Annotated in this window: 53 protein-coding genes and 2 pseudogenes; 32 read left to right on the forward strand and 23 right to left on the reverse strand. The window is 67.5% G+C overall.

The features are described from left to right. Positions 1-1222, reverse strand: a 1222-nt coding sequence (locus NA10_RS24160; RefSeq protein ID WP_157556711.1) for a hypothetical protein, incomplete at its 3' end; no start/stop codon positions are given. Beyond that, positions 1219-1548 (reverse strand): type VII secretion target, encoded by a 330-nt coding sequence (locus NA10_RS24165; protein WP_067571805.1) that lies wholly within the window; start codon positions 1546-1548, stop codon positions 1219-1221. The genes NA10_RS24165 and NA10_RS24160, both read right to left, overlap by 4 nt. Positions 1549-1724: 176 nt before the next feature. On the opposite strand from NA10_RS24165, the gene NA10_RS24170 reads away from it, so the two are divergent. The 4 genes from NA10_RS24170 (at position 1725) to NA10_RS24185 (ending at position 6889) form a co-directional block, all read left to right on the forward strand. After that, complete coding sequence (locus tag NA10_RS24170) at positions 1725-2714, forward strand: NAD-dependent epimerase/dehydratase family protein (protein WP_067571806.1); 990 nt, start codon at positions 1725-1727, stop codon at positions 2712-2714. Positions 2715-2745: 31 nt separating this feature from the next. Then, entirely contained in the window at positions 2746-3759 is a 1014-nt protein-coding gene (locus NA10_RS24175) for an Rv2578c family radical SAM protein (RefSeq protein ID WP_067571910.1), read from the forward strand. A 131-nt stretch (positions 3760-3890) separates the two neighbouring features. Then, positions 3891-5810, forward strand: coding sequence for a 2-oxoacid:acceptor oxidoreductase subunit alpha (locus NA10_RS24180; RefSeq protein ID WP_067571807.1), 1920 nt, complete (start codon positions 3891-3893; stop codon positions 5808-5810). Further along, the gene (locus tag NA10_RS24185; RefSeq protein ID WP_067571808.1) at positions 5810-6889 is read left to right on the forward strand and encodes a 2-oxoacid:ferredoxin oxidoreductase subunit beta; all 1080 of its coding nucleotides are present in this window, start codon (positions 5810-5812) and stop codon (positions 6887-6889) included. Before NA10_RS24180 ends, NA10_RS24185 begins: the two co-directional genes overlap by 1 nt. 10 nt (positions 6890-6899) lie before the next feature. On the opposite strand, the gene NA10_RS24190 is transcribed toward NA10_RS24185, so the two are convergent. Continuing rightward, positions 6900-7736, reverse strand: coding sequence for a hypothetical protein (locus NA10_RS24190; protein WP_067571809.1), 837 nt, complete (start codon positions 7734-7736; stop codon positions 6900-6902). A gap of 112 nt (positions 7737-7848) precedes the next feature. Between NA10_RS24190 and NA10_RS39555 the strand changes: the two are divergent. Then, positions 7849-8145: pseudogene (locus NA10_RS39555) on the forward strand (MFS transporter); the annotation flags it as partial. Positions 8146-8388: 243 nt separating this feature from the next. Here the strand turns inward: NA10_RS39555 and ypfJ are convergent. Then, positions 8389-9306, reverse strand: a complete 918-nt coding sequence (gene ypfJ, locus NA10_RS24200) for a KPN_02809 family neutral zinc metallopeptidase (RefSeq protein WP_067571811.1) — start codon at positions 9304-9306, stop codon at positions 8389-8391. A gap of 119 nt (positions 9307-9425) precedes the next feature. Here ypfJ and aspS point away from each other — a divergent pair, with 119 nt between their 5' ends. Then, positions 9426-11216, forward strand: a complete 1791-nt coding sequence (gene aspS / locus NA10_RS24205) for an aspartate--tRNA ligase (RefSeq protein ID WP_067571813.1) — start codon at positions 9426-9428, stop codon at positions 11214-11216. 70 nt (positions 11217-11286) lie between these two features. On the opposite strand, the gene NA10_RS39240 is transcribed toward aspS, so the two are convergent. Further along, positions 11287-12519 (reverse strand): hypothetical protein, encoded by a 1233-nt coding sequence (locus NA10_RS39240; RefSeq protein WP_157556713.1) that lies wholly within the window; start codon positions 12517-12519, stop codon positions 11287-11289. A 195-nt stretch (positions 12520-12714) separates the two neighbouring features. On the opposite strand from NA10_RS39240, the gene NA10_RS24215 reads away from it, so the two are divergent. Beyond that, positions 12715-13884 (forward strand): phosphotransferase family protein, encoded by a 1170-nt coding sequence (locus tag NA10_RS24215; protein ID WP_067571815.1) that lies wholly within the window; start codon positions 12715-12717, stop codon positions 13882-13884. Between the two features lie 75 nt (positions 13885-13959). On the opposite strand, the gene NA10_RS39560 is transcribed toward NA10_RS24215, so the two are convergent. Then, complete coding sequence (locus NA10_RS39560) at positions 13960-14418, reverse strand: PhoD-like phosphatase N-terminal domain-containing protein (protein WP_373862410.1); 459 nt, start codon at positions 14416-14418, stop codon at positions 13960-13962. Between the two features lie 225 nt (positions 14419-14643). Between NA10_RS39560 and NA10_RS24225 the strand changes: the two genes are divergently transcribed. Then, positions 14644-15993, forward strand: a complete 1350-nt coding sequence (locus tag NA10_RS24225; protein WP_084515197.1) for a replication-associated recombination protein A — start codon at positions 14644-14646, stop codon at positions 15991-15993. A gap of 15 nt (positions 15994-16008) precedes the next feature. Here the strand turns inward: NA10_RS24225 and NA10_RS24230 are convergent, their stop codons facing one another. Further along, entirely contained in the window at positions 16009-16785 is a 777-nt protein-coding gene (locus NA10_RS24230) for a VOC family protein (protein ID WP_067571821.1), read from the reverse strand. Positions 16786-16967: 182 nt separating this feature from the next. Between NA10_RS24230 and NA10_RS24235 the strand changes: the two genes are divergently transcribed. Beyond that, entirely contained in the window at positions 16968-18170 is a 1203-nt protein-coding gene (locus tag NA10_RS24235) for a cytochrome P450 (RefSeq protein WP_067571823.1), read from the forward strand. A 12-nt stretch (positions 18171-18182) separates the two neighbouring features. Here NA10_RS24235 and NA10_RS24240 read toward each other — a convergent pair whose 3' ends face one another. Continuing rightward, a complete protein-coding gene (locus tag NA10_RS24240; protein ID WP_067571824.1) occupies positions 18183-18842 on the reverse strand; it encodes a CatB-related O-acetyltransferase in 660 nt (219 codons plus the stop codon). A gap of 71 nt (positions 18843-18913) precedes the next feature. Between NA10_RS24240 and alaS the strand changes: the two genes are divergently transcribed. The 4 genes from alaS to NA10_RS24260 are packed head-to-tail and all read left to right on the forward strand — an operon-like array spanning position 18914 to position 24411. After that, positions 18914-21580, forward strand: coding sequence for an alanine--tRNA ligase (gene alaS, locus NA10_RS24245; protein ID WP_067571826.1), 2667 nt, complete (start codon positions 18914-18916; stop codon positions 21578-21580). Continuing rightward, entirely contained in the window at positions 21580-22164 is a 585-nt protein-coding gene (ruvX, locus tag NA10_RS24250) for a Holliday junction resolvase RuvX (protein WP_084515187.1), read from the forward strand. Before alaS ends, ruvX begins: the two co-directional genes overlap by 1 nt. Continuing rightward, complete coding sequence (locus NA10_RS24255) at positions 22161-23609, forward strand: endolytic transglycosylase MltG (RefSeq protein ID WP_067571828.1); 1449 nt, start codon at positions 22161-22163, stop codon at positions 23607-23609. Before ruvX ends, NA10_RS24255 begins: the two co-directional genes overlap by 4 nt. Next, positions 23584-24411 (forward strand): shikimate dehydrogenase, encoded by an 828-nt coding sequence (locus NA10_RS24260; protein WP_084515188.1) that lies wholly within the window; start codon positions 23584-23586, stop codon positions 24409-24411. Before NA10_RS24255 ends, NA10_RS24260 begins: the two co-directional genes overlap by 26 nt. A gap of 74 nt (positions 24412-24485) precedes the next feature. On the opposite strand, the gene NA10_RS24265 is transcribed toward NA10_RS24260, so the two are convergent. Both NA10_RS24265 and NA10_RS24270 read right to left on the reverse strand, forming a co-directional pair. Continuing rightward, positions 24486-24938 carry a DUF3291 domain-containing protein gene (locus tag NA10_RS24265; protein ID WP_067571832.1) on the reverse strand — a complete coding sequence of 151 codons (453 nt, stop codon included), beginning with the start codon at positions 24936-24938 and terminating at the stop codon, positions 24486-24488. A 13-nt stretch (positions 24939-24951) separates the two neighbouring features. Continuing rightward, entirely contained in the window at positions 24952-25569 is a 618-nt protein-coding gene (locus tag NA10_RS24270) for a helix-turn-helix transcriptional regulator (protein ID WP_067571834.1), read from the reverse strand. A 135-nt stretch (positions 25570-25704) separates the two neighbouring features. Between NA10_RS24270 and NA10_RS24275 the strand changes: the two genes are divergently transcribed. Then, on the forward strand, positions 25705-26190 hold the full coding sequence (locus tag NA10_RS24275) for a B-4DMT family transporter (RefSeq protein WP_169812635.1): 486 nt from the start codon (positions 25705-25707) through the stop codon (positions 26188-26190). 161 nt (positions 26191-26351) lie between these two features. Here the strand turns inward: NA10_RS24275 and aroB are convergent, their stop codons facing one another. The 4 genes and pseudogenes from aroB to NA10_RS24295 form a co-directional block, all read right to left on the reverse strand. Next, positions 26352-27467 carry a 3-dehydroquinate synthase gene (gene aroB, locus NA10_RS24280; protein ID WP_067571838.1) on the reverse strand — a complete coding sequence of 372 codons (1116 nt, stop codon included), beginning with the start codon at positions 27465-27467 and terminating at the stop codon, positions 26352-26354. A gap of 902 nt (positions 27468-28369) precedes the next feature. Then, a pseudogene (locus tag NA10_RS37665) lies at positions 28370-28861 on the reverse strand (shikimate kinase); the annotation flags it as partial. Positions 28862-28950: 89 nt separating this feature from the next. Continuing rightward, positions 28951-30165, reverse strand: coding sequence for a chorismate synthase (aroC, locus tag NA10_RS24290; protein ID WP_067571840.1), 1215 nt, complete (start codon positions 30163-30165; stop codon positions 28951-28953). A gap of 60 nt (positions 30166-30225) precedes the next feature. Next, positions 30226-30858, reverse strand: a complete 633-nt coding sequence (locus NA10_RS24295) for a prepilin peptidase (RefSeq protein WP_067571842.1) — start codon at positions 30856-30858, stop codon at positions 30226-30228. A 154-nt stretch (positions 30859-31012) separates the two neighbouring features. Here NA10_RS24295 and NA10_RS24300 point away from each other — a divergent pair, with 154 nt between their 5' ends. Genes NA10_RS24300 through NA10_RS24315 form a run of 4 tightly spaced genes read left to right on the forward strand, consistent with a single transcriptional unit; the run spans position 31013 to position 33537 of the window. Continuing rightward, positions 31013-32137, forward strand: coding sequence for a M24 family metallopeptidase (locus tag NA10_RS24300; RefSeq protein WP_067571844.1), 1125 nt, complete (start codon positions 31013-31015; stop codon positions 32135-32137). Positions 32138-32172: 35 nt separating this feature from the next. After that, a complete protein-coding gene (gene efp / locus NA10_RS24305; protein ID WP_067571846.1) occupies positions 32173-32736 on the forward strand; it encodes an elongation factor P in 564 nt (187 codons plus the stop codon). Between the two features lie 19 nt (positions 32737-32755). After that, entirely contained in the window at positions 32756-33265 is a 510-nt protein-coding gene (nusB, locus tag NA10_RS24310; RefSeq protein WP_084515199.1) for a transcription antitermination factor NusB, read from the forward strand. A 14-nt stretch (positions 33266-33279) separates the two neighbouring features. Beyond that, positions 33280-33537 (forward strand): YciI family protein, encoded by a 258-nt coding sequence (locus NA10_RS24315; protein WP_218021571.1) that lies wholly within the window; start codon positions 33280-33282, stop codon positions 33535-33537. 310 nt (positions 33538-33847) lie between these two features. On the opposite strand, the gene NA10_RS24320 is transcribed toward NA10_RS24315, so the two are convergent. Together NA10_RS24320 and NA10_RS24325 are read right to left on the reverse strand one after the other, a co-directional pair. After that, the gene (locus NA10_RS24320; RefSeq protein ID WP_084515189.1) at positions 33848-34330 is read right to left on the reverse strand and encodes a recombinase family protein; all 483 of its coding nucleotides are present in this window, start codon (positions 34328-34330) and stop codon (positions 33848-33850) included. 3 nt (positions 34331-34333) lie between these two features. Beyond that, on the reverse strand, positions 34334-34966 hold the full coding sequence (locus NA10_RS24325; RefSeq protein WP_067571913.1) for a TetR/AcrR family transcriptional regulator: 633 nt from the start codon (positions 34964-34966) through the stop codon (positions 34334-34336). An 83-nt stretch (positions 34967-35049) separates the two neighbouring features. On the opposite strand from NA10_RS24325, the gene NA10_RS24330 reads away from it, so the two are divergent. Then, the gene (locus NA10_RS24330; protein ID WP_067571850.1) at positions 35050-35295 is read left to right on the forward strand and encodes a hypothetical protein; all 246 of its coding nucleotides are present in this window, start codon (positions 35050-35052) and stop codon (positions 35293-35295) included. Beyond that, positions 35288-36226, forward strand: a complete 939-nt coding sequence (locus tag NA10_RS24335; protein WP_067571852.1) for an alpha/beta hydrolase — start codon at positions 35288-35290, stop codon at positions 36224-36226. Before NA10_RS24330 ends, NA10_RS24335 begins: the two co-directional genes overlap by 8 nt. A 218-nt stretch (positions 36227-36444) precedes the next feature. Here the strand turns inward: NA10_RS24335 and NA10_RS24340 are convergent, their stop codons facing one another. The 5 genes from NA10_RS24340 to NA10_RS24360 all read right to left on the reverse strand — a co-directional run bounded on the left by NA10_RS24340 (position 36445) and on the right by NA10_RS24360 (position 42140). Next, positions 36445-37302 (reverse strand): SDR family oxidoreductase, encoded by an 858-nt coding sequence (locus NA10_RS24340; protein ID WP_067571854.1) that lies wholly within the window; start codon positions 37300-37302, stop codon positions 36445-36447. A 188-nt stretch (positions 37303-37490) separates the two neighbouring features. After that, on the reverse strand, positions 37491-38462 hold the full coding sequence (locus tag NA10_RS24345) for a quinone oxidoreductase family protein (protein ID WP_067571914.1): 972 nt from the start codon (positions 38460-38462) through the stop codon (positions 37491-37493). 548 nt (positions 38463-39010) lie between these two features. After that, positions 39011-39664 carry an NUDIX hydrolase gene (locus NA10_RS24350; protein ID WP_067571856.1) on the reverse strand — a complete coding sequence of 218 codons (654 nt, stop codon included), beginning with the start codon at positions 39662-39664 and terminating at the stop codon, positions 39011-39013. A gap of 189 nt (positions 39665-39853) precedes the next feature. Then, a complete protein-coding gene (locus NA10_RS24355; RefSeq protein ID WP_067571858.1) occupies positions 39854-41140 on the reverse strand; it encodes an adenylosuccinate synthetase in 1287 nt (428 codons plus the stop codon). A gap of 13 nt (positions 41141-41153) precedes the next feature. Beyond that, complete coding sequence (locus NA10_RS24360; RefSeq protein ID WP_067571860.1) at positions 41154-42140, reverse strand: hypothetical protein; 987 nt, start codon at positions 42138-42140, stop codon at positions 41154-41156. Positions 42141-42473: 333 nt separating this feature from the next. On the opposite strand from NA10_RS24360, the gene NA10_RS24365 reads away from it, so the two are divergent. Both NA10_RS24365 and NA10_RS24370 read left to right on the forward strand, forming a co-directional pair. After that, complete coding sequence (locus tag NA10_RS24365; RefSeq protein WP_067571862.1) at positions 42474-43037, forward strand: DUF4334 domain-containing protein; 564 nt, start codon at positions 42474-42476, stop codon at positions 43035-43037. A gap of 75 nt (positions 43038-43112) precedes the next feature. After that, positions 43113-44378, forward strand: coding sequence for an FAD-dependent oxidoreductase (locus tag NA10_RS24370; RefSeq protein ID WP_067571864.1), 1266 nt, complete (start codon positions 43113-43115; stop codon positions 44376-44378). 12 nt (positions 44379-44390) lie between these two features. On the opposite strand, the gene NA10_RS24375 is transcribed toward NA10_RS24370, so the two are convergent. Then, positions 44391-45017 carry an alpha-ketoglutarate-dependent dioxygenase AlkB gene (locus tag NA10_RS24375; RefSeq protein WP_067571915.1) on the reverse strand — a complete coding sequence of 209 codons (627 nt, stop codon included), beginning with the start codon at positions 45015-45017 and terminating at the stop codon, positions 44391-44393. A 141-nt stretch (positions 45018-45158) separates the two neighbouring features. Here NA10_RS24375 and NA10_RS24380 point away from each other — a divergent pair, with 141 nt between their 5' ends. The 3 genes from NA10_RS24380 (at position 45159) to NA10_RS24390 (ending at position 47317) form a co-directional block, all read left to right on the forward strand. Then, positions 45159-45968, forward strand: coding sequence for an NAD(P)H-binding protein (locus NA10_RS24380; protein ID WP_067571866.1), 810 nt, complete (start codon positions 45159-45161; stop codon positions 45966-45968). A gap of 64 nt (positions 45969-46032) precedes the next feature. Beyond that, complete coding sequence (locus NA10_RS24385) at positions 46033-46710, forward strand: GNAT family N-acetyltransferase (RefSeq protein WP_245677781.1); 678 nt, start codon at positions 46033-46035, stop codon at positions 46708-46710. 421 nt (positions 46711-47131) lie between these two features. Further along, positions 47132-47317 (forward strand): hypothetical protein, encoded by a 186-nt coding sequence (locus NA10_RS24390; RefSeq protein WP_067571868.1) that lies wholly within the window; start codon positions 47132-47134, stop codon positions 47315-47317. 5 nt (positions 47318-47322) lie between these two features. On the opposite strand, the gene NA10_RS24395 is transcribed toward NA10_RS24390, so the two are convergent. Beyond that, positions 47323-48195: an alpha/beta fold hydrolase gene (locus NA10_RS24395; RefSeq protein ID WP_067571869.1), complete on the reverse strand. Its 873-nt coding sequence runs from the start codon at positions 48193-48195 to the stop codon at positions 47323-47325. A gap of 451 nt (positions 48196-48646) precedes the next feature. Here NA10_RS24395 and pyrR point away from each other — a divergent pair, with 451 nt between their 5' ends. From pyrR to pyrF, 7 genes are all read left to right on the forward strand, one after another. Further along, a complete protein-coding gene (pyrR, locus tag NA10_RS24400) occupies positions 48647-49282 on the forward strand; it encodes a bifunctional pyr operon transcriptional regulator/uracil phosphoribosyltransferase PyrR (RefSeq protein ID WP_067571871.1) in 636 nt (211 codons plus the stop codon). Then, complete coding sequence (locus NA10_RS24405; protein ID WP_067571873.1) at positions 49279-50244, forward strand: aspartate carbamoyltransferase catalytic subunit; 966 nt, start codon at positions 49279-49281, stop codon at positions 50242-50244. The genes pyrR and NA10_RS24405 overlap by 4 nt, the downstream gene beginning before the upstream one ends. Before the next feature lie 2 nt (positions 50245-50246). After that, positions 50247-51593, forward strand: a complete 1347-nt coding sequence (locus tag NA10_RS24410; RefSeq protein WP_373862411.1) for a dihydroorotase — start codon at positions 50247-50249, stop codon at positions 51591-51593. Continuing rightward, positions 51593-52102 (forward strand): PH-like domain-containing protein, encoded by a 510-nt coding sequence (locus tag NA10_RS24415; RefSeq protein WP_067571877.1) that lies wholly within the window; start codon positions 51593-51595, stop codon positions 52100-52102. The genes NA10_RS24410 and NA10_RS24415 overlap by 1 nt, the downstream gene beginning before the upstream one ends. A gap of 71 nt (positions 52103-52173) precedes the next feature. Then, positions 52174-53292 carry a glutamine-hydrolyzing carbamoyl-phosphate synthase small subunit gene (gene carA, locus NA10_RS24420; RefSeq protein ID WP_067571879.1) on the forward strand — a complete coding sequence of 373 codons (1119 nt, stop codon included), beginning with the start codon at positions 52174-52176 and terminating at the stop codon, positions 53290-53292. Beyond that, positions 53292-56633: a carbamoyl-phosphate synthase large subunit gene (gene carB, locus NA10_RS24425; RefSeq protein WP_067571881.1), complete on the forward strand. Its 3342-nt coding sequence runs from the start codon at positions 53292-53294 to the stop codon at positions 56631-56633. Before carA ends, carB begins: the two co-directional genes overlap by 1 nt. 2 nt (positions 56634-56635) lie before the next feature. Continuing rightward, on the forward strand, positions 56636-57460 hold the full coding sequence (pyrF, locus tag NA10_RS24430; RefSeq protein ID WP_067571883.1) for an orotidine-5'-phosphate decarboxylase: 825 nt from the start codon (positions 56636-56638) through the stop codon (positions 57458-57460). The last annotated feature ends 59 nt before the right edge of the window (positions 57461-57519 follow it).

The following is a 57519-nucleotide window of genomic DNA, read 5'->3' on the forward strand; positions in this document are numbered from 1 at the left end:
CACCGCCGCCGCCCGCGCCACCGCCGAGACCAGCGGCCCTGGTGTCCAGGTCCGTGGGGGAGCCGGGGTGGTCGAGGCCGCCGGGAGTGGCGGCGGACGGGTTCATCGCGCCCTCGAGCAGGGACTTCGCCTGTTCGAGGATGGGTTGGCCGACGTTCTGGGCCAGGGATTGAGCTATCTCGGCGGGGTTGACGCCGCCGCCGTTCCGGCCCGCGAGTTGGGCTATGACGGCATTGAGCTGGGCCGTGTAGCCGGAGAGTTCGCCGCGGGTCAGATTGACGACCGTGATCGCCGAGCCGAGATGCTCTGTGGCGGAGGCGATCAGGGCCGTTTGGCCCGGCGGAGTCAGCGCGACCGGGGCCAGCATGGTGGCCTGGGCGGCGAAGGACTGGGCGATGGCGGTGAGCTCGATATTGCCACGCTGCACCACCGCCGCCGCCTGTTCGGTGAGCGTGGAGAGATCGAAACCGCGCTGGGAGGTCTCCTCGCCGTGGTTCCGCGCCTGCTGACCCGCCGATTGCGCCGTGGTCGACGCCTGGCCCTGCCAGAGCTGTTCGACGGTTTTCGCAGCGCCACTGCCGATTTGGACCGCACTCTCGATGTACTTCGAGCCCTGACTCAACAGGGTGGCGGGATTCAGCGAGCCGAGTACGCCGGTGCCGAAGCTGTTGATCAAATCCAGAAAGGGCTTGAACAGCGCGTCGATACCCGGGATCGCGGGGACCGGCAGGCCCTTCATGAGATCGCCGACCGGATCGGCGGGCAGCGGCGGCAGCACCGGATTGCCGACGGCCCGGTTGAAGGCCGCCTGGGCGGCATTCAACGCGGCGGGGACATTGTTCAAGGCCGCCTGCGCGGTGCCGACCACACCCTGCGCATCGCTCAGCACCTGCTGCGCGCCGGACAGCACACCGTGCGCGGAGTCCAGCGCGGGGGAGATGGCACCGTCCAGCACCGAGGCGGCATGCGTATCACCGCTGCCCCCGGGCAAGTGCGGCATACCGCCGGACAGCGGTGTGCCCTCCTGCTCGAATTCCTTGCGGGACAAGGCGAATGCGGGCGGTTCGACCTCCGGGACATCGGCGGGGAACTGCCCGAGTGGCAGCGCCGGAAGCCCCCCGGGCACGGCGTGCAGGGCGTCGGCACCGGGGGAGGTCGGCGCCTCCGCGCCACCGGGAGCCGGAGGCACCAGCCCGATCACCCCGGAATCGATCGGCCTCATGCCTGCTCCCCGATCCGGCTCGCCGCACTTCCCAGCCCGCTGGCGAAAGCGTCGTCGGTCGAGTCGTAGGCGGCGGCGGAGCCGAAGGCGGCCTGGCCGATATGGGAGAACCGCGCGGAGAGCGCGGTGATGTCCCTGTCGTGGAGTAGTTCGGCGACGGCGAAGCTGGCCAGGAAATCCGCGCCGATGAGTCCGAAGACCGGTGTCATGGCCGCGACATGCCCGACCGTATCGAGTCCGCCGGTGGCGGCGATATCGGCGGCGACGCCGTGCTGTGTGGTCGCGAAGCCGCGGACCGCGTCCGTATCGACCGAGAGATCAGCCATCAGAGCCCCCCAAACGTCGTGACTGCGTCGAGTTGAAAAGACATGCGAGTGCGAATATATCCCACTGAGCGTCCAGCCCGGCGTGGCGCACACCTCGACGCCGCAGGTCGGGGTCGTTTCGGAGCCGCCGCCGGGCCGTTGTTGCAAATTAGAACAAGTTCTATATTCTTCATCACATGAAGGTCGCAGTCACCGGCGCCGCCGGGTTCCTTGGCACCAATTTGCTTCGCCTGCTTACGGATCGCGGTCACGAGGTGACTGCCATCGATCGCGTCCGGCCCACCACCGACACCCCCGGTGTCACCTGGGTCAGCGGCGACGTGCTGGATCCCGCCTCGATGCGCAAGACCCTGGACGGTGCGGAGGTCGTCTACCACCTGGTCGCGCTCATCACCCTCGCGCACAAGAACGATCTGGCCTGGCGGGTCAATACCGAGGGCGTGCGCGTCGTCGCCGAGGCCGCCCTGGAAGTCGGCGCGCGCCGCATGGTGCACACCAGCTCGATCCACGCGTTCAACCAGTACACCTGTGGCGGCATCATCAATGAGCGCGCGCCGCGCTCCATCGATCCGGGCCTGCCGGTGTACGACCGCTCCAAGTTCCAGGGCGAGATCGAACTGCGCAAGGTCATCGACAAGGGCCTGGACGCGGTGGTCTGTAATCCGACCGGCGTGTACGGACCCGTCGACCACTCCGATTCCCGCATCAACAAGACCCTCTGGGATGCCGCGCGCGGACGCGTCCCGGTCATGATCAGCGGCGGCTTCGACCTGGTCGACGTGCGCGATGTGGCCAATGGCCTGGTGCTCGCGGGCGAGCGCGGTAAGACCGGGGAGAACTATCTGCTCGGCGGTCACTTCACCAATATGTTCGACGCCACCCGCTTGGCGGCCGAGGTGAACGGAAAGATGAAGCCCGCCTTCGCGATTCCCGCCAAGGTGATCAACTCGCTCATGCCGGTGATGGAACCCGTCGCCAAGGTGCTGGGCAGCGACCGCATCTCCAAGGCCGCCATGGGCGCGCTGCTGTCGGCCCCGGTGGTGGAGCATGGCAAGGCCACCGCCGAAATCGGGTACCGGCCGCGCCCGGCCGAGGAGACCATTCGCGACCTCGTGGCCTTCTACAACGGTCAGCATTTCAAGGTCGTCACGCAGAAGATCGCTTGACACCAGGTAGAACAAATGTTCGACTTGAGTGGTGCGGTGGCAAAGCCAGACCCTCGAGGCCGATGACGGCGCGCTGCCCGGGTTGGAGCGCGCCGGATTCGTTCGGAGCGTACAGACTCCGGAGTTCGAAGGCATCACCTTCCACGAAGTGCTCTGCAAATCGGCGCTGAACAAGGTCAATGGTGATGGCCTGCCGTTCAATTGGACCATCAACCCCATGCGCGGCTGTTCGCACGCCTGCACCTACTGCTTCGCCCGCAGCACCCACGAGTACTTGGATCTGGACGCGGGCGAGGACTTCGACAATCAGATCGTGGTCAAGACCAATATCGCCGCGGTGCTGCGCCGGGAGCTGCACAGGCGCTCCTGGCATCGGGAAACCGTTGCGCTGGGGTCGAATACGGATCCTTATCAGCGCGCCGAGGGCCGCTATCGGCTCATGCCGGGCATCATCGGCGCGCTGACCGAATCGGGGACCGGATTCTCCGTCCTCACCAAAGGCACGCTCCTGCGCCGGGATCTGCCGCTGCTGACCCAGGCCGCGCGGCAGGTGCCGGTGCATCTGGCCGTCTCCATCGCCATCATGGACCCCGAACTGCACGCCGGACTCGAATCGGGCACCCCCTCACCGCGGGCGCGCCTGGAGCTGGTGCGCGCGCTGGCCGATGCCGGTTTCGCGGTGAATGTCATGGTGGCGCCGATCATTCCGTGCCTCACCGATACCCGCGCGCATCTCGATGAACTCCTCGGGGCGATCGCCGAGGCGGGTGCGGCGAGCGTGGTCGCCTTCCCGATGCATCTGCGCGGCAGCACCCGCGGCTGGTTCCTCAACTGGCTCGCCGAACAGCACCCGGCGCTACTGCGCCGATACCGACAGTTGTATGGTCGCGGGGCCTCGGTGACACCGGAGTACTCCGCGTGGCTACGCGGCCGCATCGAGCCGCTACTCGAGAAGCATGGATTGAACCGCGAACGGCAGGCCGAACCCGAGGTGCGCGCCGCCGTATCGCGGACGCCCGACCCGCAGCTGGCCCTGTTCGCCTGACACCAGTCGCGAATCTCTGCCCGTTTCACCGATCTTTGCCTGTTTCACCGCTCACTTCGCACGAGTGTCGCGAATATAGCGGAGTAGTTTGGCGTTGGTACCTCTCACGGACGAGGAAGTGATGTAGGCGCATGGGAAACAGCGGTGCCCCAGAGAAGTTGGAAAAGGTCGTAATTCGGTTCGCTGGCGACTCCGGTGACGGTATGCAGCTCACCGGTGATCGATTCACCCACGAGGCAGCCGCATTCGGCAATGACCTCGCCACTCAGCCCAACTTTCCCGCCGAGATCCGCGCGCCCCAGGGCACGCTGCCCGGTGTGTCCTCCTTCCAGATCCAGATCGCGGACTACGACATCCTCACCGCCGGTGACCAGCCCGATGTGCTGGTGGCGATGAATCCCGCTGCGCTGAAGGCGAATCTGGAGGATCTGGCGCGCGGGGCCACCTTGATCATCAATACGGACGAATTCACCAAACGGAATCTCGCCAAGGTGGGATACTCCGCCGATCCGCTCACCGATGACAGTTTGACCGATTTCGTGGTGCACAAGGTGTCCATGACGTCATTGACGCTCGCCGCGACCGAACCGACCGGTGTGGGCAAAAAGGACGGGCAGCGCGCGAAGAATATGTTCGCGCTGGGATTGCTGTCCTGGATGTACGGGCGACCGCTCGGCGGCACCGAGGAGTTCATGCGGGAGAAATTCGCGGCCACACCCGATGTGGCCGAAGCGAATATCCTCGCATTTCGGGCAGGCTGGAATTATGGCGAAACCACCGAATCCTTCGCCACCACCTACGAGGTCGCTCCCGCGACGCTGCCTGCCGGAACCTACCGGCAGATCACCGGGAACACCGCGCTCGCCTACGGCATCGTCACCGCCGGACAGCTCGCCGGACTGCCGGTCTTCCTGGGGACCTATCCGATCACCCCGGCCTCGGACATCCTGCACGAGTTGAGCAAGCATAAGAACTTCGGTGTGACCACCTTCCAGGCCGAGGACGAAATCGCCGGAATCGGTGCGGCACTGGGTGCTTCGCTCGGGGGAGCACTGGGGGTCACCAGCACGTCCGGGCCCGGACTCGCGCTCGAGAGCGAGACCATCGGCCTGGCCGTCATGACCGAACTGCCGCTGCTCATCATCGATGTGCAGCGCGGTGGGCCCTCGACCGGCCTGCCCACCAAGACCGAGCAATCCGATCTGTTGCAGGCGCTGTACGGACGCAATGGCGAATCGCCGGTGGCCGTGCTGGCTCCGCGCTCACCCGCGGACTGTTTCGAGACCGCGGTGGAGGCCGCGCGCATCGCGCTGGTCTACCGCACCCCGGTACTGCTGCTCTCGGACGGGGCCATCGCCAATGGCTCGGAGCCGTGGTCGATTCCGGACGTCGCCGAGCTGCCGCGCATCGATCCGGCCTTCGAACCCGGCGGCGACGCGAGCGACGGATTCGAGCCGTACGCCCGCGATCCGGAGACGCTGGCGCGCCCGCTCGCGGTGCCCGGCACGGTCGGCCGCGCGCATCGCATCGGCGGTCTCGAAAAGGCCGACGGCAGCGGCAATATCTCCTACGAACCCGCCAATCATGAACTCATGGTGCGACTTCGGCAGGCCAAGATCGACGGCATCACCGTGCCCGACCTCGAGGTCGAGGATCCGGACGGTCGCGCCGAACTGCTGCTCATCGGATGGGGCAGCTCCTACGGGCCGATCGGCGAGGCCTGCCGGCGGGCCCGGCGGCGCGGGGTTCCGGTGGCGCAGGCGCATCTGCGGCATCTGAATCCGTTCCCCGCCAACCTCGGTGACGTGCTGCGCCGCTACCGCACCGTCGTCGCGCCCGAGATGAACGGCGGCCAGCTCGCCATGCTGCTGCGCGCCCGCTACCTGGTCGACGTCCAGCCCTGGACCAAGATCGCGGGTCTGGCGTTCTCGGCCCAGGAACTCGTCGGCGTCATCGACGCGGCGCTGGACGGTTCCATCACCGAGATGGAACAGGCCAAGGCTTTCGCCGCCCGCGCCCGGGCGACCTATCGCACACCAGGGGGTAAGTGATGACCATCCTCGAAAACCCTTTCGTCGGCGCAGATCTCGGCCTGACCGGGCTGTCCGGCGTACCCCGCGCCGGCGGTCCGCAGAAGGCCAAGGACTACACCTCCGATCAGGAGGTGCGCTGGTGCCCCGGTTGCGGTGACTACGTCATCCTGGCGACCGTGCGCGGCTTCCTCGCCGATCTGGGGCTCGAGCGCGAGAATCTCATGTTCGTCTCCGGCATCGGCTGCTCGAGCCGATTCCCGTATTACCTGGAGGCGTACGGGATCCACTCGATCCACGGGCGCGCACCGGCCATCGCGACCGGGCTGGCGGTGACGCGGCCCGATCTGTCGGTATGGGTGGTGACCGGTGACGGCGATGCGCTCTCCATCGGCGGCAACCATCTGATCCACGCGCTGCGGCGCAATGTGAATATGACGATCCTGCTGTTCAACAACCGGATCTACGGGCTCACCAAGGGCCAGTACTCGCCGACCTCGGAGACCGGGAAGGTCACCAAATCCACGCCCATGGGCTCGATCGACCATCCGTTCAACACCCTGTCGGTGGCCATCGGGGCCGAAGCCGCCTTCGCCGCACGGGCTTTGGACTCCGACCGCGCCGGACTCAATGAGGTGCTGCGCGCCGCCGCCGAACATCGTGGCACCTCCTTCGTGGAGATCCTGCAGGACTGCCCGATCTTCAATGACGGGTCATTCGACATGCTGCGCAAGGAGAATGCCGAATCGCATCTGATCCGCCTGCGGCACGGAAAGCCCGTCCGATTCGGGGCCGAGAACGAATTCGCCGTGGTACGAAGCGGTTTCGGACTGCGGGTGGTGCGCGCCGAGACGGTCGACGAGGCCGAGATCGTGGTGCACGACGCGTACACCGACAATCCCGAGTACGCCTACGCGCTCTCGCGGCTCTCGGATCAGGACCTGTCGCACGTGGTGACCGGTGTCTTCCGCAGCGTCACGCGACCGACCTACGACGACGGCGTGCGCAATCAGCTGGAGACGGCCCTCGAACGGAAACCGGTGGGCGAGAACTCGCTCCAGCAGTTGCTCACCGGACGCGAGACCTGGACGGTCGGCTGAATTTCGCGTCTCAGGAGGCGATGAAGGCGTTCAGCAGGCGCTGATACAGATCGGCGAAGCGCTTGCGGGACGCCTTCTGCTCGTCGGTGAGACCCTCGGTGAACTCGGGGGCGTACACGATCAGGTGCACATCCTGATCGGGTGACTTCGGCATGAAGTCGATGATCATATTGCCCTGGTCGGAGACCGTGGGAGAACCCATATCCGACAGGGCCAGCGCGCGCACCTCGGTCGCGGCCGCCGCGAGCACATCGGCCGGGACCGTGCCGATGAGTTCCCTACCGTCCTGTCGCTTCACCGCGCGGCCATCGGACTGAATCTCCAGTGCCGGAAGGATATTCGGCGTCGACACCCAGGCGTTCGGCATGGTCGTCAGCGTGAAGAGCGTGGTCACCGGGATCGGTGCCTGCGGGGCGGACGACGCGGGATCCGAAGTCGGCGAGGGGATTACCGGAACCGCAGGAGGAGCCTCGACGACGGGCACGGTGGTGACCGGAACCGGGGGTGTGGGCGGAATCGTGGTCACCGGAACCGATTGGGCTGGCGGCACCGTGGTGACAGTCGGTGGTGCGGTGGTGACAGTCGGCGGTGCCGGGGTGGTCTCCGGCGCGGAGGCCGGCGCGGGCGAAATCGGTGCCGGGGGAGCGGGTTCCGCCGCGGGAACGGTCGCCGCCGGTGGCGCGGCGGTTGGTGCGACGGAACCCGTGGTGGGCGGCGGGGGCGCGCCCGGATCATCCGCGCTCGCGAAACCGACCGCGCCGGTGAACAATCCGGCGATCACCGCCGCGATCGCGGCCTTGCGCAGTACCGCGCCGCCGAATCGCCCTGTCGCACCGCGTCCGCGCATCGAGTTCCTCCGAGTTCCCCACGGGCGTCTGCCCTCCGCCGGTGATTCTGCCGTGTGCGCGCCCCGGAGTCACCTTTCGGGCGCCCTCTGTCCACGCCGGGGTGCGGCGGAAATGGTGAAGATCTGGGCCACCTCGACGTCCCTGGCCGCCGCCATCGGACCCGTCGTCGGCGGTGCGCTGGTGAAACTGTCCTGGCAGTGGGTGTTTCTGGTGAATGTGCCGGTCGGCGTGATCGCCCTGATCGGTGCGGTGTACCTGGTGCCCGAATCCAAAGACGCTGCGGCCGGACGGATTCCGGACCCGGTGGGCGCACTGGTGCTGGTGCTCGGGCTCGGCGCACTGGCTTCGGCATTGGTGAAGGGCCAGGAGTGGGGATGGTCCGACTGGTCGACCCTCCTCGCCTTCGCCACCGCCGCGATCGGCTTCGCCCTGGTGATCGTGCGGGTACTGACCCAGAGCGCGCCGATCGTGGATCCGGCGCTGCCGAAGGTCCGCACCTTCTTCTGGTCGAATATCACCGCGCTGCTGTTCCGCACCGCCTTCGGCGCGGTGCTTCACTCGGAGCTGGTGGGCCATCGCCGCGGTGGCACTGCTCAGCGCCCTGACCGCTCTCGGTATCACCGCACGTCGTGCGGGTGCCTGAGTCCAGTCCTATTTCAGGCCGGGCGGATTGCCCAGATCGCGCGCGTTGAAGGTGTCGCACATCTTGACCTGACCGGTCTTGTACCCGGACAGGAACCACTTCTGCCGCTCCTCCGACGAACCGTGGGTCCACGCTTCGGGATTCACCCGGCCCGTGGACGCCTTCTGAATGCGGTCGTCACCGACGGCGGAGGCGGCGGAGAGGCCGTCATTGATGTCGTTGGTGGTCAACGGTTTCAGGAACGGGGTGTTCGAACCAGGTGCGGGGAGCTTGTCCGCGTAGTACGCCCACACGCCCGCGTAGCAGTCGGCCTGGAGTTCGGTGCGCACCGCACCGGACTCCGGACCCTGCGGATCACGCTGTGCGCGATTGATATCGCCGAGCAGATTCTGGATGTGGTGCCCGAACTCGTGCGCCACCACGTACTCCTGCGCGAGCGGTCCGCCGCTGGCGCCGAAGCGATCCTTCAATTCCTGGAAGAAGCTGGTGTCGAAGTACGCGGTCTGATCGGCGGGGCAGTAGAACGGTCCGACCGCCGAGGAGGCGCGCCCGCAGCCGGTGTTCACCTGACCGGAGAAGAGCGTCACCTTCGGATCGGTGTACTTGCGATTGGCCTGCTTGGGCAGTTCGGTGCTCCACACCGAATCCAGGCTCTGCACCGTCAGCACCACTCGACAGTCGACATATTTATTGGCGTCGGCACCGGTCTTGCAGTGGTCCGGGGCGGTGGTGCCGCCCTGCTGTCCGCTGCCCTCTCCGGTGAACTGTCCCAGCACACTGCCCGGGTCGCCACCCAGCAGCAATGTCGCGATGAGGGCGATGATGCCGAGCGCACCGCCGCCGAGAACCAATCCGCCGCCCATGCCCGGTCCGCCACCGCCGGAAACCCGGTTCGGGTCGATCTGCAGGCCCTCGTTGAAGGTCATACGCACTAGCTTGGCACGGCCGCGTGGATATCGGTTTCCACTCGCGAAACGTGTCTCACTACGATGGGAGCGCACCCGGCGGACCCCGCGGTGTTTTCCAGCCCGTCGAAAGGATTCCCGTGCTGCGCACCCACTTGGCTGGTTCGCTGCGAAGCGAGCACGCCGGTCAGACCGTCACCCTCACCGGATGGGTGGCCCGGCGGCGAGACCACGGTGGCGTGATCTTCATCGATCTGCGTGATGCATCGGGCGTGTCGCAGGCCGTCTTCCGTGCGGGCGAGCCCGCCGAACAGGCCCATAAGCTGCGCAACGAGTTCTGTGTGAAGGTCACCGGTGTGGTCGAGAATCGGCCCGCGGGGAGCGAGAACCCGAATCTGCCGACCGGCGCCATCGAGGTGAACGTCACCGAACTCGAGGTGCTCAACGAGGCCGCGCCGCTGCCGTTCCAGCTCGATGACGAGCCCGGTGAAGAGGCCCGTCTGAAGTACCGCTACCTGGATCTGCGCCGCGAGGGCCCGGCCCATGCCATCCGGCTGCGGTCCAAGGTCAGCGCCGCGGCCCGCGAGGTGCTCGGCAGGCACGCGTTCGTCGAGGTCGAGACCCCGACCATGACGCGTTCTACCCCCGAGGGCGCCCGCGACTTCCTGGTGCCCGCGCGTTTGCAGCCCGGTAAGTTCTACGCGCTGCCGCAGTCCCCGCAGCTGTTCAAGCAGCTGCTCATGGTGGCGGGCATCGAGCGGTACTACCAGATCGCACGCTGCTACCGCGATGAGGATTTCCGCGCCGACCGTCAGCCCGAGTTCACCCAGCTCGATATCGAGATGAGCTTCGTGACGCAGGAGGATGTGATCCTGCTCGCCGAGGACATCCTCGTCGCGCTGTGGAAGCTCATCGGTCACGAGATCACCACCCCGATCCCGCATATGACCTACGCCGAGGCCATGCGCCGCTACGGCTCGGACAAGCCCGATCTGCGTTTCGGCATCGAGATCACCGAAATGGCGGAGTACTTCAAGGACACGCCGTTCCGGGTGTTCCAGGCTCCCTACGTCGGTGCGGTCGTCATGCCCGGCGGCGCGTCGCAGCCGCGGCGTCAGCTCGACGCCTGGCAGGAATGGGCCAAGCAGCGTGGCGCGAAGGGGCTGGCGTACATCCTGATTCAGCAGGACGGCACCCTCGGCGGACCCGTCGCCAAGAACCTCACCGATGCCGAGCGGGAGGGCCTGGCCAAGTATGTCGGCGCCAACCCGGGCGACTGCGTGTTCTTCGCCGCCGGTGAGGCCAAGCCGCAGCGTGCGCTGCTCGGTGCGGCACGCGGTGAGATCGCCCGCAAGTGCGACCTCATCGACGAGAACGAATGGGCCTTCGTCTGGATCGTGGACGCCCCCATGTTCGAACCCGCCGCCGACGCCACCGCCAGTGGCGATGTGGCGCTGGGTCATTCGGCCTGGACCGCGGTGCATCACGCCTTCACCTCGCCCAAGCCCGAGCACCTGGACACCTTCGACACCGATCCGGGTTCGGCGCTGGCCTACGCCTACGACATCGTCTGCAATGGCAATGAGATCGGCGGCGGCTCCATCCGTATCCACCGCCGCGATGTGCAGGAGCGCGTCTTCAAGGTGATGGGCATTTCGGAAGACGAGGCGCAGGACAAGTTCGGCTTCCTGCTCGACGCCTTCTCCTACGGCGCACCGCCCATGGGCGGCATCGCTTTCGGCTGGGACCGCATCACCGCGCTGCTGGCCGGCGTCGACTCCATCCGCGAGGTCATCGCCTTCCCGAAGTCCGGCGGCGGCGTCGATCCGCTCACCGATGCCCCGACCCCCATCACCCCCATCCAGCGTCGCGACGCGGGCCTGGATGTGAAGCTGGACGAGAACGGCAATCCGATCAAGGCCGAGAAGTAGGTCGCGAACAACAGTGCGCCCGTTGCCGATCACCTCGGCAATGGGCGTTTTGTCTTGTGTGCCCGCTTATTTAGAACTGCACGACAAGACGGCCGGTGAGGAAGCGGTAGGCGTAGGTGACCGCGATGGCGCTCACCGGGCCCGCGATCAGCAGGCCGATACCGCAGCAGAGCGCGCCCACGAAGGTGATGACCACGACCGTCAGGGCCAGCAGGGCGATTTGGAGGGCATTGGCGATCACCAGCTGGGCGCTGGCCTTGATCGCGGCGACCGGACTCATCTCCTGATCGATGACGAAGTGCAGCGAGAACATGCACAGGATGCCGACGATCACCGCGGGGAAGAAGCACAGCGCGGAGGCGATCAGACAGGCGAGGAAGACGATCAGGGCGGTGAGCAGGACGCTGCCCGCGTTCACGAAGCCGAAGAAGGCGGGGAAATCCGGTGGGGTGCCGTCGGTTTCGTAGAGGGCGCCGCGGATCATGGCGGCCTGGAGCAGCCAGACGATGAGGGCGGCCACGGCGAACATCAGCAGAACGCCCGAAAGAGACTGGACGTTCACGATATTCACCAGCAGGGTGACCACCAACCAGGCGATCAGCCCGATGAGCACCATGCCGACCCACGGAATCGGATTGGCGCGGAAACGATCCCAGCCGTAGGAGACGGCATGGCCGACATCGAGGCGTTCATAGGCCGCCACCTGGGTATCGACGGCACCGGGCGGCGGATTGTTCGGAGCCCTGCCCGGCGGCATACCTCCCGGCGGGACATTGCCCGGCGGGACATTGCCGGGAGGCATATCGCCCGGCGCGGAACCCGGCGGAAAGCCTTGCGGGGAGCCAGGTTGGCCGTAGCCCTGGGGCGCACCCGGCTGCGGGTAGCCGCCCTGCGCGGGGTAACCGCCCTGTGGCGCACCCTGTTGCGAGGGGTAGCCGCCCTGCTGCGGCGCGTAACTCCCCTGCTGCGGCGCGTAACCGCCCGGCCCCGAACCGTATCCGCCCTGCTGGCCCGGATTTCCGCCCGGCGGCACCGGCGCGCCCGACTGCGGGTGCAGGCGCGGCGGCGGCTCCACGGCCTCACTGCCGTACTGCGCGGCCCCCGGCCCCTCGAACTGCGGGTAGCCCGCGTGGCCCGGCAACTCGTGCCGCCCGGGTCCGGGGCCGGTCTCGCTACCAGCGGAATGCGGTGGCGGTGCGGGGTTTTGGTGCTGTCCGGGGCGGGCGGTGGCGCGCGATCCGCCGTCGTCGCCGGGTGTGTCGCCGGAGGGATCATTCGGTGCGGAGGGCGGCGTGCCGGTCATGGTCGCGAGCCTTTCACATTTCCCGGTTCACGGTGTGGCGCACAGCAGTTGAACATGAGACAACTCGAACGCCCCGGTTGTGTCAAGCAACCAGCGCCGTGCGGGCAAACCCTCCACCCAGACACGCCGGACGACGCGCGAAAGGTTGCGCAACCGCTCGCTGAAAGTGACCTGGTGCGAGTAACTTGGGACGAGATGACCGCACTATTGGCCGAACGCGCCGCCGAAGTCGTGTCCGCGGCACAGCAGTTGCTCACAAAGCGAATGGGTGCTCCGGTAAAGCTGAGTGATCCTATGGAACTCAGCGGCAGTGGTAGGACGACGGTGCTACGCGTACGTGTTGCGGAGAACGCGTTTTCACTTCCTCGCACACTCATAGTGAAGCAGGTACGCGGCGCCGCGCAGGAACGACGCACCGGGGGCATGGCACCCGGTGTGGCAAGCATCGACTCCGCATTTCTGCGGGAGGCGGTGTCCTACCAATTCACCACCGCGCTGGGGCGCGATCACCGACCGGGCGCGTACCTGCTTGCGTACAGCCTTCCCGATCGGCTGCTCATTCTCAGCGACCTCGGTGAGAACACGTCACTCACCGCGGTGCTACAGGCGGGAGTCGAACCCGCCGGGCGTAATTCCCTCATGGCCTTCGCGCAGGCCCTGGGCCGAATGCACGCCGCCACCGTCGGCCGCGAGGCCGATTTCGTGGCCCTGCTACGCCGAGTCGACGTGGTCCATCGCGTCGACGGCATTGCCCAACAGGCCGAGACCGCCGTGTCCGAAGTGCCCGTCATGCTCCAGCGTGAACTCGGCATCGAGGTGCCGGGGGAGATCGCCGAACGCATCGTGCGCGGTAACCGGCTGTTCTCCGCGGGACGCTATCGCGCGTTCAGCCCCTCGGACCTGTGTCCCGACAATGTGATTCTGAATGAGGAGGGCGCGCGCTTCCTCGACTACGAGTGGGGCGGCTTCCGCGACGCGACGCTCGATATCGCGTACGCGCTGGTCTCCTTCCCGGGATGCCTCTGCGATTTCGAGCTCTCCCGCGAACGCGCCCGGCAGATGGTCGAGGCGTGGCGCTCGGAAGTGGTGGCGGTCTGGCCCGCCCTCGCCGATGACAATGTGCTCGCCGAGCGCATTCTCGAGGCGCGGCTCATCTGGGTCTGGCTCTCCACCTATTGGTTCCTGCCCGCCGATCACACCCGTATCGCCGCCGCCCGCGAACACGGACTCTCGATTCCGCGTTCGGCGGCGCTGATCAACCGCTGGGCCGCCCTCGCCGAGGACGCCCGCTGCACCGGTGACGACTCACTGGGTGATTTCGCCGAGCATGTGTCGGCGACGCTCGAGGAGCACTGGGAAGAGTAGGGATTTCCGCACGAGAAAGGCCGGGGCGCAATCGAACCCCGGCCTTTCTCATGCCCGCGTGACCATCGCCGCCGGTCAGACCATGGGGGTCGGGCGCGGCTCGATGCGGCCGCCGCGCCGCACGCCGAAGGAACCGCCGTGGCGCACACCGGTATTCGGGTCCGCCACATCATCGAGGTAGAACCAGTCCATCTGCGCCTGCTCCGCGTCCACGTGCAGGACGCCGTAACCGTGCGAGTCCAGCTCCGCGTAGTGCAGATGGCGATTGATTCCGAGCAGGGCGGACTCGGCTGTCGCGGTCTGTGTTCCGGAGGCGGCGAGGGTTCCGAAGCTCTCATCGTCGGCAACCTCCCAGCGCACCGGCGTGGGCGCGCCGATCCCGGAGCCCGGTGTCGCGTCCGCGGACGGCGTCACCCGGGTCCAGATGATCACGCCGCCCGGCAGCGGATCGCCCGAGGCGACGCCGTGCCGGAACGCGTCCGACTCCGCCCGGGCGATACCCGGCCCCGAGCAGTGACACCGCGACGGCGGCACCACCGCTCTCGAGCGCGGAGCGGCGATCGAAGCGGGCGGACATGATCTCGGCGAGGGCGCACGCACCGATCGAATGCGAACCAGCATCCGCGAGGCAAATCTGGGCGGGTGAATAGTTCGTAAATCGCCGCGTGTCCCGGCCGGACAGCGCCCGCGCGTCGGGATCGGCCGCCGCCACACGCCGGTGGCGGCGAGTTTGTCGTGCCCGGGCGGTACGGTCGCGGGGTGAGTGACGGGTTGTTCGATGCACCGGGGACGGAGGACGTGGCCGACGAATTCGTGCCGAGTATCGCGCCGATGGGTGCGGGCTTCGCGCCCTTGGCCGTGCGCATGCGGCCGCGCAATCTCGACGAGGTGGTGGGACAGCAGCATCTGCTGGGCCCGGGATCCCCGCTGCGCCGACTGATCGAGGGGTCGGGTGCGGCCTCTGTCCTGCTCTACGGGCCGCCGGGCACCGGTAAGACCACCCTCGCCTCGCTCATCTCGCAGTCGACCGGGCGACGGTTCGAGGCGCTGTCCGCGCTCTCGGCCGGCGTCAAGGAGGTCCGCGGGGTCATCGAACTGGCCCGGCGGCGGCTCACCGCGGGGGAGCAGACGGTGCTCTTCATCGATGAGGTGCACCGGTTTTCGAAGACCCAGCAGGACGCGCTCCTGGCCGCGGTCGAGAACCGGATCGTGCTGCTGGTCGCCGCGACCACGGAGAATCCGTCGTTCTCGGTGGTGTCCCCGCTGCTCTCGCGATCCCTGGTATTACAGCTGACCTCGTTGTCGGAGGCCGATATTCGCCTGGTGCTGACCCGGGCCATCGAGGATCCGCGCGGGCTGGCGGGGGAGTACACCGTCACCGATGAGGCCCTGGATCACATTGTGCGCATCGCCGGTGGTGATGCCCGGCGTTCGCTCACCGCGCTGGAAGCCTCCGCCGAATCATCGCTCGACGGTACGGTCGGCGTGGAGCTGGTCGAGGCCAGCGTCGATAAGGCCGCCGTGCGCTACGACCGCGCGGGCGATCAGCACTACGACGTGATCAGCGCCTTCATCAAATCCCTGCGCGGTTCGGATGTGGATGCGGCCCTGCACTATCTGGCGCGCATGATCAGCGCGGGCGAGGATCCCCGATTCATCGCCCGCCGCCTGATGATCCAGGCCAGCGAGGAGGTCGGCATGGCCGACCCGATGGCCCTGCAAACCGCCGTCGCCGCGGCGCAAGTCGTGCAATTGGTCGGTATGCCCGAGGCTCAGCTGGCCCTGACCCAGGCCACGATTCATATCGCCACCGCACCCAAATCCGGTTCGGTGGTCAAGGGTATCGGCGCGGCGATGGCCGATGTCCGCGCGGGCAAAGCGGGCGCGGTTCCGCCGCACCTGCGCGACGGGCACTACGCGGGTGCGGCCGGACTCGGCAACGCGCAGGGCTACAAATACCCCCACGATCACCCCGATGGTGTACTGGCACAGCAGTATCCGCCCGACGAACTCGTCGGCACGGACTACTACCGGCCCACCGACCACGGCTATGAACGCGAAGTCGGTCCCCGAGTCACCAAACTCCGCCGCATAGTCCGCGCCCGGTAGCGCGCTACCGGTGGCTCAGCCCGCCAGTCGGATCACCGAGAAGGAGGCGCCCTGCGGATCGGCCAGGACGGCGAAGCGGCCGATCGGGATATCGGTCGGCGGTACCGAGACGGTGCCGCCGAGTTCGGCGGCCTTGGCGACGGTGGCATCGGTATCGGCGACCGCGAAGTACGTCATCCAGTGCGGGGGCACGTCCGCGGGCCAGTTGTCGTCCATCTGCATCATGCCGGCGATGGAGTTCCCGCCGACCTTGAATTCGGTGTAGGTGGAGCTGCCGAATTCGGCGGTGGAGCTCTCCCAGCCGAAGACGTCGCCGTAGAAAGCCTTGGCGGCGTCGACATCCCGGGTTTGGAGTTCACTCCAGCAATAGGAGTTCGGATCATTGACTATGCCCGCGCCCTGGAAGGCATACGGCTGCCAGGCGGCGATGACCGCGCCCGCGGTATCGGCGAAAACGAGCATGCGGCCCTGTTCGGGCACATCCATCGGCTCCATGAAGAGGGTCCCGCCCGCGGCCTGCACGGCCTTGGCGGTGGCATCGGCATCGAGCACCTTGACGTAGGCGGTCCACGCCGGCGGCTGGCCCTCCATCATGATCGGCATGGCCGCGGCCACCTCGCTCCCCTCGGTACCGAGGGTGAACATGGTGTACCCGCCGTACTGCGGATCGGGTGAGACATTGGCCTGCCAGCCGAACAACTCACCGTAGAAGGCGGTCGAGGCGTTGACATCGGGGGTGGCGAGATCAACCCAGTTGGGGACTCCCGGATCATAAGAACTTCTGTGCGGCACAGCCGACTCCTCTCGGACGGGAAATACCGGCTCACGGCCCATGAGCCGATACCGCCGAGCCTAGAACTCCCCGCCCGAGATATCCGGCTATCGCCCGAAGTCGTGCTCCGACGTGCCTACCATCGAAATGGGGTAGGCATCCGAATGCCGGAGGTTGGGACTCCGATCGGAAGGAAGTCCGTATGACCACTCATGCCGAGGTTCGCCGCTATCCCTTCGGTGAGCCGATTCGTCTCGACGCGCATCCGCTCTTCGCGAAACTACAACGGGAGGAACCGATTTCGCGGATTCAGCTGCCCTACGGCGGGGAAGGGTGGCTGGTCACCCGGTTCGAGGACGTGCGGACCGTGCTGGCGGATGCCCGCTTCAGCCGCGCCGCGGTGGTCGACCGGGAGGATGTGCCGCGGGTAACGCCGGAACCGGCGCGCGGGAACTCACTGCTCAATACCGACGCACCCGAGCACACCCGCCTGCGCAAGCTGGTGGCCAAGGCGTTCACCGGACAGCGGGTGCGCGCCTTGCGACCGCATGTGCGCGAGATTGTCGATGGGCTGCTGGACGAGATGGCGCGCGGCGGCTCGCCCGCGGATGTGATTCCGGCGCTGGCACTTCCGCTGCCGGTCACCGTCATCTGCGAGATGCTCGGGATTCCGGCGCGGGATCAGCATCGGTTCCGGGAGTTCTCCGACATCGTCATGTCCACCACGGCCGCGACTCGCGAGCAGATCATCGCCGCGCGGGCGGGGCTGGAGCGCTATCTGGCCGAGCAGGTCGCCGAACGCCGGGAGCGACCGCGTGATGACCTGCTCGGCGCGCTGGTCGCCGCCCGCGATGACGGTGATCGCCTCAGCGAGGCCGAACTGGTGAGTCTGGGCGTCACGATTCTGATCGCGGGGCATGAGACCACCGCGAATCAGATCGCGAATTTCACCTTCGTACTGCTCTCGGAGCCGGGACGGTGGGAATTCCTGCGCGCGCATCCGGAGTCGGTGCCCGGTGCGGTGGAGGAACTGCTGCGCTATGTCCAATTGGGTTCCGGCGGAGGGTTTCCGCGCATCGCGACCGAGGACGTCGAACTCTCCGGCACCCGAATCCGCGCCGGGGACGCGGTGTTCGTCAATACCCAGGCGGCGAATCGCGATGAATCGGTCTTCGCCGCCGCCGACACCCTCGATCTGACCCGGGAACACAACCCGCACATGGCATTCGGGCACGGATTCCACCACTGCCTGGGCGCACAACTGGCCCGGATCGAATTACAGGTGGTGCTCCAGGCGCTGCCGGAGCGCTTTCCGAACCTGCGCCTGGCCGTGCCCGAGGCCGAAATCCCTTGGAAGCGAGGCATGCTCGTGCGCGGGCCGCAGGCGCTCCCGGTCAGCTGGTAGGCCCCGCGGGGCTCAGTCCCGGAGGAGACCGTTGTCGCGGGCGATGGCCTCGATCTCCTTCGGGGTGCCCGCCATGATGACCCGCACGTGTTCGGTGACCAGCTCGGTCGGCCAATCCCACCAGGCCGCCCGCAGCAGCGCGTCCACCTCCTCATCGGTGAAGCGCTGCTTGACCGGTTTGGCCGGATTCCCGCCGACGATCGTGTACGCCGGGACATCGGCGGTGACCACCGACCCGGAGGCGATGATCGCGCCGTCGCCGATTCGCACGCCCGGCATGATCAGCGAGTTGTAGCCGATCCACACGTCATTGCCGACGACGGTGTCGCCCTTGCTCGGGATCGAGGTGATGATGTCCATCGTCTCCTCGGCCCAGGTGCCGCCGAAGATGGTGAACGGAAATGTGGAGACGCCCGCGGTGGCGTGATTGGCGCCCGCCATGATGAATCGGGTCCCGGTCGCCAGCGCGCAGTACTTCCCGATGATCAACTTCTCCGGCCCGAAGGCGTAGAGCACATTCTCGGTCTCGAATCGGGTGGCATCGACCGGATCGTCGAAGTAGCTGTAATCGCCGACCTCGATATTCGCCGAGGTGATATGAGGTTTCAGAAAGACCGTCCGGTCCGTGTGCGCTAGCGGAAACGGCGTCGATGGGTCCGGGATCACACTCATCGAACCGATGCTAGTCAGCCCCCGGCGGTCGGCGGAAACCTGCTGGACCGGGACCGGTAGGCTGGATACCTGTGCAGACCCACGAGATTCGCCGACGCTTCCTGGAGCATTTCGTTCGTGCCGGACACACCGAGGTACCCAGCGCCTCGCTGATCCTGGCCGACCCCAACCTGCTGTTCGTGAACGCGGGCATGGTCCAGTTCGTGCCGTATTTCCTCGGTCAGCAAACCCCGCCCTGGGCCACCGCGACCAGCGTGCAGAAGTGCGTGCGCACCGGCGATATCGAGAATGTCGGCATCACCACCCGCCACAACACCTTCTTCCAGATGGCGGGCAACTTCAGCTTCGGCGACTACTTCAAGCGCGAGGCCATCTCCTTCGCCTGGTCCCTGCTGACCAACAGCGTCGAGGACGGCGGCTACGGCTTCGATCCGGAGAAGCTGTGGGCCACGGTCTACCTCGATGACGACGAGGCCGAGCGCATCTGGCTCGAACTCGGCATGCCCGCCGAGCGCATCCAGCGCCGCGGTATGGCCGACAACTACTGGTCCATGGGCATACCCGGCCCGTGTGGTCCGTGCTCGGAGATCTACTTCGACCGCGGTCCGGAGTTCGGTATCGAGGGCGGCCCGGAGGCCGACGAGGATCGCTACCTCGAAATCTGGAACCTCGTCTTCATGCAGAACGAGCGCGGCGAGGGGCGCGGCAAGGACGATTTCGAGATCCTGGGCCCGCTGCCCAAGAAGAATATCGACACCGGTATGGGCATCGAGCGCGTCGCGTTCCTGCTGCAGGGCGTCGACAATGTCTACGAGACCGATCTGCTGCGCCCCATCATCAGCAAGGCCGAGGAGCTCACCGGCCGCAGCTACGGGGTCGAGCACACCGATGATGTGCGCTTCCGCGTCATCGCCGATCACGCCCGCACCGGCGCGATGCTCATCGCCGACGGTGTGAACCCGGGCAATGACGGCCGCGGCTATGTGCTGCGCCGCCTGCTGCGCCGCATCGTTCGCTCGGCCCGCCTGCTGGGCGCGGAGAAGCCGGTAATGGGCGAGTTCATGAAGGTCGTCAGCGATCTGATGGCCCCGTCGTACCCGGAGCTGGCCACCGATTTCAAGCGCATCGAAACCGTCGCCGTCGGTGAGGAATCCGCGTTCCTCAAGACGCTGAACACCGGTTCGAAGCTGTTCGACGATGCCGTGGCCGAGGTGAAGTCCCAGGGCGGCAAGAAGATCAGCGGCACCGAGGCGTTCACCCTGCACGACACCTACGGTTTCCCGATCGATCTGACCCTGGAGATGGCCGCCGAGGCCGGGCTCCAGGTCGACGAGGACGGTTTCCGTTCCCTCATGGCCGAGCAGCGCGCCCGCGCCAAGGAGGACGCGTACTCGCGCAAGCACGCGCACGCCGATCTGACGGTCTACAAGGAATTCGTCGACCGCGGCGCGACCGAGTTCACCGGTTTCGACGAACTCGCCACCGAGGCAACGGTTCTGGCCATCATCAAGGATGGCGTGCGGGTGCCGGTGGCCGAGGTGGGCCAGGATGTGGAGATCATTCTGGACCGTTCGCCGCTGTACGCCGAGTCCGGTGGTCAGATCGCCGATCGCGGTGCACTGCAGTCCTCGCATGGTCTGAAGGTGCGCGTCAATGACGTGCAGAAGATCGCCAAGAAGGTGTGGGTGCACAAGTCCACCGTCGAGGCGGGTCAGCTCACCGAGGGCGATACCGTGCTCGCACAGGTCGATCCGGCCTGGCGGCACGGCGCCACCCAGGGCCACTCCGGTACCCATATGGTGCATGCCGCACTGCGACAGGTGCTGGGCCCCAACGCCGTTCAGGCCGGTTCGTTGAACAAGCCGGGCTACCTGCGCTTCGACTTCAATTGGCAGGGCGGGCTTTCCGAGCAGCAGAAGGCCGATATCGAGGCCATCTCCAACAATGCCGTCGCCGACGATTTCGCGGTGAACACCTTCATCACCGATCTGCCGTCCGCCAAGAAGATGGGGGCCATGGCCCTGTTCGGCGAGAACTACGGCGATGAGGTGCGCGTGGTGGAGATCGGCGGACCGTTCTCCATGGAGCTGTGCGGTGGCACCCATGTCCAGCACTCCTCGCAGATCGGCCCGATCACCCTGCTGGGTGAGTCGTCGGTCGGTTCCGGTATTCGCCGCGTGGAAGCCTTCGTGGGCCTGGACTCGTACAGGTACCTGGCCAAGGAGCGAGCCCTGCTCGCCGGTATCGCCTCCTCGCTGAAGGTGCCCTCGGAGGAGGTGCCCGCGCGCGTGGAGCAGCTCGTCGAGCGCCTCAAGGTCGCCGAGAAGGAGCTGGAGCGCACCAAGATGGCGGCCGTGCTGTCGAGTGCGGGCACCTTCGTGGAGCAGGCCCAGCGCGTGGGCAAGGTGCTGCTGGTCGCCGCCGCCGCACCGCAGGGTGTCGGCGCGGGTGATCTGCGCACCCTGGTGCAGGACATCAGGGGCCGCTTGGGTTCCGAGCCCGCCATTGTCACTCTGCTCGGCAATGACGAGGGCAAGGTGCCGTTCGTGGTGGCGGTCACCAAGGCCGCGCAGGATCTGGGTGTGAAGGCGGGCGATCTGGTTCAGTCCTTCGGCCCCAGCATCAATGGCCGCGGTGGCGGTAAGCCGGAAATGGCGCAGGGCGCGGGCTCCAACCCCGAAGGCATCGAGGCCGGATTGTCGGCCTTGCGGGCGCGGGTGGCCGAGCTCGCCGGGTGATGCCCCCTTCCGACCACTCGGACAGTCCGGGCGTCACCGGCGGCGACACCCGGTTCACCGCCGGAAGTACGGGATTCCCCGTGGACCGGCCCAACCCCTCGGATGATCCGGGTCGCGGTCGCCGCATCGCGCTCGATGTGGGCACGGTCCGCATCGGCGTGGCCTCCAGCGATCCGGACGGCGTACTCGCCACGCCGGTCGAGACCGTGCCCAAGGCCAAGAAGGTCGCGCCCGGAACCTTGGCATCCGACCTTGCCCGAATTGCCGAAATTATTCGTGAATACGAGGCTGTAGAGGTGATCGTGGGCCTTCCCCGCACCTTACGCGGAGAGAGCGGCTCGTCGGCTAAGCTGGCGGCCACCTTCGCGGGGCGTTTGAGGACCCTGATCGCACCGGTCCCGGTGCGGCTTTCCGACGAACGTCTGACTACGGTGTCTGCTGCACGGGCGTTGCGGGACAGTGGAGTTCGCGCGCGCGGGCAGCGGTCGGTCATCGATCAGGCGGCCGCCGTATCAATCCTGCAGGGTTGGTTGGACGAACGGAGTGCAGCATTGAAGCCGCGCGGTGATGGTGATCTTGCATGACCGACCGCTGGACGCGAGCCGAGGAACGCTACCGGCAGAGCGCTGAACGCCGTTATCGCCGTGACGATCTGGAATGGTCCGAGGCGGACGATTACGAGGACGACACCACCGTCATCCCCCGCTATGAGGATGAGGACGAGGAGCCCATCCTCGAGCCCGAGCCGCCGCGCCGGCAGGCGCCGCAGCGCGCGGATCGCGGTCGCGGTACGGGCGGACAGTCGCGCGGTGCGAGCGGTCGCGGCGGTAGAGGCGGAAACCGGCCGAAGCGTTCCCGGGTGGCCTCGCGCAAGGCCGCCGAGCGTAAGCGCCGCCGTCGCAATCTCGTGGTCTTCGCGACCGTCTTCGCCGTATTGTTCGTCGGCGCGGCCGGATTCGCGGCGTGGAAGTTCATGAACCGGTTCAGCCCGGCCGAGGACTTCTCCGGTGCGCCCGGTCCGCTCGCCGTGGTGCAGGTCAAATCGGGCGATACCGCCACCCAGATCGCGGACACCATGTTCGCCAAGGGCGTGGTGGCCAGCAGCGCCGCCTTCTACGAGGCCGCGGTGCGCAATGACAATATGAGCGCGGTGCAGCCCGGCTACTACGCCATCCCCAGCCACAGCAAGGCGTCCGAGGCCGTGGTCGCGCTGGTCGGCAAGAGCTCGCGGGTCGGCAATGTGGTGATCTCCGAGGGCCGCCAGCTGCACGACTCCACCGATGTGAATACCGGTGCGCGCAAGGACGGCATCTACCGCAAGATCGCCGACGCCAGCTGTGTCGGCACCGGTTCGGCCGCCAAATGCGTCACCTACGACCAGCTCGAGGCGGCGGGCGGCAGCGCCGATCCGGCGGCCCTGGGCGTGCCGTCGTGGGCGATGGACCGGGTGCGTCAGGTACCCGATCGCAGTCGTCAGCTCGAGGGTCTGATCGCCGCGGGCACCCTGGATTTCGACCCCAGCGGTTCGCCCGAGCGGATTCTCGAGCAGTTGGTCACCGCCAGCGCGGCCAGCTACGAGGCCACCGGAATTCTGAATTCCGGTGCGGCCAACGGTTTGTCGCCGTACGACACCCTGATCGGGGCGTCGCTGGTGGAGCGTGAGGCGCTGCCGCAGGACATGTCCAAGGTGGCGCGGGTGATCGTGAACCGGCTCAAGGCGGATCAGAAGCTGGAGTTCGACTCCACGGTGAACTACGCGCTCTCGGCCACCGAGGTCGCCACCACCGACGCGGATCGCAATAAGAAGACCCCGTGGAACACCTACGCCATGTCGGGTCTGCCCGCGACACCGATCTCCGCGCCCTCCCTGGATGCCATGCGCGCCATGGAGAAACCGGAACCGGGGCCGTGGCTGTACTTCGTGACCGTCGACAAACAGGGCACCACGCTGTTCACCGAAAGCTATAGCGAACATCTGCGCAATATCGAAAAGGCCAGGCAGAGTGGAATTCTCGACAGTGGACGGTGAGCACCGCAGGGCCGCCGTACTCGGTAGCCCCATCGCGCATTCGCGCTCGCCGCAACTGCACCTGGCCGCCTACCGGGCGCTGGGCCTGGACTGGACGTATGAGCGCATCGAATGCGACGCCGAGCGACTGCCCGGCCTGGTCGACGGGCTCGGCCCCGAATGGGTCGGGCTGTCGGTGACCATGCCCGGTAAGGTCGCCGCCCTCGACTACGCCACCGAGCGCACCGAGCGCGCCGAATTGGTCGGCTCGGCCAACACCCTGCTGCGCCTCGAGAACGGCTGGCGCGCGGACTGCACCGATGTGGACGGGGTGCGTGGCGCGCTCGAGGGCGCGGGTGTCGAGGCGATCGACAAGGCCGTGGTCCTGGGTGCGGGCGGCACGGCCCGCCCCGCCCTGCTGGCCCTGGCCGAACTCGGCGCGCACACCATCACCATCGTCGCCCGCAGTCCCCGCCGCGCCGCAGACACCCTGGAACTGGCCGAGCGCCTGGGCCTTTCGGCCGAAGTCATCGGCTTCGACCCGGACTCCCTCGGCTTCGTCTGCTCCGACGTGGACGTGGTCGTCAGCACCGTCCCCGCCGCCGGAGCCGAACCGGTGGCCGGAGCGGTGGCCCAGGCCCCGGTGGTGCTGGACGCCATCTACAACCCCTGGCCCACCCCCCTCGCCGAGGCCGTGACCCGCGCGGGCCACACCGTCGTCAGCGGCCTGCAGATGCTCCTGAACCAGGCGTACGGTCAGGTCGAACAGTTCACCGGCAAACCCGCCCCCAAAGCGGAAATGGCTGCGGCCCTTCAGGATTAACCCGTCCAGCCCGTCACCGCGGACTGCCTCGCCCCCGTCATCCCGGCATGTTTTCGGCCGGGATCCGCACCCCGCTAACCGGTCGGCTGCGGCTCGAACGCGTTCCGGAACGTGAACGCGTGCGCCGTCGGCCCGTGCGCCCGCAGGTGATCGAGTCGGTCGATGGCCTCCGCCAGCGACGGCGTCGCACCGATCGGCACCCACCACAGCACGGTGATGGCCTCCTTGATCGGGATGAACCACTCCCGTCGCCGCCGCAGGAAATCCATATGCGGGCTGCGGTACACGTAGTTGAACATCGACTCGCGCGATTCCCAGACGCTGAGGTTCACCAGCATGTCCGGATCATTCTCGTATGGGCGCACCGAGGTCGCGTCGTTGGAATCCTCGTCGACCAGTCGCCAGACGAAGCCGGGGGAGTCGTCGGCGATGGCATTGATGCGATCGAGTTCGGCGTAGAACTCGGCCACGCGCGGATCGCCCTTGGGGGCGACCATGCGCCCGATATTGAAGAGTGCGAGGTGCATGCCTGGACTATAACTAATCAGTGCTTGTTTTAGAAAGGCTGACGCAGCATCGCCCCGGCGCGGGATCCATCCTCGCGACCCAACCCGCCTCCGCCGCGGGACCTTCCAGCATTGCCAGGTTCATTCCGCACACCAGCGGCGGGAAATCCACCGCGAGCCGGTGAAAAGGGCAGTTGCGCAGGCGAATCACCGCACCGTCCAGATATGGCTCGTACCCGCGCTCGCGCAATGCCTCGAGCACATCGCGATCCCGCAGCGCCGGTCCGTGCCGCTCGGCGGCTTTCTCGATCGCCTGCTCGAATCCGGCATGCTCCAGCACCTCCGCCAGAATCGCTGCGGCGGTGCGATAGTCGCGCGCGGGCAGACTGACCGCGAACTCCGCGTCGGCGCGCCGATAGAACTTCGCGGGCCGCCCCGACCCCGGCCCGGACTTGCCCTCGGGCCGCCGGAACACCGCGTCGAGCAGCCCCGCCTCGGCGAGCTTGTCCAAATGGAATGCCGCCAGCGGGCGCTTGATCTCCGCGGCCTCGGCGGCTTCATCCCTGCTCACATCGTGGTCCGCGGCGGCGACGTACTCGTACAGCCGCCTGCGGATCGGATCCTGCAACAGGGCGACGGCTTCGATGCTCACCCTGCATTTCTATCAGCGTGCGGAGTCGGCGCGGCCCGGTCACGGGTGCCGGGTGCGTTCCGATTCCCGAATTGGCTACGCTTCTAGAACGGGTTTCAGTTCGGCTCGGCGGTTTCGCAGGTTAAGGTGATCATCATGAATGCGTGGGTGTTGCGCGCCGTAGGTTTGGGAGCGCTGACCATTGTGCTGCGGACCGTGCTCGGCTTCGCGATGGTGTACTGGCCGACCAATGGCTCGTGGATGCGGATCTTGTGCCTGATCGTCCTGCTGGCGGCCGTGATCGCCTGGGGTGTACTGGACGGCCGCGCCGATCGGCGCGCCAATGCCGATCCCGAGCACGGGGCCGATCTGACCATGCGCTGGCTCGAGGCGGGTCTGGCCGGTGGGCTCGGCGCGGGCCTGGTCGCCTGGATCCTGGACTTCCTGCCGAAGTTCGACCTCGGTGACAATGGACTGTTCTTCGAGATCACCTCGGGTGCGTCCTTCATCATCCTGCTCATCTTCGTTCCGGCCATGATCGGTGTGGCGCTGGGCCGCTGGCTGGTCGGGCGCGAGGGTAGGAAGGGCGGCTCCGCGCCGGATGCGCCGCTGTCGCTGCGGAAGGAATCCGCCGGGGTCTGAGGCGTCAACAGCTGTCACCGCGCGCTGCCACGGAATCCGTGGCGGCGCGCGGTTTTCATATAACGCCCGAATTCCCGGCCGCGTCGCCGAACGGGATCGACCGGACCGAGAATGCCCGCCGTCCAGGATCGACGGCGGGCATTCTCACGGAATATGTTGTGCTACAGCAGGATCGCGCCGCCGGGCGTGGCCTCGCGGGCAATCGCCGAGTAGGCCGCGGCCAGTAGCGACGGGTCCGGACCTTCCAGTCGACCCGGCTTGGCCAGGCCGTCCAGGACCACGAAGCGCAGCACACCCGAGCGGGTCTTCTTATCGGTCTGCATGGTGTCCAGCAGCTGCGGCAGCGCATCGGCATCGTAGGTGGTGGGCAGGCCGACGCTGGCCAGGACGCGGGCGTGCCGCTCGGCGGTGGCATCGTCGAGACGACCGGCCAGGCGGCCGAGCTCCGCGGCGAAGACCAGGCCGACCGAGACCGCCGCGCCGTGCCGCCAGCGGTAGCGCTCGCGGCGCTCGATGGCATGGCCCAGGGTGTGGCCGTAGTTGAGGATCTCGCGCAGATCCGATTCCTTGAGATCGGCGGCGACCACATCGGCCTTGACCTGCACCGCGCGCCGGATGAGTTCGGGCAGCACCTCACCGGTCGGGTCGAGGGCGGCCTGCGGATCGCGTTCGATGAGGTCCAGGATCACCGGATCGGCGATGAAACCGGCCTTGATGATCTCGGCCATGCCCGCGACGATCTCATTGCGCGGCACCGTCTCGAGCGTCGCGAGGTCGACCAGTACCGCGGCGGGTTCGTGGAACGAGCCGACCAGATTCTTACCGGCCTCGGTATTGATCCCGGTCTTACCGCCGACGGCGGCGTCGACCATGGCCAGCAGGGTGGTCGGCACGTGCACGATGCTCACACCGCGCATCCAGGTGGCGGCGACGAATCCGGCCAGATCGGTGGCGGCGCCACCGCCGAGGCTGATGATCACATCCTTGCGGGTCAGCCCGATGCGGCCGAGCACCTCCCAGCAGAATCCGGCCACGGCCAGATCCTTACCGTCCTCGGCGTCCGGGATCTCGATGCGATGCGCGTCGATTCCCTTGTCCGCCAGCGCCTTCCGCACCACCTCGGCCGTCTCCGCGAGCGGCGGCTGATGGAAGATCGCGACCGTGCGCACACCATTGCGCCCGGTGACCTCATCGACCAGTTCGCCGAGCAGACCGCGCCCGATGATCACCGGGTACGGATCGGCGGTGCGGACCTCGATGCGGGTCGGCTCGCTCATAGTGGCTGCTCCGATTCTTCTCGTACGATCTGTTCAGTTCCGTTCCCGCCGCGCGCCCGTGCCCTGGCCCGCCGGGCCCGCGCCCGCCGCGAACGCCCCGCTCCCGGCTCCCCGGCCACCGAATCCTGCCTCTCGCCGGGGGAATTCATCCCGCCGGCAGCAGAGCTCGCCTCCCCGGTCGCCGCATCCGCCGCGCCGGGACCGGATGTCGCCGCGCCGGTGGCCTGGGCTGCCGCGGCGCGCTGCGACTCGGCGGTCATCTCATCACGGCGCGACCGCGTCTCCGCACCACCGCGAGATCGGGCCGCGCCGCCGCGGCGACGGCCCCGCCGCGATCGCGAGGGCACGCCCCCACCCGAGGGGGCCGTATTCGTCGCGACCGTGCCACCGTCGGTGTCGGCTACCTCGCGCGCTGCGGCGGTGCTCGCTCCGGTCCCGGGCGGGGTTCCCGATCGCTCGGCTGCGGTGGGCGCGTTGCCCCCGGTTCGGGCCGCTGTTCCGGTGGCGGCTGTCGTTGTGGCCGAACCGGTTTCGGCGACGATTCCGGCAGGCTCACCTGTTCGCGGGGTCGCGCCGGACGCGTTCCCGCTCTCGGCCGCCACGCTCGCGGGACCGGCGGCGCGGCTACTACGCCGTCGGGAACGGCGGCCGCGTCGTGCCGACTTCGTGGAATCGTCGGTGCCGTCCGAGGTTTCGGACGCGCTGTCGGCAGTCTGGGTGATGTTCGTGGAATTCGTCTCGGGGACGGCGGCATTCGGCTGGGTCGCGGACGCGGTGTCACCCCGGCCCCGGCCGCGCCGTCTGCGACGGCGGGAACGCGAGCGGGTGGAGTCGCCCGGATCGACGGCGACCACCGGCACTTCGGTGGTGATGGTCTCTTCGGGGAGAGTCGACTCCAGGCCGAGTTTGCCCAGGATCATGCGGACCACCCGGCCCGGACTGCGGCCGTCGGTGCGGACGCGGACCGATGCCACCTCGCGGTAGAGGGGGCGGCGAATCTTCATGAGTTCGCGGTATTTGGCCGCCGGGTCGGTACCGTTCAGCAGGGGGCGATTGGTGCTCGCGCCGGTGCGGCGGAGTCCTTCGCCCACACTGATTTCCAGGTAGACCACGGTGCGCCCGCGCAGCAGTTCGCGGGTGGCGGCGGACAGCACCGAACCACCGCCGAGCGAGATGATGCCGTGCCCGGCCAGCACGGCGTCGCGCACCACCTGCTCTTCGATACGCCGGAATTCGGGTTCGCCGTCCCGGGCGAAAATCTCCGGAATGGTGCGCCCGGTCTGCTCCTCGATCCCGGCATCGGTGTCGTAGAGGTCCACGCCGAGTTCGCGGGCGAGTTTGCGGCCGATCGTCGACTTGCCCGCGCCGGGCGGACCGACCAGCACCACACTCAGCGGCTGGTCGGCTGCACCGGTCACTGTCTTTTGCGGGACACCCGCACCCGGTGGGCTCCGGTGAGCGCGGCTGCGCAAGTGTCGCTCACCTACGCCTCCAGCGGCGCGTTGCCCGAGGGAACGTGCGGGCGCGCGTTGATTCGCTTCACATAGCTGGTGATGTTGTCGACGGTCTCGTTCAGCGAATCACCGCCGAACTTCTCCAGCACCGCCTGCGCGACCACGAGCGCCACCATGGCCTCGGCCACCACACCGGCCGCGGGCACCGCGCACACATCCGAGCGCTGGTGAATCGCGACGGCCTCGTCCCCGGTGGACATATCCACGGTCGAAAGCGCGCGCGGCACAGTCGAAATGGGCTTCATAGCGGCGCGTACGCGCAGTGCCTCACCATTGGTCATACCGCCTTCGAGACCACCCGCGCGGTTGGTCGAGCGCAGCACGCCATCGGGGCCCGGCTTCATCTCATCGTGCGCCTGGCTGCCGCGCCGGCGCGCGGTCTCGAACCCGTCGCCCACCTCGACACCCTTGATGGCCTGAATTCCCATGAGTGCGGCGGCGAGTCGCGAATCCAGGCGCGCCTCACCGGAGGTGAACGAGCCCAGGCCGACGGGCAGCCCACCGATGACGACCTCGACCACACCGCCGAGGGTGTCGCCGTCCTTCTTGGCGGCCTCGATCTCGGCGATCATGGCGGCCTCGGCGTCCTTGTCGAAGGATCGCACCGGGCTGGCGTCGATGGCCTCGAGATCGGCGGCGGAGGGTACGAAACCGGTGGTGTTGGCCGCGGTGCCGATGGACACCACGTGCGAGATGACCTCGACACCCAGCGCCTGCTCGAGGAAGTTCTTGGCGACGGTGCCCGCCGCGACGCGCGCCGCGGTCTCCCGGGCGCTGGCCCGCTCGAGCACATTGCGCGCATCGTCGAAGCCGTACTTGAGCATGCCGGAGTAATCGGCGTGCCCGGGGCGCGGGCGGGTGAGCGGTGCGTTGCGCGCCAATTCGGCGAGTTCCGACTCGTCGACCGGATCGGCCGACATGACCTGGGTCCACTTGGGCCACTCGGAATTGGCGACCTCGATGGCGACCGGTCCACCCATGGTGCGGCCGTGGCGGACGCCGCCGACCAGGGTGACCACATCGGCCTCGAACTTCATTCGGGCACCGCGCCCGTAGCCCAGGCGGCGCCGCGCCAATTGCGCGGCAACATCGGCAGAACTCACCTCGACACCGGCCACCATCCCCTCGAGGATCGTGACGAGAGCAGGGCCATGGGATTCTCCGGCAGTTATCCAGCGCAACACGGGTTACATCTTTCCATGTCAATGCGGCTGCCCGGACACGCGGTCCGCGCAGCCCGGCTCTCACCGCGCGGCAACCAGCGCGACCACACTCGCCGCGCACATCGCCGGACCGTGCGCGAGGGTGCCGAGCGAGCCGGTCGCCACACCGCGGATCGGTGGCCCCGGCCTGCGTGAATCCCATGGTCGCGACACACCGGCGAGATCGGATCGCGGCGCTTCCACCGGCGGTAGCGGCGCCACGCCCGCCGACCGACTCGCCCTCGGCGGCAATAGCTTCATGGTGAGCTTCATTGTGGGCGAGACAACTACGCGAGGCGCGCCGGCCGTAGGCATCAGGGCGTATGCGAGGAGTGTGCCGACCCCCGCGAGCGCGGTCAGAACGGGTGCGGCAAGGGCCGCCCACACCCAGGTCTGCGCGCCGCCCAGTGCGGTGGCCGCCCCGAGCCCGATGGCGAGTTTCACATCACCGGCCCCGAGCGCATCGGGCGCGCAGAGATGAACCAGGAGATAGGGAATGGCCAGGAGTAGCGCCCCGAACACCGCGATCGCGCCACGGCCGGTGGCGAATCCGTAGCCGAGTACCACCGCGGCCCCGGCCAGTGTCAGTGTGTTCGGCAGTCGATGGGCGCGCAGATCGAAGTAGCTCAGCAGCGCGCACCAGAGCGTCAGGGCGATCAGAGCCGGTGATTGCATAGCTTCGAGCCTGCCGCGCCGACGCCGCGCGCGGTCCCCGGAATCACGAAATGTGGAGAACCACCTGACATGTGAACAGCCAGGCTTCCACCCGCACCCGCCGATATACGCGTTGCGTGTCGGTGTTGCGGCGTGTCGACGGTAGCGTGGACACATGTCTGTTGATCCCGATCCGGGCGCGCGCCCCGATTACGCGCTGCGCCGGGCCAGCCTGCGGAACCTGCTCGTGGAGAACCGCGTCGACGCGCTACTGGTCACGGATCTGATCAATATTCGCTATCTCACCGGCTTCACCGGCTCCAATGCCGCACTGCTGGTCTACGCCTGGGGCAGCGATGAGGACCGCACCGTCATCTGCACCGACGGCCGCTACATCACCCAGGTCGGCGAGCAGGTCCCGGATCTGCGCGCGGAGATCAATCGCGCCAGCGCCCGCCGCGTCCTCGAGATAGCGGGGGAGTGGCAGACCGGCCGGGTCGGCTTCGAGAGCCATATCGTCACCGTCGAACAGCATCGTGCCTTCCAATCCCAGGCCACCGGCCTGGATCTGGTCCCGGTCTCCGGTCTGGTCGAGCAATTGCGCATGGTGAAGGACGATTTCGAGGTCGGCCGACTGCAAGCCGCCTGCGATGCCGCCGATATCGCCTTGGCCGCGCTGCTCGAACGGGGTGGCCTGCGCCCCGGCCGCACCGAACGCCAGGTGGCGCGCGATCTGGAATGGCTCATGTTCGAGCACGGCGCGGACGCCGTCGCCTTCGAGACCATCGTGGCCGCGGGCGCGAATTCGGCGGTCCCGCACCACCGTCCGACCGAGGCCGTACTGGCACAGGGCGATTTCGTGAAGCTCGACTTCGGCGCACTGGTCGGCGGCTACCACTCCGATATGACCCGCACCTTCGTGCTGGGTCAGCCCTCGGACTGGCAGCGCGAGGTGTACGACCTGGTCCACGCCGCGCAGCGGGCGGGCCGCGAAGCCCTGGCCCCCGGTGCGTCGACCCGCGCGGTGGACGCGGCCTCGCGCTCGGTGATCGAAGCCGCGGGCTACGGCGAACTCTTCGTGCACGGCCTCGGGCACGGGGTCGGCCTGCAGATCCATGAAGCGCCCGGAATCGCCAAAACCGGCACGGGTACACTTCTCGATGGCGTGGCGGTGACCGTCGAGCCAGGTGTGTATTTCCCCGGCCGCGGCGGAGTCCGGATCGAGGATACGCTCGTGGTTCGCCAGGGGGGCCCGGAACTGCTCACCCGCACCAGCAAAGACCTGACCGTCGTCGACTGACGCCGGTCGACCGACAAACAGGAGATCGCAGGACAGTGGCGGACACCAGTGACTTCAAGAACGGCCTCGTGCTGAAGATCGACAATCAGCTGCAGCAGATCGTCGAGTTCCAGCATGTCAAGCCGGGTAAGGGTCCCGCCTTCGTGCGCACCAAGCTGAAGAACGTGGTCTCGGGCAAGGTTGTCGACAAGACCTTCAACGCCGGCGTCAAGGTGGAGACCGCGACCGTCGACCGTCGCGATATGACCTACCTGTACCACGACGGCTCGGACTTCATCTTCATGGACGGCGAGACCTACGACCAGATTCACCTGCAGGAAGCCATCATCGGCAAGAACGCCGGCTTCCTGTTGGAGAACATGCAGGTGCAGATCGCCATGCACGAGGGCGAGGCGCTCTTCGTCGAGCTTCCCGTCGCCATCGACGTCATCGTCACCCACACCGAGCCGGGCCTGCAGGGCGACCGCTCCAGCGCGGGCACCAAGCCCGCCACCGTGGAGACCGGCGCCGAGATCCAGGTGCCGCTGTTCATCAACCAGGGTGACAAGCTGCGCGTGGATACCCGCGACGGTTCCTACATCAGCCGCGTCAACTCCTGACGCGCGGATAATGGTGACCGTGGCCAACCAGCCCCCGGACAAGAAGTCCGCAGGTTTCAAGAAGCTCGGCGCCCGGCATAAGGCGCGCCGGCGTGCGGTGGATCTGCTCTTCGAGGCAGAGGCCCGCGATATCGACCCCGCGGATCTGCTGTCGGACCGCGTTTCGCTCTCGGTGAGCGACGATTCGGTGGCCCCGGTGAATCCGTACACCCGTGTCCTGGTCGAAGGCGTCGCCGACGATCTGGACCGCGTGGACGGCACCATCGAGTCGTATCTGCAGGATTGGGCGCTGTCCCGGCTGCCCGCCGTGGACCGCGCGATTCTGCGGGTCGCGGTGTGGGAGTTGTTCCACGCCAATGATGTTCCGCCCGTGGTGGCGGTGGATGAGGCGGTCGAGCTCGCCAAGGAGCTCTCCACCGATGATTCCCCCTCGTTCATCAACGGTGTGCTCGGCCAGGTGGTGCAACTCGCGCCGCAGGTCCGGGCGGCCGCGGCGGCGACGCGCGCGCCGCGCGGCGAAGACAAATAGGTAGGGAGCGCAGGGTGCGCAAGTACTTGGTGCTGGCAATGCGCACCCCGCGCTTCGATCCGAGTGTGGCGCAGCCGCACAAGGATTGGCTCGACGGCGTCCGCTCGCGCGGACAGTTGGTCGAGACCGGGAAATTCACCGACAACAGCGGCGGGGCCTACGTGATTCTGGCCGAAAGCCTCGACGCCGCCTGGGATCTGATCCACACCGACCCCATCCACACCACCGGCGCGTCGGAACTCACCGTCTACGAGTGGGAAATCACCGGCTAGATCTTCCCCGTTCCCGGCATGCTTTCAGCCGGGACCCACACACCCCGCGAACTACGTCGTTCTCGCATCCAACGCGAGCTTGCGGGTGCTGGCGCGCGTCGACGGCCAATCCGATGAGGCCCCGGAATCCCGAAGCCGGCCCCAGCCGCAAAGTGGCGTCGCGCTCAGGGAGATTCGAGGTTGAGGGTTGAGCGATCCCGGATCGTGCGAAAAACAACGACAATGGCCTGACCAACGGTTACGTCGGAGTCCTGGAGTAGGTGACGATCCGACGAAGTTCGTGGAGCGCCTGGTCGGCTGTGCGCTGAGGCTATGAGTTCGTGTCGAGGTGCCGATTGATAGTGGGGCGGGTGACGCCGAACTCAGCGGCGATCTGGCTTACGGTGCAGCGCCGCTTGCCGCGCTCGTCGATTTCGTCGTACATCGGCCGTGCGAGCTCGACTTGCCGGCGCCCGAGTTTGGGTTTCTGGCCGCTGGTGCGTCCGCGAGCGCGGGCGGCGGCCAGCCCGTCGCGGGTGCGCCCGGACATCAGAGCGTGCTCGAATTCGGCTATCGCACCGAGGATTTGGAAGAACATGCGCCCTACGGCGGTGGAGGTATCGATGCCCTGGTCGAGTACCACCAGGTCCACGTCCCGGTCCTGGAGCGTCTTGGACAGCTCGGCCGCTGATCGCGCGATGGGAACGGCCGAGCCGTCGGCAGCAGCGGATGTATGTGGACCGCAACCGATCTCGGCCAGCCGGCTGCGGCCTGTTCGTTCAGCGCGGTGCGCGGAAAATTGCGGTGCATTCAGCGCTTAGCGTTTCGGGTGATCAGCGGGAACGGGCGGCGTGCACGTCCAGAGTCCTGCCGTGCGCCGGCGCAGGATCGTCGAGGCTGATTCGGGGGTGTGATGCCCGATGAGGACATGCAGGGTTAAGCCATCGGTGAGGGCGATGAGTTCTTCGGCGGCGTGCGCGGGCACTATTTCCGGGCGGATGCGGCCACTGTCCTGACCAACCCGCACCAGGAGTTCGAGGAGTTCGGCCAGTCCGCGTTGCTGTGCGCGCTGCGCGGCCGCTATTACCGGGTCCACGGCAGCTTGCGCGCTGAACGCGACCCAGACGCGCGCATCGACCAGTTCCGGATCGTCGACGACAAGCATGGCTCGCAGTGTCTGCTCCAGCATAGTGACGACTGACTCCGGGTCGGCCGAGGCCGCGATGCGTTCCTGTGCCCGCTCGGTCACGCGGCGATTCACATGGTCTTGGGCGAATATCAGCATCTGCTGGCGAGTGTTGAAACACCGCTGGACGGCACCCATCGAGACGCCCGCCTCCGCGGCCACCTGGCGCAGGGTGGCCGCCTCGATGCCGGCTCTGCCGATGAGGCCGCAGACTGCGTCCGCGATATGACGGCGTCGGCTCTCGTGGTCCACCTGTTTCGGCACCGTATGAGCATACCGATGCAGTCGCATCGGAACAGTGCTACCGTTTCGATGCAGTTGCATCAGAACCGATCGGAGGACGAATTATGTCGGAATGGGTCACGGCTGCCCGCGCGCAGTCCGGATGGTGGATAGCGGGTCTGATCCTGTTCGTGCAGGGGTTCGGTTCGGCACTGACCGAAGCCCTGTGGCAACACAGCTTCGGCGTGGCCGCGGTGCTGCGTGCGGCCGGCGTGCCCGAGTGGGCGGACTGGGTGATCGGCGTGCTCGGGTGCACCCTGTTGATCGTTGCCGGGTTGAAGACTCGGGCACAGGCGGGCGAGCGTGCCTGAATTCTCACGTAGGGCCTTACTGGGCGCGAGCGCCGGCGCATTAGCGAGCGGGTGCACGGTCGGAGCCGAGCCCGCCGCCGGAGCTGCCGCGCCGACGTTCGTCATCGTTCATGGCGCCAACGGAAATGGGGCCTCCTACGCTCCGCTGGTATCCGCGCTGGCCACAGCGGGGTATCGGGCACTGGCCGTCGACCTACCCGGGCACGGGCCAGCCGCGCATTTTCCGCTGTCCTATCAGGCGCCCCAGGATCTCGCGGCTTTGCTGAGCGAGCCCGCGCCACTGGCGCGGATCCGGCTCGATGACAACGTCGAGCATGTGGTGCGCGTTGTGCGGCAGGTCGCGGAGCACGGACCGGTCGTCCTGGTGGGCCACAGCATGGGTGGGGCGACCATCACCCGGGTCGGCGGCGAGATCCCGGATCTGATTGCGCGACTGGTCTACTTCACGGCCTTCTGCTGTGTCCGGCTACGCAGTGTGCTCGAGTGTTTCACCGTGCCCGAAGCGGCCGCGACACTGGCGACGACGATCCCGAGCCTCGGCGATCCTGAACAGACCGGGGTGACCCGAACGAACTGGCGCTCAGCCGATCCCGTCTTTCTCGCCGCCGCCAAGGTCGCGCTGGCCGGCGACTACGACGACGACAAGTTCCGAACCGCGCTCAACGCCATGGAGCCGGATGAGGCTTGGGACGTGACTGTCGGTGATGCCCGGGGTGAACCGGCGACGTGGGGACGGATCCCACGCAGCTATATCCGGTGCAGCCAAGACCGGATGCTGCCGCTCGCACTGCAAGACCGGATGATCGCGGAGGCGGACGCCGCGACGCCCGGAAACGTCTTCGATGTCCACACCCTCGCCGCACCGCATCTCGGCCCGCAGGACCCACAACCGGTGGTCCAGATCCTGGCATCCCTGGCGCGCCGCCGGTAGGCGTTGACCGCACCAGCCTGGGTATTCTCGGTGCCAGGCCGCAGGACGCGGGGATCGCCTCGGCCATGGTCAACACCTCTGAGCAGGTCGGCGGTGCGATCGGCACCGCCCTGCTCACCACCATCGCCGCTTCCGCCACCTACACCGGTCGCCACCCAGGCCAGGGCACCCAAGCCCTCGTCCACGGCTACGCGAGATCGGCCGGGGCTGAACGGATTTCAGTGCTGGCGTTCCGCCACCCAGCTCGCGGTGACCATCTGCACGGCCGCGCCGTCCAGATCCGCGAGCTTGGTGGAGGTGAATCCCCGTGCCCACGAGGAGGTCTGCGCCCGGAACGGCGGCTCCGCCGCGGTGAGCGCTGCGACAATGGCGGCCGCGGCCTCCTCGGAGGTCTGCGCGCTGCGGAACGCGCCCTGGGTGCGTTCGATGTAATGCCGCAGTGCCGGGGCGTACGGTCCGGCCGCGCCCAGCAGCCCCGGTATATCGATCTGCTGACTGGCCACGAATTCGCTTGCCACCGCACCGGGTTCGATCACCATGACTCGCACGCCGACGGTCGCCGCGACCGGCGCGAGTGACTCCATGAACCCTTCGACGGCGAACTTGGCCGCGCAGTACGCCTCATTGAACGGCTGCCCGATAACCCCGCCCACGCTGGTCACGGTGATCAATCGCCCGCCCGCCTCGCGCAGGTGCGGCATGGCGGCGTGGGTCACCTCGACCACACCGAAGTAGTTGACCTCCATGACATTTCGCACCGCCTCCACTCCGGTCTGCTCGATGGTCCCGACGAATCCGGCCCCGGCGTTGTTGATGACCGCGTCCAGCCGCCCGTAATCGGCGACCACCTTCTTCACGCATTCGGCGACCGAATTCGCGTCGGTGACATCGAGGGGCTCCACGCGAATGAGCCCGGCGACCCCGGCCTCGTTGGCCGCGTCCATGAGCGCCCCCGCCCGCCCCACATCGCGCATGGTGGCCACGGTCTGCCAGCCCGCGCGGGCCGCGCCCACGGCGGTGGCCAGGCCGATGCCCGAGGAGGTGCCGGTGATCAGAACGGTATTCGAGGAGCTCATGGAGCCTCGCCTTCCGGGGTAGGTGCCGTGCCGCGCCACTGTCGTCTCCGCACTCTATGCGGCGCGCGCGCCCGATTCGGAAGGTTTGGCCGGGGCGTGTGTCGGGCCGCGCATTTCGCCCCGGCGGCGCGGCGGCCGGCGCTCCGCAGCGGATACGGCGAGTGCGGAGTCGATCGGCGCGCTCGTGGTCAGCGGGGTTGCAGCACAATAGTTCCCTTGGCGGCGCGGTCGTCCAGGATCCGATGTGCCTGGGCGGCTTGATCCAGGGGGAGCACCCGATCCACCAGCGGGGTGAGCGCACCCGATACCGCGCGCTCCATGGCCGCGCCCCGGGCATCGGACACGCCCGCGAGCCACGCCGGGCCGGAGCAGCCGATGAGGGTGAGCCCGCGCACGATCAGATCCATGGCGGTGATCTGAGCCGGTGCTCCGGAGAGGAAACCGTAGCTGAGCATGCGGCCGGTGAGCGGGGTCATGAGATCCAGTAGCGCCGGCGCGGATTCGCCACCGATGGAGTCGAAGACCACGTCTATCGTTGCGCCGCCGAGGGTTTCGCGCAGCCGGTCGACCCAGTGCGGGTCGAGATGGTCGATCACCACATCCGCGCCGAATTCGCGTGCGCGACCGGCCTTTTCGGGTCCACCGGCGGTGGCGATGACGCGCGCCGCACCGGTCTGCTTGGCGAGCTGGGTCAGGTAGCCGCCGATACCGGTCGCGGCGGCCTCGATCAGCACGGTCTCGGTCCCGGTGAGCTTGGCCGCTTCGAGCAGCGGCAGCGTCACCGATCCGCTCATGGTGAGGGCCGCCGCCTCGACAGAGGGCAGCGCGTCGGGAATGCGCACCGCGGATTCAGCGGGGGCGCAGACGAATTCGGCATAGGTGCCGAAACTGTCGCTGGCCACGATCACCCGCTGCCCGAGCAGTCCGGGGTCCACGCCCGCACCGATCTCGACCACCACCCCGGCGGCCTGGGTGCCGAATACGAACGGCTTCTCGATCGGTAGGGGGAACGCGCCCGAACGCAGCATGGTCTCGGGGTAGAGCACCGGAATCGCCTCGCTCCGCACGAGCACCTGCCCGGCCTGCGGGCGCGGCGTGGGAACCTCGCCCGGCACCAGCACTTCGGGCCCACCGGTCGTGGTCAATAGGATTGCCTGCATCGAAAACCTCATAAGTTGACTGACGGTCCAGTACACCTCGCTGCGATAGGGACCGAGTCGGGAACCGCTGCCTGACAGCCCAGGCATACCTACACGGCGATATGCGCATCTAAATATGTGAGTGCGGATGTCGAAACCATCACCCGGTGGAAACGTCAGGCGCACAGGAAGACTTGGTAATGACCTGGCGAATCGCCTTGTAGGAGAGCGAGATTCTCGAATCGGCTTCAAATCGACCGCTGAAATCGCCGTTCCGCCGATTGCGACTTCCGACCGAGTCCGCCGCTGGGCGAAGGCGACGAGGCCGCGGGCCCACTCCTCGTCATCCCGGCATGCTTTGGCCGGGATCCACAGCCAAAACTGTTGCGCTGATCGTGTGGATCCGGGCCAAAAGCGCGCCGGGATGGACAGGCGCGGCGCGGCTGAATCGGGTCGCCCACGGCCCCGCTGTGCCGGGCGGCGAGGGCCGCTGAGTCGTGGGGCTGAGTCGTGGGGCTGAGGGCCGCTGAGTCGAGGGGACGAAGGGCCTATTCCGCCCCAGACGGCCGCTATTCGCCGGTGCGGCTTGCTGATTGCTGGGCGTCGAAGGCCCAGATGGCGGCGGGGCGGCCGGTGGCTTTCACGCGTACGCGTTCGCCGGTGCGGGTCAGACCGGGGAGGGCGGCGAGGGTGCGGTTGAGGTTGCCCGGATCGGGGCGGCTGCCTTCCAGGGCGGCGGTGAGGGTGACGGCGCGGGTGGCGGGGAATTCCTCGCCGATCAGGGGGCGGGTGAATTCCAGGTGCTTCCAGAGCATTTCGGCGAAGAGGCCGCGTGCGGTGTCGACAATGCGGTTGTGGTCGAAGGCGAGGGCGGGCATGCGCTCGAAGGTCACCCATTCGGCGGTATCGCCCTCATGTTCGCCGATGACGGCCCACATGGCGATGGACAGCGTCGGTCCGCGCGGGTCGCGATTGGGTTCATCGAAGGTGACCAGCTGGCCGACGGCGCGGATGGCGGCTTCGGGCACACCGAGTTTGGTGTGCACCGCGCGCCGGGCCGCCGCCTCGAGGCGTTCCCCGCGCCCGAGTAGCACGCCGGGCAGTGCGAGTTGCCCCGGGAAGGGCTCCCAGCGCCGGGGCGCGATGCCGACCGTGACGGTGGGATCCTCGCGCCCGTAGCGTAGGGCGATCACATCGATGGATACCGCGGATTGTTGCTCCACAAGTGGTCAATCATGCCGTAGTCGGGGCCTGATCCGCGCGATCGGCCGCTGCCGGGTGGGGTGGGTGCGCCGAAACCCGGTGTGAGCTGGCCATCTCCGCGATGCTGGAAGTGAGCTGGTCGTGCCCCGGTGTGCGGATCACGGGCCGGCTCGGGCGATGAGCCGAGGGGCACACCCGACGGGTGGGTGTCACCCCGTCGCCCGAAGCGTGCCGGGCGCGGACCTGTTGTCCGGTGAGACGCGGGGCGTGCGATCGAACCGGTCGGGGCCGTGGGCGGTGAGGACCACGGGTACGCCGAGTTCGGCTTCCAGGTAGCCGATCACATCGGTGGGCAGATCCGCCAGTACGGGCATCGCCGCGCCGAGGAGGTCGGTGAGCCGCTGTTGGTGGTCGAGGTCCTGCCAGTCGCCGAGGTCGAGTCGGTCCAGGCAGCCGTCGGTGGTGAGATATCCGGTGGTGGTGCGGATTTCGCCGAGGGCGTCGAGGTGGTTGACGGTCAGCCCGTCGATGCCGCCGCAGGCCCGTACGGCATAGCGCAGCAGGATCGGGTCGAGGTGCCCGCGCCGGAACTCGCCCTGGTATTCCCCGGTGCCATTGTGCCGCTCCACAATCGACAGGTCGGCGTCCTCGGTGGGGAAGGGTCCGGCCCCATGTCTGGTGAAATAGCTTCGGGTGACGCCCAGGACGTATCCGGGTGCGTCGATCCGGGCGAGCATGGCGCGGGCATTGCGCGGCTCCACCGTCGACCAGGTGGTGTACGGGTGCAGCCCGCGCCATTCGTCCAGGAGCACCCCCTGCGCGCCCTCGAAGACCAGCCGCCCATCAGCGGCGAACGCGGCCAGTTGATCGCCCGGCAGAATCGCCACGGCGCGAGCGAATTCGGTGTAGACCTCGACGAGATCATCGATCGAGTCATACCGGTGTCCGCTGCCCTCCAACAGTGGCCGGTAGTACTCCTCGAGCGCGATCAGCTTGCGCCGCAGCGTATTCGGTCGCAGGCAGTCGGCGACCCGCGGCGCATCGTGGGCGAGTGCGTAACTCGCGGTCTCCCCGATTCCCATACCGCACGAACCGTGCCGGGCAGCACCCCTCGCGTCTTCCCGGCAGCGGTTGGCGGCCCCGTGGATCGGGGTGGTGAGCAGCGCCCGTTCGTCCACGGAGATCAGCGACAGCGGATCGGCGACCCCGAGCTGTTCCAGCGCCCGGGCTTCGGCGGCGAGCGCGATGGGCTCGACCAGCATATATCGCGACAGGAAGGTCGGCACCCGCGAGAGGGTGCCGGACCCGAACTGCCGGAACGTGTGGTGCCGTCCACCCGCGAGCACATTGTGCGCCGCCTGCGCGCCGCCGTTGAAGCGCACCACCGCGGACACCTCGAGCCCGTTCGCGGGTGCGCAGAGCCAATCCACGGTCGCGCCTTTTCCGGCATCGCCGAACCCGAGGTCGACCACTATCAGGTGGCCATCGCCGAACATGGCTGTCTCCCTTCTAGTTTCCGAAATCGACGTCGTCGTCACCGGTCGGTGCGGGCAATGCGCCGACGCTGTGTGTGCGCCGGGCCGCTCCGATGAGCGCGAGCGCCTTGCCGACGGAGTCGGCCTCCTCGGTGGAGCCGATATCGCGCAGATCCGCCAGTCCCGTGCCGAGATCGATGCGGTCCTGCCCGATGCCAATGGTCAGCGCGATGAGTTCGCAGACCGCCGCCGGATCGTCCAGTCGCAGAAAGCGTTCGCCGAGCAGTCCGCGCCAGTAGTCCGAGATCTCGGGATCGTCGTAGTAGCTGGACTGATTGGGCAGGATGTAGTGCACATGCCAGCGGTCGGCCAGCTCGCGGAAAACCGATTCCACCGAGATATCCCGATTCACCTTGTCGCCGATGATATTTCGAATGTGCCGCGAGGCCAGTCGCGGCTTGTTCAACTCGTCGCCGACGATGAACAGATACCCCTTCTGCCCGCGCTTGTCCCAGGCGTCGGTGGCGGTGTGCCTGGCCATGAAATACGCGGCCAGTTCATAGCTTTCGGACTTCTGTCCGCCGCCGTTGCCCTCCAGGAAGATGCGCCGCAGCTGCTCGTCCATGCGATTGTCGGATTCGAACTGTCCGACCTGCAGGGGCACCCGATCGGAGTCGGCGTCGCCGATGCCGCCGAACAGGATCTGCGGATCCTCGGCATATCCCTTGCGCTGCAACAGTCCGTGCAGTTTGCCGAGCTTCTCCTGCATGATGCGCGGCACCCGCCCCATCGATCCGGTGACATCGAAGAGCACCGCGATCGGCAGCGAATTCCCGTGATCATCGGAATCGCGTGATTCCCGGAAGGTCACGCCCTTGGGATCGAGCGAGGGGTGCGCCTTCCACGAATTCATGCGCTGTGCGCGCATATCGGCGGTGTAGCCGAAATCGTCGAGGCCGCGGGCGGCGCGGAAGGTGCGGGCGGCATCGTAGGCGCGGTCGTCCCAGTTTCCGTAACCCATTGCTGTCACTATCCTTTCGTGAGCTCGAAGGGCCGGAAGCGTCGCTGTCCGTAGAGCCGATCGAGCAGATCGTCGAATTCGCCGAGCAGATCGGCGGGTTCGGGGCGCAATCGCGGATCGGCCGGTGGGCCTTCCGGATCGTCTCCGCTGTGTCTCGCACCGCCGTCATGCGTTTTAGACTAGAAGACTAAAACACGGAGGGCTACTCCTTTGGTGAAGTATTTTGTCAATGAGACTAAAACCATGCCGAAGGCGTTGAGGGCATCGTGCGACCCCCGACACTGAGATAGTGTGAACAAGAATCTTTCATCCACTCGTGCGAGGAGGCCATGGATGGTCGCCGGTGAATCGGTAGCGGCCGCGACACTGCGGTTGGCGGAGTTGCGGGACGGGGGCTGCACCCCGGAGCAGGCATGGCAGTTCTTCGATGGACTGGCCGCGGTGCGGGTCGAGGAGGTGACCAGCGGACGCTGGCGCGGGGACGAACTCGACACCGGTCACCCCTGGCAGGGTGTACTGGTCGAATCCGGTTGGTACGGCAAACAGTTCGACAGCGCCGATGAGGTGCAGCCGCTGCTGTTCAGCACCCCGGACGGGCGGATCTTCCCGGTCGATCCGCGCCGCGTGCCGCTGTTCCTGGCGGGCAAGGTGCCCGTCGCCACGCTGCGCCCGGTGCGGCGTTCACTCGGTTTCCTGCGCCCGGCCTTGGCGACCAGGGCTCCGCGTGCCCGGCTACGTAATCTGGAGTTCCGTGGAAAGTCCAGTGCCGCAATGATCTACGACCACCTGCCGATCATCGATCTCTTCCGGCGGGTGGACGCGGACACCCTGCTCGGCGTGATGGATATGCGCGGACTGCGCGATCCATACTTCTTCATCCTGTACCGGGATCGCTAGGTTCGCCCGAACGCCAGGTCTTTCCGGCCTACCCTGGGTGTGACCGAATGGTTGTCGCCCGGGAGGGATGGCCCGATGGAGAGTACGACCTGTCTCATCGCCGGCGGTGGTCCGGCGGGAATGATTCTGGGGCTGCTGCTCGCGCGCGCCGGAATCGATGTGACGGTGCTGGAGAAGCACGGTGACTTCCTGCGGGACTTTCGCGGCGACACCGTGCACCCCACCACCCTGGAACTGCTCGACGAACTCGGCCTGCGCGAGGAGTTCACGAAACTGCCGCAGCGCCGGTTGAATTCGGTGGCTGTGCCGATCGGCGGGCATATGCGGACCCTCGCCACCTTCGAACATATTCCGGGCCGGTTCAAGTACATCGCCATGGTCCCGCAGTGGGATCTGCTGGATCTGCTCGCCCAGGCCGCCGATACCGAGCCCACCTTCCGGCTGCGCATGAGTACCGAGGCGATCGATCTGCTGCGCGAGGGCGGCAGGATCGCCGGAGTGCGCTATCGCACCGAAGCGGGCGCGACGGGCGAGATTCGAGCCGATCTGACCGTCGCCTGCGACGGTCGCACCTCGACCCTGCGCAATGCGGCGGGATTGCGGGTGCGAGACCGGCCGACCCCGTTCGACGTGTGGTGGACGCGCATTCCACGCAATGGCACCGATCCGGCCGGAGCGGTTCCGGTGCTCACCGCCGATCGCGTCGCGATCATGCTCGATCGCGGCGACTACTGGCAGTGCGCGATTCTCATCGCCAAGGGCAGCGATTCCACTGTGCGGCACCGGGAACCGGTCACCGATATCGTGCGCCAGATGGCCGCGGCCGTGCCCTGGCTCGCCGATCGGGTCGACGCCGTGCGGAGCTGGGATGAGGTGAAACTTCTGGAGGTCAAACTCGACCGGCTCGAACGGTGGCATCGAGAGGGACTGCTGTGTCTCGGTGACGCCGCGCACGCCATGTCACCGGTCGGGGGAGTGGGCATCAATCTGGCGGTGCAGGATGCGGTCGCCGCCGCGAGAATCCTCGCCCCGAAACTCATCTCGGGCCATCTCGAGGAGTCGGATCTGGCCCGGGTGCAGCGCCGCCGCGGCATGGCGACCACGGTCGTCCAGGGCATGCAGCGCGTCGCGCACGCCCGCGTTATCGCACCGGCGGTGTCGGGCAAGGTCAATGTATCCAATTTCGACGATATGCCCTTGGCGCTGCGCGTCTTCCGGCGCATTCCCGTACTGCGCAGCCTGCCGCCGTATCTGGTCGCGCGCGGCGTACGGGCCGAACACGCACCGGAGTTCGCCCGCCGACCGGTCCCGCCCGCCCCGAAGGTCACCAAATCCCGCTGACCCCAAGGGCTTTCATCGCACGCCCCGGGGGCGGAACTGAATACTGATGCGCGGTCCCACCGGTCGCCGCGTCTTGGGGATCGCATGCTCCCAGGTCCGCTGGCAGGATCCGCCCATCACAATGAGGTCCCCGTGCCCGAGTGGATAGCGCAGACTCTCCCCGCCGCCGCGCGGCCGCAGCAGCAGCGCGCGGGCCGCGCCGACCGACACGATGGCCACCATGGTGTCGTGCGTCGCGCCGCGCCCGGAGGTATCGCCGTGCCAGGCGACGCTGTCGTTGCCGTCGCGGTAGTAGCAGAGCCCGGCGGTGGTGAACGGTTCGCCGAGTTCGGGCCGGTAGTACTCGCTCAACGCCTCGCGCGCGGTGTCCAGCACCGGATCCGGTAGCGCCTGGCCCTGCTCGTAGAAGGCGAGCAGCCGGGGCACATCCACCATCCGGTCGTACATGGCCCGTCGATCGGCCCGCCACGGCACCTCGGTGACGAGTCGTTCGAACAGCGCGTCCGCCCCGGTCATCCAGCCTGGTAGCACATCCACCCAGGCCCCGGCGCCGAGCACGGTGCGCCGCACACCGTCCAGCGCACCCACCTCGAGTTCCCCGAACCCGTCGAGCAGCGATCCCTGCCATGACATCGACATGGGATCGAACATACGTTCTATCCGGATGATGATCAAGCCCGCCGCGCCCGACCGTCACGGCCCCCGGAAAAAAGCCATATGCGCCGCGCGAATTCCCTAGGCAAACTGGCGTTTTCATCGATTCGCAGGGGAGAGGCACATATGACCATCCTGGTAACCGGAGCAACCGCGAGTGTCGGCCGCAAGGTCGTCGACCATCTGCTGGACCTCGGCGTCACCGATATTCGCGCGCTCACCGCCAATCCGCGCAAGGCTGCGCTACCGGCTCAGGTGCACCTCGTCGTGGGCAACCCGCGCAAACCCGAGACCCTGGCGACGGCCTTCGACGGCGTGGAGCGCATGTATCTGGCACCGAACTCCGACACCGCCGCCGACGTGCTGGCGCGCGCCCGCGCGGCGGGCGTGCGGCATGTGGTGGACCTGTCCGGGGAACCCGAAAGCTGGTGGGGCACGGTGAGTGCCGCCGTGGAGAAGAGCGGCCTGGACTGGACCCACCTGTGGCCCGCGGACTTCATGGAGAACTCCCTGACGTGGTCCGAGCAGATCCGCGGCACCGGCGCCGTCCGCGAACCCCGGCCCGATATCGCGAGCGCACCCATCGCCATGGACGATATCGCCGCCGTCGCCGCCACCGCTCTGACGGACGACGCCCACCTCGGGCGGTCCTACTCCCTGGCGGGGCCCGAGATCCTCACCCGCGCCGAACTCGTGCGAACCCTGGCCACCGCACTCGGGCGCGATATCGCCTTCGTGCCCTCGACCCGTGAGGAGACCATCGCCGCCCTCATCCCGACCATGGGCGAGACCGCCGAATGGTACGTCGACAACGTCCTCGCCAGCTTCGACGCCGAGCCCGCGGGGCTGCCCCTCACCAGTGTCCACGACATCACCGGCCGTACCGCAACGACTTTCGCGCGGTGGGCCGCCGAGAATGCCGGGCGCTTCCGCTGACGGGTGCCTCTCGACGCGCCGGTCGTTCGACCGGCGCGTCCTCGGCGAACCGTATAGTCCGGATGTGCAGCAGATCGCAGAGTCGGAGCGTTTCGAGCCCCGCCCGGACCCCCGCCCCCACGATGAGCCGTGGCCGGAGATGAACTGGCCCATACCGACCGGCACCGTGCTGACCGGCACCGCGATCGAACTGACCACCGTCGACCCGGCCGCCGAAGCGCCCGAACTGTTCCGAGCCCTCGACCACGACCGGGTCTGGGCACACCTGCCCTGGCGTCCGAGCGCACCGGAGCAGCTGGAAGCGCTACTGCGCGAGAGAGATTCGCATGCGGACTGGCATGTGTGGACGGTGCGTTCGGTCAAGCCGATCGCCGATCGACCCGCCGGGGCGATCGTCGGCATCACTTCGTACCTGGAGGCCCGTCCCCGGGACGCGGGTCTGGAGATCGGCTTCACCGTCTATGTGCCCTCGGTGTGGGGCACCGTGGTGAACCCCGAAGCCAAATCGCTTCTGCTCGACTACGCCTTCGAAACCCTCGGTGCGGCACGGGTACAACTCAAGACCGACGTGCGCAACCAGCGTTCCCAGCAGGCGATAGCCCGCCTCGGAGCGCAGTATGAAGGCACACTCCGGCGGCAATTCCGCCGCGGCGACGGCACCCTGCGGGACAGCGTCCTGTTCTCCATCACCGTGGACGATTGGCCGAAGGTCAAGTCCGGCTTGACAACTCGCATTCGGTGAGCAGGGCACTCCGGTAAGTCACCGGTGCTGAACCGAATCCGAGCGCTCCCCACGGCCACGCCGACGCGCCGCAGTGAGCGATCCGCCAGGGTGAGCGCGAGGAACAGACCCGAGGAGCGGCACCCGGACATCGAGAAAGGGTGCGGGAGTGCGGAGTTCGCGCAGCTCCGGCGGCCACGGCCAGAACCGCCGGATGCGCCCTTGCTCAACCGGCTCAGCACCGACGGCTGGGTGGGTGTGAGTTCACGACTGTCCGACTGTTCCAGGAACCGCCGACGCCATCGCCCGACCAGAATGCGCAGATCGTGGGCCGCCCGTGCGGCGGTCTCGGAGACGGTCACGGTCGATTCGGTCACGCCACAGTGGATCCGATGTCATCAAGCCCGAGGACACCCATGGCGCACCGCTGTATCCGGTGAACATGTTCACCGCGCAATCACAGCGAGATCGACAGCCGGGCAAGGCCTTCGACACCGCGAACCTGGACGCTCAGCTGATCGTGTCCGCCATCGGCGGCATCACCCAGGGTGTGCTGATCGGCAGTCGTACCCGCGAGCAGGTGGTCGAGTTGACCCGCCACCTGCTCGATCGACTGCTGGGGGAGTAGCGCTTTCAGTCCATGGTCACGTGGGCGCGCACGAAATCGACCACGGCATCGGTGAATTCGTCGTTCGCGTCACTGGCGGCGGTATGCGCGGCCGCGCCGATCTCGGCGTATTCGGCGTGCGGCACCAGCGCGCGGAAGGACCGCACGCCCTCCTCGCTCACCACATCCGAGAGCGCACCGCGAACCAGCAGCACCGGCATGGTCAGTTGCCGCGCCGCGTCTTCGAGGGCCTTGGTGTGCATATCGATCTGTTCGCCGCGCCCGCCGAGCATGGCTGGATCCCAATGCCAGTACCAGCGGCCGTCTTCGCGCTGGCGCAAATTGCGTTGCAGCCCTTCGGGATTGCGCGGGCGGCGACGATGCGGCAGGTACGCGGCCACGGCGTCGGCGGCCTCCTCGAGGCTGGCGAAGCCCTCGGGATTGCTGCCCAGGAAGCTGATCACCCGCTCCACGCCCTTGACCTCGGGTCGCGGCACCACATCGACCAGCACCAGGCCGGTCATGCGCTCATGATGCGGGTGCGCGCTGGCGATGAGCCCGGTGAGCCCGCCCATACTGGCCCCGACCACGAACCCGGGCTTGCCGAGTTGTTCGAGCACACCCATGAGGTCCTCGACCATGGCGCTGCGCGTGTAATCGCCCTCGGGCGCCCAGTCGCTGTCACCGTGTCCGCGCGCGTCCAGCAGCACCGCGTGCATTCCGGCCTTGGCCAGCGCCAATCCGGAGTCCTTCCAGGAGTGGCGGGTCTGGCCGCCGCCGTGCAGGAATACCACCAGCGGTCCGTCCTGGGGTCCCCAGGAGTCACCGGCGAGAGTGATACCGCCGTAGCCGCGGAAAGTGACGCGGGCTGGTTCGGTGAAGTCGGCTTCGTTGCTCACCCTCCGAGCATCGCACAGACCGGTTTACAGTGTATGAAGACGGCCGCCAAGCGGGACTCGGGCGCGCCGCCCGCTCTCGCCGGTGATTACCGGTGTGATGGCAACGGCCCAGATCAGGGTCATTGTTCACTGTGACATTGCTCCCAGCGCCGGGCGATGTGGGCGGATGCGATGCAACCGCTTAGCCCGTTTCATAGCTACGGGATTGCCTGAGCCATGTCCGAGTTGCGAGGATTCTCCGGAAAACTCGCAGGTGTGGGCTCCGTGCGGCCCGAACTCCCAGAACCGGGCGGTCTGGCGCGAGTGTGTCGCGCGCAACTTGCCGACCTGCTCGGACCCGCCGGTTGCCACGGGGGTGCGGTGCCGGGAGGGATCGGCGGCGCTGCTAGGCTCGCAACCCGAAAAGACATCCTTTAACGGACCGTCCGGTGAGGCGGGGAAGGAGGTCGGCATGGCTGTGCCCGAAGATCGGGCGGCCAAGTCGAGCGCTGCCGAATACTCGCAGCGGCACGATCCCGCACAGGTGGACGCCGGACGAGAGCTGCTCTCGGACTCCGATGTCGGCCGCACCATCGCGCGGATGGCGCATCAGATCATCGAGAAGACCGCGCTGGACTCCGGCGATCCGACCGGCCCCCGTGTGGTGCTCATCGGAATCCCCACGCGCGGAACGACTCTCGCCACTCGACTGGCGAATCGCATCGAGGAGTTCTCCGGCGTGCGACCCGCCGTCGGCTCCCTGGACATCACCCTCTACCGCGACGACCTGCGCAGCAAACCGCATCGTCCGCTCGAGCGCACCTCGGTGCCCGAGGGCGGTATCGAAGATGTGCTGGTGGTGCTGGTCGACGATGTGCTCTTCTCCGGACGCACCGTGCGCTCGGCCCTGGACGGGCTGCGTGATCTGGGCCGCCCGCGCGCGGTCCAGCTGGCCGTGCTCATCGATCGCGGCCATCGCGAACTGCCCATCCGCGCCGACTATGTCGGCAAGAACGTGCCCACCTCCCGCAGCGAGGACATCTCGGTGCTGCTGCGTGAGCACGACGGCCGTGACGGTGTGTACCTGCGTCAGGAGGGTGACAAGTGAAGCATCTGCTCTCGGTGACCGATCTGGATCGCGCCGCCGCCACCGAACTGCTCGACGACGCCGAGCGCTTCGAACAGGCCCTGCTCGGGCGCGAGGTCAAGAAGCTGCCGACCCTGCGCGGGCGCACCGTTATGACGGTCTTCTTCGAGAACTCCACGCGCACAAGGGTTTCCTTCGAGGTCGCGGGCAAGTGGATGAGCGCGGACGTGATCAATGTCAGCGCCTCGAGCTCCTCGGTCTCCAAGGGCGAATCGCTGCGCGATACCGCGCTGACCCTGCACGCGGCGGGTGCGGACGCGCTCATCGTGCGCCACCCGGCCTCGGGCGCGGCGCATCAGATCGCACGCTGGTTCGCCCAGATCACCGAGCGAAGCGGCGGTTTCGTCGGACCCGGCCCGGCCATCATCAATGCCGGTGACGGCACCCACGAGCACCCCACCCAGGCTCTGCTGGACGCGCTGACCCTGCGTCAGCGCCTCGGCGACCTGGAGGGCAAGCGGGTCGTGCTGGTCGGGGACATCCTGCACAGCCGGGTCGCGCGCTCGAATGCCTTCCTGCTCAGCACCCTCGGCGCGGAAGTGGTCCTGGTCGCCCCGCAGACCCTGCTGCCGGTGGGTGTGAGCCAGTGGCCGGTGCGCATCTCGCACTCCCTCGACGCCGAACTCCCCGGCGCGGACGCGGTCATGATGCTGCGTGTGCAGGCCGAGCGCATGAACGGCGGTTTCTTCCCGTCGGCGCGCGAGTACTCGATCAACTACGGCCTGAGCGAGCGTCGCATGGGCATGCTCGACGAGCGCGCCGTGGTCCTGCATCCGGGCCCCATGCTGCGCGGCATGGAAATCGCGTCGGCGGTCGCCGATTCCCCCAAAGCGGCTGTGCTGCAACAGGTCAACAACGGAGTCCATATGCGCATGGCGGTGCTCTTCCGCCTGCTGGTCGGAACCGACGAGGTGGTGGCGTGAGCATCCTGATCAAGAGCGTTCTTCTGTATGGCGAAGGCGACCCGGTCGACGTCCTGCTGGCGGACGGTGAGATTCGCGAGATCGGCGCGGGCATCGAGGCCGAGGACGCCGAAATCGTCGACGGCACCGGGCAATTGCTGCTCCCGGGCTTCATCGACCTGCACACGCATCTGCGCGAGCCGGGTCGCGAGGACACCGAGACCATCGAAACCGGTTCCGCCGCAGCGGCTCTGGGCGGCTACACGGCGGTGTTCGCCATGGCCAACACCAGCCCGGTCGCCGACTCGCAGGTCATCACCGACCATGTGTGGCGACGCGGACAGCAGGTCGGCCTGGTCGACGTGCACCCGGTCGGCGCGGTCACCGTGGGCCTCGAGGGCAAGCAGCTCGCCGAAATGGGCACCATGGCCGCCGGAGTCGGTGCGGTGCGCATGTTCTCCGATGACGGCCACTGCGTCTACGACCCGCTGATCATGCGCCGCGCCCTGGAGTACGCGAACTCGCTCGGCGTCCTGATCGCCCAGCACGCGGAGGAGCCCCGGCTCACCAAGGGCGCGGTGGCACACGAGGGTCCGAACGCCGCCCGCCTGGGCCTGGCCGGATGGCCGCGCGCCGCGGAGGAGTCCATTGTGGCCCGCGACGCCCTGCTGGCCCGCGATGCCGGTGCGCGCGTGCACATCTGCCACGCTTCCACCTCCGGCACCGTCGAACTGCTCAAATGGGCCAAGTCCCAGGGCATTTCGATCACCGCCGAGGTCACCCCGCACCACCTGCTGCTCGATGACTCGCGCCTGGAGACCTACGACGCGGTCAACCGCGTCAATCCGCCGCTGCGCGAATCCTCCGACGTGGCAGCGCTGCGCCAGGCCCTGGCCGACGGTGTCATCGACTGTGTGGCCACCGATCACGCCCCGCATGCCGAACAGGACAAGTGCTGCGAATTCGCCGCCGCCCGCCCCGGCATGCTGGGCCTGGAGACCGCGCTGTCGATCATCGTGCAAACCATGGTCCAGCCCGGCCTGCTCGACTGGCGCGGCGTGGCCCGCGTCATGAGCGAGAACCCGGCCCGCATTGTGGGCCTGGACGATCAGGGCCGCCCGCTCGCCGTCGGCGAACCGGCCAACCTGGCGCTGATCGATCCGAACACCGAGTGGACGGTGCGCGCGAAGGAACTCGCCAGCATCGCCCACAACACCCCGTTCGACGAGATGACCCTGCCCGCGAAGGTGACCGCCACCTTCCTGCGCGGCCGGATCACCTCGCGCGACGGAGTGGCCGCCGTCCCGCGCGGCGGTGATGAGATCTTCGCCGGTGGAGACCGGCGGGCTGGGAATCGAGGAGGACCGTAATGGAGCGAACACTGACGGTGATCGTGCTGCTCGCACTGTTCGCACTGTGCGTGTGGGGCATGTACCGCGCCTGGACCGGCCGAGCGAAGAAGCAGGCCGCGTCGATCGGGGAGCTGCCGCTCGTCCCGGCCGACTGCGGTGCGCAGCTGTTGGAGCCGACCACCGGCATGTACCTCGGCAGCACCCTGGCGCCCAGCTGGATTCAGCGAATCACGGTGGGCGACCTGGGTTTCCGAGCCACCGCCGAGATGACTCGATTCGAACGCGGCATCCTGCTCGAACGTGACGGCGCGGGCGCGATCTGGATTCCGCAGGAGTCCATCACCGCGGTGCGCACCGAGCGCGGGCACGCGGGCAAGGTGATGACCGAAGGCGGTGTGCTGGTGATCCGCTGGACACTGCCGACCGGAACCGAGGTGGATACCGGATTCCGGGGAGACGACAAGACGGTGTACCCGGCCTGGACCGGAGCACAGACACAGACGACGAAGACGGGAGACCCGGAATGAGCGGTCAGGGGCTGAAGGCGGCAGCTCGCGTAACCACGGAAGCCCCCCGCACATTCCAGGAAGGACGCAGTATGAGCAGCGACAACGTCGCAGTGATGGTGCTCGAGGACGGTCGCGTATTCCGCGGATCGACCTTCGGCGCCACGGGACAGACTTTGGGTGAGGCGGTGTTCTGCACCGCGATGACCGGCTATCAGGAGACCCTCACCGACCCCAGCTACGACCGTCAGATCGTGGTGGCCACCGCGCCCCAGATCGGCAACACCGGCTGGAACGACGAGGACGATGAGTCGAGCAAGATCTGGGTCGCCGGGTACGCCGTGCGCGATCCCGCGCGCCGCGCCTCCAACTGGCGCTCCAAGCGCACCCTGCAGGACGAGTTGGAGAACCAGAACATCGTCGGCATCGCGGGCATCGACACCCGAGCCCTGGTGCGGCACTTGCGCACTCGCGGTTCGATGAAGGCGGGCGTTTTCTCCGGTGCGGCCCTGGCCGATTACGAGGAACTCGTCGCACGGGTCAACGGACAGCCCTCCATGCTGGGCGCGGACCTGGCCGGTGAGGTCTCCACCGATGAGATGTACACTATCGAACCGCTCGGCGAGCACCGCTTCACGGTGGTCGCGGTCGACCTCGGCATCAAGTCCAACACCCCGCGCATGTTCGCCGAGCGCGGTATGCGGGTGCACGTGGTGCCCTCGAACGTCACCTTCGACCAGATCAAGGAACTGAACCCGAACGGGGTGTTCCTGTCCAACGGTCCCGGTGACCCGGCCACCGCCGACGGCTCGGTCGCGCTGACCCAGCAGGTGCTGCAGGCCGATATCCCGCTGTTCGGCATCTGCTTCGGCAACCAGATCCTGGGTCGCGCCTTCGGGCGCGACACCTACAAGATGAAGTTCGGTCACCGCGGCATCAATGTCCCGGTCATCGAACACCACACCGGGCGCATCTCGATCACCGCCCAGAACCACGGCTTCGCCCTCGAGGGTGAGCGCGGGGAGGTCTTCGACACCCCGTTCGGTAAGGCCGAGGTCAGCCATATCTGCGCCAATGACGGTGTCGTGGAAGGCGTTCAGCTGGTCAGCGGCCGCGCCTTCTCGGTGCAGTACCACCCCGAGGCCGCCGCCGGACCGCACGACGCCGCTTACCTGTTCGATCGTTTCTCCGGCCTGATGGAAGGTGCCTGATGCCACGCCGTACCGACCTCAATCACATCCTGGTGATCGGCTCGGGTCCGATCGTCATCGGCCAGGCCTGTGAGTTCGACTATTCGGGAACCCAGGCGTGTCGCGTCCTGCGGTCGGAGGGCCTGCGCGTCTCGCTGGTCAACTCCAACCCGGCGACCATCATGACCGACCCGGAGTTCGCCGACGCCACCTACGTCGAGCCGATCACCTGGGAATACGTCGAGAAGGTCATTGCCAAGGAGCGCCCCGACGCGATCCTGGCGACCCTGGGCGGTCAGACCGCGCTGAACTGCGCGGTCGACCTGCACGACAACGGCATTCTGGAGAAGTACAACGTCGAGCTGATCGGCGCGGACTTCGAAGCCATCCAGCGCGGTGAGGACCGGCAGAAGTTCAAGGACATCGTCGCCAAGGTCGGCGGCGAGAGCGCCCGCTCCAAGGTCTGCTACACCATGGACGAGGTCCGGGAGACCGTGCGCGACTTGGGTTTCCCGGTCGTCGTACGCCCGTCCTTCACCATGGGCGGCCTCGGCTCGGGTATGGCCTACAACGATGAGGATCTCGATCGCATCGCCGGCGGCGGCCTCGCGGCCTCGCCGACCGCGAACGTGCTCATCGAGGAATCCATCCTGGGCTGGAAGGAATTCGAGCTCGAGCTCATGCGCGACCGCAATGACAATGTGGTCATCGTCTGCTCGATCGAGAATGTCGACCCGATGGGCGTGCACACCGGCGACTCGATGACCGTCGCCCCGGCCATGACCCTCACCGACCGCGAATACCAGAAGATGCGCGATCTGGGCATCGCCATCCTGCGCGAGGTCGGCGTCGACACCGGCGGCTGCAATATCCAGTTCGCGGTGGATCCGGCCGACGGCCGTCTCATCGTCATCGAGATGAACCCGCGCGTCTCGCGCTCGTCCGCATTGGCTTCCAAGGCAACGGGTTTCCCGATCGCCAAGATCGCCGCCAAGCTGGCCATCGGCTACACCCTGGACGAGATCGTCAACGACATCACCAAGGAGACCCCGGCCTGCTTCGAGCCCACGCTCGACTACGTCGTGGTCAAGGCCCCGCGCTTCGCGTTCGAGAAGTTCCCGGGCGCGGACCCGACGCTGACCACCACCATGAAGTCGGTCGGCGAGGCGATGTCCCTGGGCCGCAACTTCTCCGAGGCGCTGGGCAAGGTGCTGCGCTCGCTCGAGACCAAGGCCACCGGCTTCTGGACTCAGCCGGACGGCGACTGGACCGATGTCGAGGCCGTCCTCGAGGATCTGCGCACCCCGACCGAAGGCCGCATCTACCAGGTGGAGCGCGCGCTGCGCCTGGGTGCGAGCATCGAGGACACCGCCAAGGCCTCGGGTATCGACCCCTGGTTCGTCGCCGAGGTCGCCGCGCTGGTCGAGCTGCGCCAGGAGATCCTGGACGCCGCCGTATTGGACGAGCCGCTGCTGCGCACCGCCAAGCACTACGGCCTCTCCGATCGCCAGATCGCCGCTCTGCGACCGGAACTCGCGGGGGAGGACGGCGTGCGCGCCCTGCGCCATCGCCTGCACATCCGCCCGGTGTTCAAGACCGTCGACACCTGCGCCGCCGAGTTCGAGGCCAAGACCCCGTACCACTACTCGGCCTATGAGCTCGATCCCGCCGCGGAATCCGAGGTCGCGCCGCAGCGCGAGCGCGAGAAGGTGCTGATCCTGGGTTCGGGTCCGAACCGCATCGGCCAGGGCATCGAGTTCGACTACTCGTGTGTGCATGCGGCACTGACGCTTTCGGACGCCGGGTACGAGACCGTCATGGTCAACTGCAACCCCGAGACCGTCTCCACCGACTACGACACCGCCGACCGCCTCTACTTCGAGCCGCTGACCTTCGAGGATGTGCTCGAGGTCTACCACGCGGAAACCGAATCCGGCACTGTCGCGGGCGTGATCTGCCAGCTGGGCGGACAGACCCCGCTGGGTCTGGCGCAGAAGCTCACGGACGCGGGCGTTCCGGTGGTCGGCACCTCCGCCGCCGCCATCGATCTGGCCGAGGACCGCGCCGAATTCGGCGATGTCCTTGTCGGAGCGGGACTTCCGGCTCCGAAGTACGGAACCGCCACCACCTTCCCGGCCGCGAAGAAGATCGCCGCCGAGATCGGCTACCCGGTGCTGGTGCGCCCGTCCTACGTGCTGGGCGGTCGCGGTATGGAGATCGTCTACGACGAGCAGACGCTCGAGGGCTACATCTCCCGCGCCACCGATATCAGCCCGGATCGCCCCGTGCTGATCGACCGGTTCCTGGAAGACGCCATCGAAATCGACGTCGACGCCCTGTGCGACGGCGAAGAGGTCTATCTGGGCGGGGTCATGGAGCACATCGAGGAGGCCGGTATCCACTCCGGTGACTCCGCGTGCGCCCTGCCCCCGATCACCCTGGGCCGCAGCGATATCGAGGCCGTGCGCCGCTCGACCGTGGCGCTGGCCAAGGGCATCGGCGTCAAGGGGCTGCTGAACGTGCAGTACGCGCTCAAGGACGATGTGCTCTACGTCCTCGAGGCGAACCCGCGCGCCAGCCGCACCGTGCCGTTCGTGTCCAAGGCCACCGCGGTCCCGCTGGCCAAGGCCGCGGCGCGAATCGCGTTGGGCGCCACCATCGCCGAACTCCGCAAGGAGGGCCTGCTCCCGGCCGAGGGCGATGGCGGATACACCCCGGTCGACGCCCCGGTCGCGGTGAAGGAAGCCGTGCTTCCCTTCCACCGCTTCAAGCGGCCCGACGGCAGCGGTATCGATTCGCTGCTCTCGCCGGAGATGAAGTCCACCGGTGAGGTCATGGGTATCGACGCCGACTTCGGCACCGCGTTCGCCAAGTCCCAGACCGCTTCCTACGGTTCGCTGCCGACCGAGGGCGCGGCCTTCGTCTCGATCGCCAACCGCGACAAGCGCGCCATGGTGTTCCCGGTCAAGCGCCTGCATGACCTGGGCTTCCGCATCCTGGCCACCGAGGGCACCGCGGAAATGCTGCGCCGCAACGGGATTCCGTGCGAGCAGGTGCGCAAGCATTCCGACCCGGAGCTTGCGGAGGGTCGATCGGGCACCGCTGAGGGTTCGGTCGCCTCGCCCAGCATCGTGGACATGATCAAGGACGGCGAGGTCGATATCGTCTTCAACACCCCGTACGGCAACAACGGTCCGCGCGTGGACGGTTACGAGATCCGCACCGCCGCGGTGAGCGCGAACATCCCGTGCATCACCACCGTGCAGGGTGCGGCCGCGGCCGTACAGGGCATCGAGGCCACCATCAACGGCGGTATCGGCGTGCGGTCCCTGCAGGAACTCCACGCCACCCTGCGAGGCTGAGCATGACGAGTTTCGGTGTGCGGCTGCGGGGTGCGATGCGCGAGCACGGACCCGTCTGTGTCGGTATCGACCCGCATCCGCCGCTGCTGCGGGCCTGGGGCCTGCCCGAGGACACCGTCGGCCTGGCCAAATTCGCGAACGCCTGCGTCGAGGCGTTCGCGGGCCGGGTGGCGCTGGTCAAACCGCAGGTGGCGTTCTTCGAAACCTACGGTTCGGCCGGAATCATGGTGCTGGAGGAGACGATCGGCGCGCTGCGCGAGGCGGGCACCCTGGTGCTCGCCGATGCCAAGCGCGGCGATATCGGCTCCACCATGGACGCGTACGCGCACGCCTGGCTCGGTGACGGACCACTGGCCAGCGATGCGGTCACGGTCTCGCCGTACCTCGGATTCGGTTCGCTCGCACCGGCTCTGGAATTGGCGCGCGCCAACGACCGCGGCGTCTTCGTGCTGGCGGCCACCTCCAATCCGGAAGCGGCCGAACTGCAACGCATCACCGGCCCGGACGGCCGCACCATCGCCCAGCGCATGGTCGACGACGCCGCGGCGGCGAACCGGGGCACCGACTTCGGCTCCGTCGGAGTCGTCATCGGCGCGACCCTCACCGCGGCCCCCGACCTGTCCGCCCTCAACGGCCCCATCCTCATGCCGGGTGTCGGCGCACAGGGCGGCGGCGCGGACTCCATCCGAAACCTGGTGCCCGCCACCGATCTCGCCGCGGTCCTGCCCAACGTCTCCCGCGAGGTCCTCAAATCCGGCCCCTCGGTCACGGCCCTCCAAGACCGCGTCGCCGAACTCGCCGAGGAATTCGCCTTCCTCCAGCGCTGATCGAAAGCCGGAGCGGCCCGTTGCGAGGTATTGCGACGGGCCGCTTCGGTATCGTGGGT

The organism is Nocardia acidivorans NBRC 108247 (assembly GCF_001625085.1).
Classification (GTDB): domain Bacteria; phylum Actinomycetota; class Actinomycetes; order Mycobacteriales; family Mycobacteriaceae; genus Nocardia; species Nocardia acidivorans.

Bases quoted from the DNA above. Each gene is read 5' to 3' on its own strand.
- NA10_RS24165 (WP_067571805.1), bottom strand. From the start codon at position 1,548: ATGGCTGATCTCTCGGTCGATACGGACGCGGTCCGCGGCTTCGCGACC.
- NA10_RS24170 (WP_067571806.1), top strand. From the start codon at position 1,725: ATGAAGGTCGCAGTCACCGGCGCCGCCGGGTTCCTTGGCACCAATTTG.
- NA10_RS24180 (WP_067571807.1), top strand. From the start codon at position 3,891: ATGGGAAACAGCGGTGCCCCAGAGAAGTTGGAAAAGGTCGTAATTCGG.
- NA10_RS24185 (WP_067571808.1), top strand. From the start codon at position 5,810: ATGACCATCCTCGAAAACCCTTTCGTCGGCGCAGATCTCGGCCTGACC.
- NA10_RS24190 (WP_067571809.1), bottom strand. From the start codon at position 7,736: ATGCGCGGACGCGGTGCGACAGGGCGATTCGGCGGCGCGGTACTGCGC.
- ypfJ (WP_067571811.1), bottom strand. From the start codon at position 9,306: ATGACCTTCAACGAGGGCCTGCAGATCGACCCGAACCGGGTTTCCGGC.
- NA10_RS39240 (WP_157556713.1), bottom strand. From the start codon at position 12,519: ATGACCGGCACGCCGCCCTCCGCACCGAATGATCCCTCCGGCGACACA.
- NA10_RS24215 (WP_067571815.1), top strand. From the start codon at position 12,715: ATGACCGCACTATTGGCCGAACGCGCCGCCGAAGTCGTGTCCGCGGCA.
- NA10_RS24235 (WP_067571823.1), top strand. From the start codon at position 16,968: ATGACCACTCATGCCGAGGTTCGCCGCTATCCCTTCGGTGAGCCGATT.
- NA10_RS24240 (WP_067571824.1), bottom strand. From the start codon at position 18,842: ATGAGTGTGATCCCGGACCCATCGACGCCGTTTCCGCTAGCGCACACG.
- ruvX (WP_084515187.1), top strand. From the start codon at position 21,580: ATGCCCCCTTCCGACCACTCGGACAGTCCGGGCGTCACCGGCGGCGAC.
- NA10_RS24255 (WP_067571828.1), top strand. From the start codon at position 22,161: ATGACCGACCGCTGGACGCGAGCCGAGGAACGCTACCGGCAGAGCGCT.
- NA10_RS24265 (WP_067571832.1), bottom strand. From the start codon at position 24,938: ATGCACCTCGCACTCTTCAATATCGGGCGCATGGTCGCCCCCAAGGGC.
- NA10_RS24275 (WP_169812635.1), top strand. From the start codon at position 25,705: ATGAATGCGTGGGTGTTGCGCGCCGTAGGTTTGGGAGCGCTGACCATT.
- aroB (WP_067571838.1), bottom strand. From the start codon at position 27,467: ATGAGCGAGCCGACCCGCATCGAGGTCCGCACCGCCGATCCGTACCCG.
- NA10_RS24295 (WP_067571842.1), bottom strand. From the start codon at position 30,858: ATGCAATCACCGGCTCTGATCGCCCTGACGCTCTGGTGCGCGCTGCTG.
- NA10_RS24300 (WP_067571844.1), top strand. From the start codon at position 31,013: ATGTCTGTTGATCCCGATCCGGGCGCGCGCCCCGATTACGCGCTGCGC.
- NA10_RS24330 (WP_067571850.1), top strand. From the start codon at position 35,050: ATGTCGGAATGGGTCACGGCTGCCCGCGCGCAGTCCGGATGGTGGATA.
- NA10_RS24340 (WP_067571854.1), bottom strand. From the start codon at position 37,302: ATGAGCTCCTCGAATACCGTTCTGATCACCGGCACCTCCTCGGGCATC.
- NA10_RS24345 (WP_067571914.1), bottom strand. From the start codon at position 38,462: ATGCAGGCAATCCTATTGACCACGACCGGTGGGCCCGAAGTGCTGGTG.
- NA10_RS24355 (WP_067571858.1), bottom strand. From the start codon at position 41,140: ATGTTCGGCGATGGCCACCTGATAGTGGTCGACCTCGGGTTCGGCGAT.
- NA10_RS24360 (WP_067571860.1), bottom strand. From the start codon at position 42,140: ATGGGTTACGGAAACTGGGACGACCGCGCCTACGATGCCGCCCGCACC.
- NA10_RS24365 (WP_067571862.1), top strand. From the start codon at position 42,474: ATGGTCGCCGGTGAATCGGTAGCGGCCGCGACACTGCGGTTGGCGGAG.
- NA10_RS24370 (WP_067571864.1), top strand. From the start codon at position 43,113: ATGGAGAGTACGACCTGTCTCATCGCCGGCGGTGGTCCGGCGGGAATG.
- NA10_RS24375 (WP_067571915.1), bottom strand. From the start codon at position 45,017: ATGTCGATGTCATGGCAGGGATCGCTGCTCGACGGGTTCGGGGAACTC.
- NA10_RS24380 (WP_067571866.1), top strand. From the start codon at position 45,159: ATGACCATCCTGGTAACCGGAGCAACCGCGAGTGTCGGCCGCAAGGTC.
- NA10_RS24390 (WP_067571868.1), top strand. From the start codon at position 47,132: ATGTTCACCGCGCAATCACAGCGAGATCGACAGCCGGGCAAGGCCTTC.
- pyrR (WP_067571871.1), top strand. From the start codon at position 48,647: ATGGCTGTGCCCGAAGATCGGGCGGCCAAGTCGAGCGCTGCCGAATAC.
- NA10_RS24415 (WP_067571877.1), top strand. From the start codon at position 51,593: ATGGAGCGAACACTGACGGTGATCGTGCTGCTCGCACTGTTCGCACTG.
- carA (WP_067571879.1), top strand. From the start codon at position 52,174: ATGAGCAGCGACAACGTCGCAGTGATGGTGCTCGAGGACGGTCGCGTA.
- carB (WP_067571881.1), top strand. From the start codon at position 53,292: ATGCCACGCCGTACCGACCTCAATCACATCCTGGTGATCGGCTCGGGT.
- pyrF (WP_067571883.1), top strand. From the start codon at position 56,636: ATGACGAGTTTCGGTGTGCGGCTGCGGGGTGCGATGCGCGAGCACGGA.